The sequence below is a fragment of the Streptomyces sp. NPDC101132 genome, from assembly GCF_044759225.1.
Classification (GTDB): domain Bacteria; phylum Actinomycetota; class Actinomycetes; order Streptomycetales; family Streptomycetaceae; genus Streptomyces.
On the sequence record NZ_JBIVYX010000004.1, the window covers coordinates 1 to 54,969 of the forward strand.

52 protein-coding genes, 1 pseudogene and 1 riboswitch are annotated in these 54,969 nt (G+C 72.2%); of the genes and pseudogenes, 13 read left to right on the forward strand and 40 right to left on the reverse strand.

Annotated elements, in window-relative coordinates; translation table 11 throughout:
- Positions 1 to 146: 146 nt before the first annotated feature.
- The 6 genes from ACIQUR_RS10470 to ACIQUR_RS10495 are packed head-to-tail and all read right to left on the reverse strand — an operon-like array spanning position 147 to position 7,346.
- Positions 147 to 1,565, reverse strand: coding sequence for an NAD(P)/FAD-dependent oxidoreductase (locus tag ACIQUR_RS10470; protein ID WP_403661483.1), 1,419 nt, complete (start codon positions 1,563 to 1,565; stop codon positions 147 to 149).
- 51 nt (positions 1,566 to 1,616) lie between these two features.
- Positions 1,617 to 2,411, reverse strand: coding sequence for an ABC transporter permease (locus tag ACIQUR_RS10475; RefSeq protein WP_403661486.1), 795 nt, complete (start codon positions 2,409 to 2,411; stop codon positions 1,617 to 1,619).
- Positions 2,411 to 3,340 (reverse strand): ABC transporter permease, encoded by a 930-nt coding sequence (locus ACIQUR_RS10480; protein ID WP_403661489.1) that lies wholly within the window; start codon positions 3,338 to 3,340, stop codon positions 2,411 to 2,413. Before ACIQUR_RS10480 ends, ACIQUR_RS10475 begins: the two co-directional genes overlap by 1 nt.
- The gene (locus tag ACIQUR_RS10485) at positions 3,337 to 4,488 is read right to left on the reverse strand and encodes an ABC transporter ATP-binding protein (protein WP_403661492.1); all 1,152 of its coding nucleotides are present in this window, start codon (positions 4,486 to 4,488) and stop codon (positions 3,337 to 3,339) included. The genes ACIQUR_RS10480 and ACIQUR_RS10485 overlap by 4 nt, the downstream gene beginning before the upstream one ends.
- A gap of 43 nt (positions 4,489 to 4,531) precedes the next feature.
- Complete coding sequence (locus tag ACIQUR_RS10490) at positions 4,532 to 5,779, reverse strand: spermidine/putrescine ABC transporter substrate-binding protein (RefSeq protein ID WP_399952788.1); 1,248 nt, start codon at positions 5,777 to 5,779, stop codon at positions 4,532 to 4,534.
- Between the two features lie 52 nt (positions 5,780 to 5,831).
- Positions 5,832 to 7,346 carry a gamma-aminobutyraldehyde dehydrogenase gene (locus ACIQUR_RS10495; RefSeq protein ID WP_403661496.1) on the reverse strand — a complete coding sequence of 505 codons (1,515 nt, stop codon included), beginning with the start codon at positions 7,344 to 7,346 and terminating at the stop codon, positions 5,832 to 5,834.
- Positions 7,347 to 7,520: 174 nt separating this feature from the next.
- Between ACIQUR_RS10495 and ACIQUR_RS10500 the strand changes: the two genes are divergently transcribed.
- A complete protein-coding gene (locus ACIQUR_RS10500; RefSeq protein ID WP_403661499.1) occupies positions 7,521 to 8,072 on the forward strand; it encodes an NADAR family protein in 552 nt (183 codons plus the stop codon).
- A 379-nt stretch (positions 8,073 to 8,451) separates the two neighbouring features.
- Positions 8,452 to 10,044, forward strand: coding sequence for a TROVE domain-containing protein (locus ACIQUR_RS10505; RefSeq protein ID WP_403662636.1), 1,593 nt, complete (start codon positions 8,452 to 8,454; stop codon positions 10,042 to 10,044).
- Between the two features lie 185 nt (positions 10,045 to 10,229).
- Here the strand turns inward: ACIQUR_RS10505 and ACIQUR_RS10510 are convergent, their stop codons facing one another.
- A complete protein-coding gene (locus ACIQUR_RS10510) occupies positions 10,230 to 10,913 on the reverse strand; it encodes a DUF4190 domain-containing protein (RefSeq protein WP_403661501.1) in 684 nt (227 codons plus the stop codon).
- A gap of 111 nt (positions 10,914 to 11,024) precedes the next feature.
- Between ACIQUR_RS10510 and ACIQUR_RS10515 the strand changes: the two genes are divergently transcribed.
- Genes ACIQUR_RS10515 through ACIQUR_RS10525 form a run of 3 tightly spaced genes read left to right on the forward strand, consistent with a single transcriptional unit; the run spans position 11,025 to position 13,109 of the window.
- Positions 11,025 to 12,050, forward strand: a complete 1,026-nt coding sequence (locus ACIQUR_RS10515) for an adenosine deaminase (protein WP_403661504.1) — start codon at positions 11,025 to 11,027, stop codon at positions 12,048 to 12,050.
- Between the two features lie 21 nt (positions 12,051 to 12,071).
- A complete protein-coding gene (locus tag ACIQUR_RS10520; RefSeq protein WP_403661507.1) occupies positions 12,072 to 12,812 on the forward strand; it encodes a glycerophosphodiester phosphodiesterase in 741 nt (246 codons plus the stop codon).
- 39 nt (positions 12,813 to 12,851) lie between these two features.
- Complete coding sequence (locus ACIQUR_RS10525; protein ID WP_403661509.1) at positions 12,852 to 13,109, forward strand: hypothetical protein; 258 nt, start codon at positions 12,852 to 12,854, stop codon at positions 13,107 to 13,109.
- Between the two features lie 9 nt (positions 13,110 to 13,118).
- Here the strand turns inward: ACIQUR_RS10525 and ACIQUR_RS10530 are convergent, their stop codons facing one another.
- Positions 13,119 to 14,297, reverse strand: coding sequence for a PotD/PotF family extracellular solute-binding protein (locus ACIQUR_RS10530; protein ID WP_403661512.1), 1,179 nt, complete (start codon positions 14,295 to 14,297; stop codon positions 13,119 to 13,121).
- 105 nt (positions 14,298 to 14,402) lie between these two features.
- Complete coding sequence (locus ACIQUR_RS10535) at positions 14,403 to 15,842, reverse strand: gamma-aminobutyraldehyde dehydrogenase (RefSeq protein ID WP_403661515.1); 1,440 nt, start codon at positions 15,840 to 15,842, stop codon at positions 14,403 to 14,405.
- 169 nt (positions 15,843 to 16,011) lie between these two features.
- Between ACIQUR_RS10535 and ACIQUR_RS10540 the strand changes: the two genes are divergently transcribed.
- The 6 genes from ACIQUR_RS10540 to ACIQUR_RS10565 all read left to right on the forward strand — a co-directional run bounded on the left by ACIQUR_RS10540 (position 16,012) and on the right by ACIQUR_RS10565 (position 22,085).
- Positions 16,012 to 16,515, forward strand: a complete 504-nt coding sequence (locus tag ACIQUR_RS10540; RefSeq protein ID WP_403661518.1) for an Lrp/AsnC family transcriptional regulator — start codon at positions 16,012 to 16,014, stop codon at positions 16,513 to 16,515.
- Positions 16,500 to 17,879, forward strand: coding sequence for an aspartate aminotransferase family protein (locus ACIQUR_RS10545; protein WP_403661521.1), 1,380 nt, complete (start codon positions 16,500 to 16,502; stop codon positions 17,877 to 17,879). Before ACIQUR_RS10540 ends, ACIQUR_RS10545 begins: the two co-directional genes overlap by 16 nt.
- Before the next feature lie 250 nt (positions 17,880 to 18,129).
- Positions 18,130 to 18,915, forward strand: coding sequence for an ABC transporter ATP-binding protein (locus ACIQUR_RS10550; protein ID WP_403661524.1), 786 nt, complete (start codon positions 18,130 to 18,132; stop codon positions 18,913 to 18,915).
- Positions 18,897 to 19,964: a hypothetical protein gene (locus ACIQUR_RS10555; RefSeq protein WP_403661527.1), complete on the forward strand. Its 1,068-nt coding sequence runs from the start codon at positions 18,897 to 18,899 to the stop codon at positions 19,962 to 19,964. Before ACIQUR_RS10550 ends, ACIQUR_RS10555 begins: the two co-directional genes overlap by 19 nt.
- Positions 19,965 to 19,989: 25 nt before the next feature.
- Entirely contained in the window at positions 19,990 to 21,081 is a 1,092-nt protein-coding gene (locus tag ACIQUR_RS10560) for an LOG family protein (protein WP_403661530.1), read from the forward strand.
- 92 nt (positions 21,082 to 21,173) lie between these two features.
- A complete protein-coding gene (locus ACIQUR_RS10565; protein ID WP_403661533.1) occupies positions 21,174 to 22,085 on the forward strand; it encodes a hypothetical protein in 912 nt (303 codons plus the stop codon).
- A gap of 31 nt (positions 22,086 to 22,116) precedes the next feature.
- Here the strand turns inward: ACIQUR_RS10565 and ACIQUR_RS10570 are convergent, their stop codons facing one another.
- From ACIQUR_RS10570 to rpsB, 9 genes are all read right to left on the reverse strand, one after another.
- Positions 22,117 to 23,145, reverse strand: coding sequence for an ABC transporter ATP-binding protein (locus ACIQUR_RS10570; protein WP_403661536.1), 1,029 nt, complete (start codon positions 23,143 to 23,145; stop codon positions 22,117 to 22,119).
- On the reverse strand, positions 23,145 to 24,752 hold the full coding sequence (locus ACIQUR_RS10575; protein ID WP_403662639.1) for an ABC transporter permease: 1,608 nt from the start codon (positions 24,750 to 24,752) through the stop codon (positions 23,145 to 23,147). The genes ACIQUR_RS10570 and ACIQUR_RS10575 overlap by 1 nt, the downstream gene beginning before the upstream one ends.
- Before the next feature lie 68 nt (positions 24,753 to 24,820).
- The gene (locus ACIQUR_RS10580) at positions 24,821 to 25,921 is read right to left on the reverse strand and encodes a thiamine ABC transporter substrate binding subunit (RefSeq protein WP_403661539.1); all 1,101 of its coding nucleotides are present in this window, start codon (positions 25,919 to 25,921) and stop codon (positions 24,821 to 24,823) included.
- Positions 25,922 to 26,005: 84 nt separating this feature from the next.
- Positions 26,006 to 26,116: riboswitch (TPP riboswitch) on the reverse strand.
- A 19-nt stretch (positions 26,117 to 26,135) separates the two neighbouring features.
- A complete protein-coding gene (gene rlmN / locus ACIQUR_RS10585; RefSeq protein ID WP_403661542.1) occupies positions 26,136 to 27,248 on the reverse strand; it encodes a 23S rRNA (adenine(2503)-C(2))-methyltransferase RlmN in 1,113 nt (370 codons plus the stop codon).
- A 174-nt stretch (positions 27,249 to 27,422) separates the two neighbouring features.
- Positions 27,423 to 28,490 (reverse strand): phosphatidate cytidylyltransferase, encoded by a 1,068-nt coding sequence (locus tag ACIQUR_RS10590; protein WP_399952843.1) that lies wholly within the window; start codon positions 28,488 to 28,490, stop codon positions 27,423 to 27,425.
- Positions 28,490 to 29,047, reverse strand: a complete 558-nt coding sequence (frr, locus tag ACIQUR_RS10595) for a ribosome recycling factor (RefSeq protein ID WP_399953061.1) — start codon at positions 29,045 to 29,047, stop codon at positions 28,490 to 28,492. The genes ACIQUR_RS10590 and frr overlap by 1 nt, the downstream gene beginning before the upstream one ends.
- A 49-nt stretch (positions 29,048 to 29,096) precedes the next feature.
- Positions 29,097 to 29,876: a UMP kinase gene (gene pyrH / locus ACIQUR_RS10600; RefSeq protein WP_403661547.1), complete on the reverse strand. Its 780-nt coding sequence runs from the start codon at positions 29,874 to 29,876 to the stop codon at positions 29,097 to 29,099.
- Positions 29,877 to 30,032: 156 nt separating this feature from the next.
- Complete coding sequence (tsf, locus tag ACIQUR_RS10605; protein WP_403661550.1) at positions 30,033 to 30,869, reverse strand: translation elongation factor Ts; 837 nt, start codon at positions 30,867 to 30,869, stop codon at positions 30,033 to 30,035.
- Positions 30,870 to 31,004: 135 nt separating this feature from the next.
- Entirely contained in the window at positions 31,005 to 31,865 is an 861-nt protein-coding gene (gene rpsB, locus ACIQUR_RS10610) for a 30S ribosomal protein S2 (RefSeq protein WP_403661554.1), read from the reverse strand.
- 269 nt (positions 31,866 to 32,134) lie between these two features.
- On the opposite strand from rpsB, the gene ACIQUR_RS10615 reads away from it, so the two are divergent.
- Positions 32,135 to 32,770 (forward strand): M23 family metallopeptidase, encoded by a 636-nt coding sequence (locus tag ACIQUR_RS10615; RefSeq protein ID WP_403661557.1) that lies wholly within the window; start codon positions 32,135 to 32,137, stop codon positions 32,768 to 32,770.
- Here the strand turns inward: ACIQUR_RS10615 and ACIQUR_RS10620 are convergent.
- The 18 genes and pseudogenes from ACIQUR_RS10620 to proS form a co-directional block, all read right to left on the reverse strand.
- Positions 32,724 to 33,281, reverse strand: coding sequence for a TetR/AcrR family transcriptional regulator (locus tag ACIQUR_RS10620; RefSeq protein WP_403662642.1), 558 nt, complete (start codon positions 33,279 to 33,281; stop codon positions 32,724 to 32,726). The two genes, ACIQUR_RS10615 and ACIQUR_RS10620, sit on opposite strands and share 47 nt — an antisense overlap.
- A gap of 52 nt (positions 33,282 to 33,333) precedes the next feature.
- Entirely contained in the window at positions 33,334 to 34,170 is an 837-nt protein-coding gene (gene whiG, locus ACIQUR_RS10625) for an RNA polymerase sigma factor WhiG (protein ID WP_399952857.1), read from the reverse strand.
- A 215-nt stretch (positions 34,171 to 34,385) separates the two neighbouring features.
- Positions 34,386 to 35,588: a DNA-processing protein DprA gene (gene dprA / locus ACIQUR_RS10630; protein WP_403661561.1), complete on the reverse strand. Its 1,203-nt coding sequence runs from the start codon at positions 35,586 to 35,588 to the stop codon at positions 34,386 to 34,388.
- A 13-nt stretch (positions 35,589 to 35,601) separates the two neighbouring features.
- A complete protein-coding gene (locus ACIQUR_RS10635; protein WP_403661564.1) occupies positions 35,602 to 37,212 on the reverse strand; it encodes a YifB family Mg chelatase-like AAA ATPase in 1,611 nt (536 codons plus the stop codon).
- Positions 37,212 to 37,610: a YraN family protein gene (locus ACIQUR_RS10640; RefSeq protein ID WP_403661567.1), complete on the reverse strand. Its 399-nt coding sequence runs from the start codon at positions 37,608 to 37,610 to the stop codon at positions 37,212 to 37,214. The genes ACIQUR_RS10635 and ACIQUR_RS10640 overlap by 1 nt, the downstream gene beginning before the upstream one ends.
- Positions 37,611 to 37,805: 195 nt before the next feature.
- Positions 37,806 to 38,114 (reverse strand): DUF2469 domain-containing protein, encoded by a 309-nt coding sequence (locus ACIQUR_RS10645; RefSeq protein WP_006139554.1) that lies wholly within the window; start codon positions 38,112 to 38,114, stop codon positions 37,806 to 37,808.
- 55 nt (positions 38,115 to 38,169) lie between these two features.
- Positions 38,170 to 38,673: an NUDIX hydrolase gene (locus tag ACIQUR_RS10650; RefSeq protein ID WP_403662645.1), complete on the reverse strand. Its 504-nt coding sequence runs from the start codon at positions 38,671 to 38,673 to the stop codon at positions 38,170 to 38,172.
- Between the two features lie 49 nt (positions 38,674 to 38,722).
- Entirely contained in the window at positions 38,723 to 39,487 is a 765-nt protein-coding gene (gene lepB, locus ACIQUR_RS10655) for a signal peptidase I (RefSeq protein ID WP_403661571.1), read from the reverse strand.
- Positions 39,488 to 39,532: 45 nt separating this feature from the next.
- Entirely contained in the window at positions 39,533 to 40,405 is an 873-nt protein-coding gene (gene lepB, locus ACIQUR_RS10660; RefSeq protein WP_403662648.1) for a signal peptidase I, read from the reverse strand.
- A pseudogene (gene lepB, locus ACIQUR_RS10665) lies at positions 40,308 to 41,506 on the reverse strand (signal peptidase I). The gene lepB (ACIQUR_RS10660) and the pseudogene lepB (ACIQUR_RS10665) overlap by 98 nt, the downstream one beginning before the upstream one ends.
- Positions 41,499 to 42,242: a signal peptidase I gene (gene lepB, locus ACIQUR_RS10670; protein ID WP_403661574.1), complete on the reverse strand. Its 744-nt coding sequence runs from the start codon at positions 42,240 to 42,242 to the stop codon at positions 41,499 to 41,501. Before lepB (ACIQUR_RS10670) ends, lepB (ACIQUR_RS10665) begins: the two are co-directional and overlap by 8 nt.
- Positions 42,243 to 42,286: 44 nt before the next feature.
- The gene (gene rplS, locus ACIQUR_RS10675; protein ID WP_403661577.1) at positions 42,287 to 42,637 is read right to left on the reverse strand and encodes a 50S ribosomal protein L19; all 351 of its coding nucleotides are present in this window, start codon (positions 42,635 to 42,637) and stop codon (positions 42,287 to 42,289) included.
- Positions 42,638 to 42,770: 133 nt separating this feature from the next.
- Complete coding sequence (trmD, locus tag ACIQUR_RS10680; protein WP_403661580.1) at positions 42,771 to 43,592, reverse strand: tRNA (guanosine(37)-N1)-methyltransferase TrmD; 822 nt, start codon at positions 43,590 to 43,592, stop codon at positions 42,771 to 42,773.
- Positions 43,592 to 44,137, reverse strand: a complete 546-nt coding sequence (rimM, locus tag ACIQUR_RS10685) for a ribosome maturation factor RimM (RefSeq protein WP_403661583.1) — start codon at positions 44,135 to 44,137, stop codon at positions 43,592 to 43,594. The genes trmD and rimM overlap by 1 nt, the downstream gene beginning before the upstream one ends.
- A gap of 81 nt (positions 44,138 to 44,218) precedes the next feature.
- A complete protein-coding gene (locus tag ACIQUR_RS10690) occupies positions 44,219 to 44,458 on the reverse strand; it encodes an RNA-binding protein (protein ID WP_003980229.1) in 240 nt (79 codons plus the stop codon).
- 2 nt (positions 44,459 to 44,460) lie between these two features.
- The gene (gene rpsP, locus ACIQUR_RS10695; RefSeq protein WP_399952887.1) at positions 44,461 to 44,901 is read right to left on the reverse strand and encodes a 30S ribosomal protein S16; all 441 of its coding nucleotides are present in this window, start codon (positions 44,899 to 44,901) and stop codon (positions 44,461 to 44,463) included.
- Positions 44,902 to 45,126: 225 nt separating this feature from the next.
- Positions 45,127 to 45,723: a hypothetical protein gene (locus tag ACIQUR_RS10700; RefSeq protein ID WP_399952890.1), complete on the reverse strand. Its 597-nt coding sequence runs from the start codon at positions 45,721 to 45,723 to the stop codon at positions 45,127 to 45,129.
- Positions 45,724 to 45,907: 184 nt separating this feature from the next.
- Complete coding sequence (gene proS, locus ACIQUR_RS10705; protein WP_403661588.1) at positions 45,908 to 47,320, reverse strand: proline--tRNA ligase; 1,413 nt, start codon at positions 47,318 to 47,320, stop codon at positions 45,908 to 45,910.
- A 133-nt stretch (positions 47,321 to 47,453) separates the two neighbouring features.
- Here proS and ACIQUR_RS10710 point away from each other — a divergent pair, with 133 nt between their 5' ends.
- Positions 47,454 to 48,137 carry a methyltransferase type 11 gene (locus ACIQUR_RS10710; protein ID WP_403661591.1) on the forward strand — a complete coding sequence of 228 codons (684 nt, stop codon included), beginning with the start codon at positions 47,454 to 47,456 and terminating at the stop codon, positions 48,135 to 48,137.
- Positions 48,138 to 48,166: 29 nt separating this feature from the next.
- Here the strand turns inward: ACIQUR_RS10710 and ftsH are convergent, their stop codons facing one another.
- The 4 genes from ftsH to ACIQUR_RS10730 all read right to left on the reverse strand — a co-directional run bounded on the left by ftsH (position 48,167) and on the right by ACIQUR_RS10730 (position 54,794).
- Positions 48,167 to 50,128: an ATP-dependent zinc metalloprotease FtsH gene (gene ftsH / locus ACIQUR_RS10715; protein WP_403661594.1), complete on the reverse strand. Its 1,962-nt coding sequence runs from the start codon at positions 50,126 to 50,128 to the stop codon at positions 48,167 to 48,169.
- A 100-nt stretch (positions 50,129 to 50,228) separates the two neighbouring features.
- Positions 50,229 to 51,785, reverse strand: a complete 1,557-nt coding sequence (ffh, locus tag ACIQUR_RS10720; protein WP_403661597.1) for a signal recognition particle protein — start codon at positions 51,783 to 51,785, stop codon at positions 50,229 to 50,231.
- 227 nt (positions 51,786 to 52,012) lie between these two features.
- Positions 52,013 to 54,439: a [protein-PII] uridylyltransferase gene (locus tag ACIQUR_RS10725; RefSeq protein ID WP_403661600.1), complete on the reverse strand. Its 2,427-nt coding sequence runs from the start codon at positions 54,437 to 54,439 to the stop codon at positions 52,013 to 52,015.
- A gap of 16 nt (positions 54,440 to 54,455) precedes the next feature.
- Positions 54,456 to 54,794, reverse strand: a complete 339-nt coding sequence (locus ACIQUR_RS10730; protein ID WP_399952909.1) for a P-II family nitrogen regulator — start codon at positions 54,792 to 54,794, stop codon at positions 54,456 to 54,458.
- Positions 54,795 to 54,969: the final 175 nt, after the last annotated feature.

Below are 54,969 nucleotides of genomic sequence, written 5' to 3' on the forward strand. Positions count from 1 at the left end.
GTTGCGGGCTCGTCTGCCGGGGGGTGGGGGGGGGGGGGCCCCGGGGTGTGGGGGGGGGGGGGGGGGGTGGGGGGGGGGGGGGGGGGCGCCCCGGGGGGGGGGGGGCCCCCGGGGGCCGGGGGGCCCCACAACCGTCGATCATGGGATCAGCTGTCGAAGCCGAGACCGAAGCGGTCCAGCGTCTTCAGCCAGAGGTTGCGGTGCCCGCTGCGCTCGTCGGCCCGGGCCAGCGACCACTTGGTCAGCGCGATGCCGGTCCACTTGAACGGCTCGGGCGGGAAGGGCATCGGCTTCGTGCGGACCATCTTCAGCTCGGTCCGCTCGGTCCGCTCCCCCGCCAGCAGGTCCAGCATCACGTCCGCGCCGAAGCGCGTGGAGCCGACGCCGAGGCCGGTGTAGCCCGCGGCGTACGCGACCTTGCCGGAGTACGCCTTGCCGAAGAAGGCCGAGAAGCGGGAGCAGGTGTCGATGGCGCCGCCCCAGGCGTGGCTGAAGCGGATCCCCTCCAGCTGCGGGAAGCAGGTGAAGAAGTGCCCGGCCAGCTTGAGGTAGGTCTCCGGCCGGTGGTCGTACTCGGAGTCGAGCTTGCCGCCGTAGGGGTAGATGGCGTCGTAGCCGCCCCAGAGGATGCGGTTGTCGGCGGTGATCCGGAAGTAGTGGAACTGGTTGGCGCTGTCGCCCAGGCCCTGCCGGTTCTTCCAGCCGACGGCCGCGAGCTGCCCCGGCGTGAGCGGCTCGGTCATCAGCGCGTAGTCGTAGACCGGGACGGTGTACGGGCGGATGCGCTTGACCAGCGACGGGAAGATGTTGGTGCCCAGCGCCACCCGGCGGGCCAGCACCCGGCCGTACGGGGTGCGGACGGCCATCCCGGCGCCGGAGGAGGTGAGCTCCAGGCCGCGGGTGTTCTCGTAGATCCGTACGCCGAGCCCGAGGCAGGCCTCCTTGAGGCCCCAGGCGAGCTTGGCGGGGTGCAGCATGGCGACGCCGTCGCGGTCCCACACGCCGCCGAGGAAGGTGGGCGAGTCGACCTCGGCGCGTACGGCGTCCTGGTCGAGGAAGACCGAGCCCTCGCCCAGGCCCAGGCGCTCGGCCTCGGCGTGCAGCTCCTTGAGCTCCTCCACCTGGTGCGGCTCGGTGGCCACGTCGATCTCGCCGGTGCGCTCGAAGTCGCAGTCGATGCCGTAGCGGGCGACGGCCGCCTCGATGGCGTCGAGGTTGCGGGCGCCCAGCTCCTCCAGTCTCGGCAGCTCCTCGGGCCAGCGGGCGATGCCGTTGGCCAGGCCGTGGGTGAGGGAAGCGGCGCAGAAGCCGCCGTTCCGGCCGGAGGCGGCCCAGCCCGCCTCCTTGCTCTCGATCAGTACGACGTCCCGCCCGGGGTCGCGCTCCTTGGCCAGGAGCGCGGTCCACAGACCGGTGTAGCCACCGCCGATGACGAGCAGGTCGCAGTGCTCGTCGCCGGTGAGGGCCGGCTGCGGGGCGGGCCTGCCGGGGTCGTCCAGCCAGTACGAGACCGGCAGTGCGTCGGAAAGGGATTGTGCAACGGTACGCATGGCGACTGGGGCCATGGCTTCCAACTCCTTACGGAACTGCTTGGTTCTGCGCGCTGAGTCCTGTGCTCAGTTCCGCGCTTGTTTCCTGCGCCGGCTGCTGACCATCTGGCCGGCGAGCACCACCAGCACCGCGATGACGAACATCGCCGTACCGATGACGTTGATCTGCACGGGCGTGCCGCGCTGGGCCGATCCCCACACGAACATGGGGAAGGTGACCGTGTTGCCCGAGTTGAAGTTCGTGATGATGAAGTCGTCGAACGACAGGGCGAAGGAGAGCAGGGCACCGGCCGCGATGCCGGGGGCGGCGATCGGGAGGGTGACCCGGAGGAAGGTCTGCACGGGGCTCGCGTAGAGGTCCCGGGCGGCCTCCTCCAGCCTCGGGTCCATCGAGAGCACGCGCGCCTTGACGGCGGCCACGACGAAGCTGAGGCAGAACATGATGTGGGCGATCAGGATGGTCCAGAAGCCCAGCTCGATGCCCATGTTGAGGAAGAGGGCGAGCAGCGAGGCCGCCATCACGATCTCGGGCATCGCCATCGGCAGGAAGATCAGCGAGTTCACCGCGCCGCGCGCCCGGAAGCGGTACCGGACCAGGGCGAAGGCGATCATCGTGCCGAGGACGGTCGCGCCGATGGTCGACCAGAGGGCGATCTGGAGGGACAGCGAGAGGGAGCCGCACATGTCGGCGACGCCGCACGGGTCCTCCCAGGCCTCCAGGGAGAACTCCTGCCAGGCGTAGTTGAACCGCCCGGCGGGGTTGTTGAAGGAGAAGACCGTCACCACGACGTTCGGCAGGATCAGGTACGCGAGCGTGCCGAGGCCGGCGATGACGACGAAGTTGCGTCGGAGCCACTGCATCAGACCAGGTCCTCCGTTCCGGCGCGGCGGATGTAGACGGTGACCATGATCAGCACGATGGCCATCAGGATGAACGACAGCGCGGCCGCCGTGGGGTAGTCCAGGATCCGCAGGTACTGCGACTGGATGACGTTGCCGATCATGCGGGTGTCCGCCGAGCCGAGCAGCTCGGCGTTGACGTAGTCGCCGCTCGCCGGGATGAAGGTGAGCAGCGTGCCCGAGACCACGCCCGGCATCGACAGCGGGAAGGTCACCTTGCGGAAGGTGGTGGCCGGGGTGGCGTACAGGTCGCCGGCCGCCTCGTGCAGACGGGTGTCGATGCGCTCCAGCGAGGTGTAGAGCGGCAGGATCATGAAGGGCAGGAAGTTGTACGTCAGACCGCAGACCACCGCCAGGGGCGTGGCCAGCACGCGGTCGCCCTCGGTCATCCCCAGCCAGCTGGTGACGTCCAGGACGTGCAGGGTGTTGAGCACGTCCACCACGACGCTGTCGTCCGCGAGGATCGTCTTCCAGGCGAGCGTGCGGATCAGGAAGCTGGTGAAGAACGGCGCGATCACCAGGATCAGCAGCAGGTTGCGCCAGCGGCCGGCCCGGAAGGCGATCAGGTACGCGAGCGGGTAGCCGAGCAGCAGGCACAGCACGGTCGCGGTGCCGGCGTACAGCAGCGAGCGCAGGAACTGCGGGAAGTACTCGGTGAAGGCGTCCCAGTAGGTCTGGAAGTGCCAGGTGACCTCGAAGCCCTGCTCCAGCGAGCCGGTCTGCACGGAGGTGGAGGCCTGGTAGACCATCGGCAGGACGAAGAAGACCAGCAGCCACAGGATGCCGGGGAGCAGCAGCCAGTACGGGACCAGCTTGCGCCGTACGGAGGTCTTGTGGACCGGCGGCTCCGCCTGCGGCGCGGCGGGGGGCGCTTCGGTCGCGGTCGTCATGCGCTCTCCCCGACCGTCTCGACGCCCGCGTCGATGTCCTGGGAGGCATCGAGGCCGAAGGTGTGCGCCGGGTTCCAGTGGAGGACGACCTCGGCGCCGGGGACCAGGCGCGCGTCCCGCTCGATGTTCTGGACGTACACCTCCAGCTCGGGGCAGACCGGGCTGTCGATGACGAACTGGGTGGAGACACCGATGAAGGAGGAGTTCACGATCCGGCCGGTCACCTTGTTGCGGCCGTCGGGCACGGTGTGCTCCTCGTCCGCCGGGACCAGGGAGATCTTCTCGGGGCGGACGCCGACCAGCAGCCGGCCGCCGGCGTGGGGGGTGGTGGAACATCGTTCCGCCGGCAGGCGGAGCTTCGCGCCGGCCGCGGAGACGACCACGTCGCCGGAGCCGGTCTCCTCCACCGAGGTCTCGATCAGGTTCGAGGTGCCGAGGAAGTTGGCCACGAAGGTGGTGCGCGGGTTCTCGTACAGCTCCGCGGGGGCGCCGAGCTGCTCGACCCGGCCGCCGTTCATCACCGCGACGGTGTCGGCCATGGTCATGGCCTCCTCCTGGTCGTGGGTGACGTGCACGAAGGTGATGCCGACCTCGGTCTGGATGCGCTTGAGCTCCAGCTGCATCTGACGGCGCAGCTTGAGGTCGAGGGCGCCGAGGGGCTCGTCGAGGAGGAGCACCTGCGGGTGGTTGATCAGGGCGCGGGCGACGGCGACGCGCTGCTGCTGGCCGCCGGAGAGCTGGTGGGGCTTCTTGCGCGCGTGCTCGCCGAGCTGGACGAGCTCGATCATCTCGTCCACCTGCTTCTTGACCGACTTGATGCCGCGGCGGCGCAGTCCGAAGGCGATGTTCTCGAAGATGTCCATGTGCGGGAAGAGCGCGTAGCTCTGGAACACCGTGTTCACCGGGCGCTTGTACGGCGCCAGGCCGGTGACGTCGCGGTCGCCGAGGTGGACCGTGCCGGTGGAGGGTTCCTCCAGGCCGGCGATCATGCGCAGCGTGGTGGTCTTGCCGCAGCCGGAGGCGCCCAGCAGGGCGAAGAAGGAGCCCTGGGGGATGGTCAGGTCGAGCGGGTGCACGGCGGTGAAGGAGCCGTAGTGCTTGCTGATCCCGGTGAGGCGGACGTCGCCGCCCGCGGTCTTTTCAGTCATGGGTCGCGGTCCCGTGGTGTGGAATTCGGAAAGGGGGGCGGGCTCAGGCACCGATGAGCTTGGCGAACTTCTCCTCGTAGTCCCGCTCCTCGGCGACGGTGAGGGAACGGAACGCGTGGGACTTCGCGGCCATGGCCTTGTCCGGGATGATCAGGGGGTTGTCCGCCAGCGCCGGGTCGATCTTGGCCAGCTCGGGCTTGACGCCCTCGACCGGGCAGACGTAGTTGATGTACGCGGCCAGCTGGGCGGCGACCGGGGGCTCGTAGTAGTAGTCGATGAGCCGCTCGGCGTTGGTCTTGTGCCGGGCCTTCGCCGGGACCAGGAGGTTGTCCGTGGAGGTCATGTAGCCGGCGGCCGGGATCGCGTACTGGATGTCCGGGTTGTCGGCCTGGAGCTGGATGATGTCGCCGGCCCAGGCCAGACAGGCGGCGAGGTCGCCCTTGTCCAGGTCCGAGGTGTAGTCGTTGCCGGTGAAGCGGCGGATCTGCTTCTTGTCGACGCCCTTCTGGAGGCGGGCGATCGCGGCGTCGTAGTCCGGGGTGGTGAAGGTGGCGGGGTCCTTGCCCATGTCGAGCAGGGTCATGCCGACCGTGTCGCGCATCTCCGTCAGGAAGCCGACGCGGCCCTTCAGGGTCGGGTCGTCGAGCATCTGGGTGACGGAGTCGACCTTCTTGCCGCCGGTGGCCTTCGTGTTGTACGCGATGACCGTCGAGATGCCGGTCCACGGGTAGGAGAAGGCGCGGCCCGGGTCCCAGTCGGGCATCCGGAACTGCTGCGACAGGTTGGCGAAGGCGTGCGGCAGGTGGGCCGGGTCGAGCTGCTGCACCCAGCCGAGCTTGATCATGCGCGCGGCCAGCCAGTCGGTGACGACGATGAGGTCGCGGCCGGTCTCCTGGCCCGCGGCGAGCTGCGGCCTGATCTTCCCGAAGAACTCGACGTTGTCGTTGATGTCCTCGGTGTACTTGACCTTGATCCCGGTGCGTTTGGTGAACTCCTCCAGGGTCGGCCGGTGCTTCTCGTCCTCGCTGGTGTCCATGTACTCGGTCCAGTTGGAGAAGTTGATCACCTTCTCCTGGGCCGAATGGTCGTCGTCAGCGGGGGCGGAGCCGTCGTTCCGCTTGGCCGGCGGGATGCCGCAGGCGCTCAGGGTGCCGAGGCCGCCCAGAGTCAGCGCGCCGATCCCCGACGCGCGCAGCAGCGAGCGGCGCGTCAGGGCGCCCCGCCCGCTGGTGAGGCTGCGTCGCATCGCCGCGACTTCCGCCGAGGAGAGCTCGGGCTCGTGGTGCTCCATGCGCTGGGCCCTTTCCCATGTGTCGTGTTCCGCTGGTCGGGCGGAGCGCTGTTTATCGGTCCCCGAAGATCGTGCGGTGCCAGTCCTTGCGCGGCACCCCGGTGTTGTCGTACATCACGTGCTTGACCTGCGTGTACTCCTCGAAGGAGTACGCCGACATGTCCTTTCCGTAGCCGCTGGCCTTGTAGCCGCCGTGCGGCATCTCGCTGATGATCGGGATGTGGTCGTTGACCCAGACGCAACCCGCCTTGATCTCGCGGGTGGCGCGGTTGGCCCGGTACACGTCGCGGCTCCAGGCGGAGGCGGCGAGCCCGTACGGGGTGTCGTTGGCGAGTTCGATGCCCTCGTCGTCCGTGTCGAAGGGCAGCACGGCGAGGACCGGGCCGAAGATCTCGGACTGGACGACCTCGCTGTCCTGGGCCGCGTCCGCGATCAGCGTGGGCAGATAGTACGCGCCGTCCGCCAGATCCCCTCCGGGCGCCTCGCCGCCGGTCACGACGGTGGCGTATCCGCGGGCGCGCTCGACGAAGGCGGCGACCCGGTCGCGCTGGACGTGGGAGACGAGCGGGCCGAGGTCGGTGCCGGGGGCGAAGGGGTCGCCGACGCGGACGGACGCCATCAGCTCCGCGACACGGGCCACGAAGGCGTCGTACACGGGGCGCTGGACGTACGCGCGGGTGGCGGCGGTGCAGTCCTGGCCGGTGTTGATGAGGGAGGCGGCGACCGCGCCGTTGGCGGCGGCCTCCAGGTCCGCGTCGTCGAAGACCACGAAGGGGGCCTTGCCGCCGAGCTCCAGGTGGAGCCGCTTGACGGTGGCGGTGGCGATCTCGGCGACCCGCTTGCCGACCGCGGTGGAGCCGGTGAAGGAGGTCATGGCCACGTCGGGGTGGCCCACCAGGCGCTCGCCCGCCTCGCGGCCGGCGCCCGTGACGATGTTGATCACACCGTCGGGGATGCCCGCCTCCTTCGCCGCCTGGGCGAACATCAGGGAGGTCAGGGGCGTCAGCTCGGCCGGCTTGAGGACGATCGTGTTGCCCGCGGCGACGGCCGGGAGGATCTTCCAGGCGGCCATCTGGAGCGGGTAGTTCCAGGGGGCGATGGAGCCGACTACGCCGATCGGCTCGCGGCGTACGTACGAGGTGTGGTCGCCGGAGTACTCGCCGGCGGCCTGGCCCTGGAGGTGGCGGGCGGCACCGGCGAAGAAGGCGGTGTTGTCGATCGTGCCCGGCACGTCGAACTCGGTGCTCAGCTTGAGCGGCTTGCCGCACTGCAGGGACTCGGCGTACGCGAAGTCCTCGGCCTGCTCGGCGAGGACCGCGGCGAGGCGGTGCAGGGCGTCGGAGCGCTCCCCGGGGGTGGCGGCGGCCCAGGCCGGGAAGGCGGCCTTGGCGGCGGCCACGGCCTCGTCCACGTCGGCGGTGGACGCGAGGGCGTAGGTGAGTACCTCCTCGCCGGTGGCGGGGTTCACCACGGTGTGTGATTGTCCGGAGGTTCCGGTCCTCAGCTTTCCGTCGATGAATTGTGCGCCGTCCGCGAAGCGGTCCGTAACCTGGAAGCGGTTGCCCATCACGCTCTCCGTAGCTCCAGCTCGAATTGAGTGCCGATCCTGACAGAGGCCTTCTCCTCCAACAAGTGATTCCGTTGTTGCCTTTTGGTTACGCGACGGAATCGGTCGACCATGTGTCGCGTGGGAGGAGAAATCCCGTACGAAGTGTCAGTGGCGACTGCCAGACTCGCGTGCATGGCGAAGATCGACAAGTTGATCGAGCAGGTCAACCGGGGTGAGCGAGTGAAGTACCTGCCCTTCTGGGGGCACCGTCCGCGGGCCGACGGGACGCTCGGGCCGAGCTGTCTCTCGCAGTGGTGGCCGTCGCCGTTCACTGTGGGTGACGTGCGGTACGCGACGGCGGAGCACTGGATGATGGCCGGCAAGGCGCGGCTCTTCGGGGACGAGGAGGCGCTGGCCGTCGCGCTGGCCGCGCCGACTCCGGCCGAGGCCAAGAAGGCCGGGCGGCTGGTGCGCGGGTTCGACGACGCGGTGTGGGAGCGCGAGCGGTACGCCCTCGTGGTCGAGGGCAGCGTGCACAAGTTCGGCTCCGACCCGGCGCTGCGTTCCTTCCTGCTGGGGACGGGCGAGCGCGTGCTGGTGGAGGCGAGCCCGCTGGACCGGTTCTGGGGCATCGGGCTGGCCGCCGACTCGCCGGACGCGCTGGTGCCCCAGCGGTGGCGGGGACTGAACCTGCTGGGCTTCGCGCTGATGGACGCGCGGGAGCGGCTGCGGGCGGGCGAGTAGCAGGGCCCGCCGCCGGTTCGGGGGGACCGGCGGCGGGCCGTCCTTTATTCGGTGGCGGCGGCGCGGGGGGCGCGCCTAGGCTCCGCGTCGTTGCCACGCGCCTCCCGGTGCGCGGGCTGCGGTTACTTCCTTTTCTGACACGAGTGACGCCGCCGCCCCTTTCCGATCTCGGGAGGCCGCCGTGCGCGGCCCGCGGCCCGGCGGCCGGTTCCACCGTCCGCCGGGCCGGGCTCCGCCTTCGTCTTCACCTTCACCCACCTTCACCTTCACCTTCGCCGAGACTGAATCCGGGGGGATTCGCCTGCCTCGCTTCCACCGCCGCGAATCGAAGATGTGGTCCACCATGCTCGTGTCGCCCTCCGTGGCGGCGGCCGCCCGGATGCCCGCCCTGCTGAGGGAGGGCGGCGGCATGTGGCGGGGCGCCTACACCGACCAGGGCGGCAAGGGATACGTCCGCGACCCGCGCTCAGAGCTGTTCGTCCTCGCCGTCGCCCTCTTCGCGGGTGAGGAGACCTCCGCCGAAACGGCCGCCGCCCGCGAGCACCGCTACACCCTCCTCGTCCGGCGGCTCGCCGTCGAGGACCCGGAGTGGACCGCGGGACTGCTGGCCTGGCTGCGCGGCAGTGCCCACATGCGCCGGGCGTCCCTCGTCGGAGCGGCCGCCTACGTCAAGGCCCGCCTCGACGCCGGAGCCACCGCGGGCCCCTCCAACCGGGGCGTCGTCGACTCCGTGCTCCAGCGGGCCGACGAGCCCGGGGCGCTGCTGGCCCACTGGACGGCCACGTACGGGCGGGCCCTGCCCAAGCCCCTGAAGCGCGGCGTCGCCGACGCCGTGCGGCGGCTGTACCACGGACGGTCCCTGCTCAAGTACGACACCGCCGCGCACGAGTTCCGCTTCGGCGACGTCCTCAACCTCACGCACGCCGCGCCCGACCCGGCCAAGCCCTGGCAGGGCGACCTGTTCCGGTACGCCCTGGACCGCCGGCACCGTCCCGCGCGGGCCGTCCCGCCCGCCTCGGTTCCGGTGCTGGGCGCGCACCGGGAGCTGATGGAGCTCCCGGTGGCGGAGCGGCGGCCGGTCGTCACGGGGGCCGGCGGCGCCGAACGGCTGGCGCGGGCCGGGCTGACCTGGGAGGCGCTGGCCGGCTGGCTCCAGGGCCCGCTGGACGCCGCGGTCTGGGAGGCGATGATCCCGTCCATGGGCCCGATGGCGCTCGTGCGGAACCTGCGGAACTTCGACGGGGCGGGCGTCTCCGACGAGGTGGCCGCCCGGGTCGCCGAGAGGATCGCGGACCCGGAGGTGGTGGCCGCCTCGCGGCAGTTCCCCTTCCGCTACCTGGCCGCGCACCGCCATGCGCCCTCGGCGCGCTGGGCGGAGCCGCTGGAACGGGCGCTGGGCCACTCGCTGGCGAACGTACCGGCCCTGCCGGGGCGGACGCTGGTGCTGGTGGACCGCTCCGGGTCGATGTGGGAACCGCTGTCGGAGCGCTCTCAGCTGAACCGGGCCGACGCGGCCGCCGTGTTCGGCACGGCGCTGGCGCTGCGGGCCGAGGCGGCGGACCTGGTGCAGTTCGGCTCGTACAGCCACCGCGTGCGGTACGAGCCCGGCGAGGGCGTGCTGCGCATCCTGGAGCGCTTCCGGGAACTCGGGGGCACCGAGACGGTCGCCGCCGTGCTCAAGCACTACGACCGGCACGACCGGGTCCTGATCATCACCGACGAGCAGGCCGCCCCGCACCGCCGCCTGGGCCACCCGGCCTCCCGGATCCCCTCCCGCGTCCCCGTCTACACCTGGAACCTGGGGGGCCACCGGATCGGCCACGTGCCCGCCGACCTGCCGACCCGGCACACCTTCGGCGGGCTCGGCGACGCGGCCTTCCGCATGGTGCCGCTCCTGGAGGCCGGCCTCCGCGGGGCCTGGCCCTGGCTCGCCGACGACCGAGCCGGACGGTCCGCCGGCGACCAGGCCTAGGCCCTGTCTTTCGGATCAGGCCGGATCAGGGAGCGGGGCCTGGTGCGTGCGATCGCAAGGCGGAGGAGGGAGTCAACGCGGTGGGGGTACCCCCAGCGGTAGCTGGGGGACGTTGACGACCGACGACAACGCGGCGAGCGTGCGTGCCAGGCCCCGCGAGCCCGGCGTGATCCGAAAGACAGGGCCTAACGCTCGACGACCAGGCTGGTCGAGAACGCCGGCGGGTCCTCGTCGTAGTCGTACTCGCCGCCGCCCCCGCTCTCGAACATCGCGCCCGCGATGATCAGCCCGAACATCACCGCGCCCAGCACGATGCCCACGGCCCCGAGGATGATGCCGGCCAGCGCCTGGCCGGCGTTGTCGGCCTCGCCCCGCTTGGCGCGGGACCGGCCGAGCACCCCGAAGACCACCGCCGTCACGCCGATGAGCACCGCGAAGATGCTGGCGCAGAAGAGGACGACCGCGAGGATGCCCAGCACCAGCGCCGTCACGCCGAAGCCGTTCCTCGGCTGGGGGCCGCCCCAGCCCTGGCCTTGGCCCGGGTATCCGGGGTAACCGGGGTAGCCCGGGTATCCGGGGTACTGCTGCGCCGGGCCGCCGGGGTAGCCGTACCCCTGCTCCGGGCCCGGAGCGCCGTACGCCGGTACGGCCGGCTGGGCGTAGGCAGGCGTGCCCGGACCCGGCACCGGCGGCCGGCCGTACGCCGGGGTCGGCTGCCCGGCACCCGGCAGACCCCCGGCCATGGTCGGCTGGTCGTGGACCCCCTGGCGCGGCGGCTCCGCGGCCGGCTGCTTCTCCAGCGGCACGCTCGGGCTCTCCGGCGGCGCCCATGGATCCCGCGCCCCCGCTCCCGGGTTCTCTTCGGACATTTCGGAGCCCCCCTCTCTCGTACGGCCATGCTAAGCGCTGCCCCTGACACCCCGGCGGCCTGCCTACGATGAGGGCGACCTGCCCGCACCGCCGTCATCCCGGAGGACCCCGTGCCCGATCTCCACTCCTTCATCGCTGGGCTGCCGAAGGCGGAACTCCACGTGCACCACGTCGGGTCCGCCTCCCCGCGCATCGTGGCCGAACTGGCCGCGCGGCACCCCGACTCGAAGGTGCCGACGGACCCGGAGGCGCTGGCGGACTACTTCACCTTCACCGACTTCGCCCACTTCATCGAGGTCTACCTCTCGGTCGTCGACCTCATCCGCACCCCCGAGGACGTCCGGCTGCTGACCTACGAGGTCGCCCGCGACATGGCCCGCCAGAACATCCGGTACGCCGAGCTGACCATCACCCCGTACAGCTCCACCCGCCGCGGCATCGACGAGCGCGCCTTCATGGACGCCATCGAGGACGCGCGGAAGGCGGCCGAGGCCGAGCTCGGCGTCGTCCTGCGCTGGTGCTTCGACATCCCCGGCGAGGCCGGGCTGGAGGCGGCCGAGGAGACCGCGCGGCTCGCCGTCGACCTGCGCCCGGAGGGCCTGGTCTCGTTCGGCCTCGGCGGCCCCGAGATCGGCGTACCGCGCCCGCAGTTCAAGCCGTACTTCGACCGCGCCCGCGCCGCCGGCCTGCACAGCGTGCCGCACGCGGGCGAGACCACCGGCCCGGAGACCATCTGGGACGCGCTGCGCGTGCTCGGTGCCGAGCGGATCGGCCACGGCACGAGCGCCCCGATGGACCCGGAGCTGCTCGCGTACCTGGCCGAGCACCGGATCGCGCTGGAGGTCTGCCCGACCTCGAACATCGCCACCCGCGCGGTCACCGACCTGGACCGGCACCCGGTGAAGCAGATGGTGGAGGCCGGCGTGCTGGTCACCATCAACAGCGACGACCCGCCGATGTTCGGCACCGACCTCAACAACGAGTACGCGGTGGCCGCGCGCCTGCTGGAGCTGGACGAGAAGGGGCTCGCCGCCCTGGCGAAGAACGCCGTCGAGGCCTCCTTCCTGGACCCGGCGGGCAAGGCGCGGCTGACCGAGGAGATCGACACGTACACGAACGCCTGGCTGGCCCGCTGACCTGAGCCGAGAATGGGGCGCATGCGCACCGACCACGCCCCCGTCGCGTATCCCGCCTCCCGTACCGTCCACGCCGTCGGCCACCGCGGCGACCCGTACCTCGTCCGCGAGAACACGTTGGCCTCGCTGCGCTCCGCGGTCGCGCGCGGCGCGGACGCGGTGGAGGTCGACGTCCGGCTGACCAGCGACGGGGTGCCGGTGCTGCTGCACGACGAGTCGTTCCGGCGGCTGTGGCGCGACGCCCGTCCGGTGGTCTCGCTGACCGCGGCCGAGGTGCGCGAGCTGTCGGACGGCGGGGTGCCGACGCTGCGGGAGGCGCTGGAGGCCACCGGGCCGGCACGGGTGATGATCGACCTGCCGGGCGCGATGGCCGGCACGGTGCGCGAGGTGGTGGGCCTGGTCCGGGAGTGCGGGGCGCGCGACCGCGTGTACTACTGCGCCGGGGCCACCACCATGCTGGCCGTGCGGGCCGCCGATCCGGGCGCGGAGATCGCGATGACCTGGACCTCGGTGTGCCCGCCGAGCCGGTCGCTGGTGGAGGCGGTGGCGCCGCGCTGGCTGAACTACCGCTTCGGGGTGCTCAGCCGGGAGCTGGTGGAGGCGCTGCACGCGGACGGGTTCCTGGTGTCCGCCTGGACCGCCGACACGAAGCGGACGATGCGCAGGCTGATCGCCATGGGCGTGGACTCGGTGACCACGAACCGGGTGGCCGCGCTGGTCGGGGTGCGGGCGGCGGCCGGTGCCGTCGGGCTGCCGCGGTGATCCCGGCGGCGCGCTGCGGGACGTGACGGTCTGGCGGAGATGTTCACCGTGCCGCAGGTCAAGGACTTCGTGTCGCGCAGGCCCGTCCAGCTGACGGCGGGGATGTCGCGGCTGGTCCTGCCGGACGGCACGGTGGTCTGGGGCAAGTCGGGCGGGCGCTTCGGCTACAGCACGGGGATGGGTGCCACCCGCGACCTCTCCCGCACGCTGGTCCACTCGGTCAACTCCACGGACGCCAAGGGCCAGGACGTGAACCCGGTGGCGCTGTCGGTCACCCCGGCGGCGTTCCGGAGGTGATCCCGCGGATCAGAGACCCACGATGGAGTTCCAGCGGCGGGCCAGTTCGGGCCGCTCGTCCGGGGCGATGTCGCGGGCGACGGTCAGGCGCTTGCGCATCTCGCGGTCGGGGAAGATCAGCGGGTCCTCGGCGAGGGCCGCCGTCTCCGCGTCGTCGGAGTCCGCCAGGACGGCCTGCGCGGCCGGGACCGGGCAGACGTAGTTGACGTAGGCGGCCAGCTCGGCGGCGACCTCCGGCCGGTAGTAGTGGTCGACGAGCGACTCGGCGTTGGCCTTGTGGGGCGCGAGGTTGGGCACGATCAGGCTCTCCGACCAGAGCTCCGCGCCCTCCTCGGGGACCACGAACTCGATGTCCGGGTTGTCGGCCTGGAGCTGGATGGCGTCGCCGGAGTAGGCCTGGCAGGCCAGCACGTCGCCCTTGCTCAGGTCGGAGGTGTAGTCGTTGCCGGTGAAGCGGCGGATGTGGCCCTTGCGGACCATGCGCTCGACCTGGTCGCAGGCGCGGTGGAAGTCGCCCGTGGTCCAGCGGGCGGTGTCGACGCCGTCGCCCTGCATCAGCAGCGCGAACGACTCGTCGAGGCCGGAGAAGAGCGTCACCTTGCCGGCGAGGTCGGGGTGCCAGAGGTCCGACACGGACTTCAGCTCCCGGCCCAGGGCGCGCCGGTTGTAGGCGATGCCGGTGATGCCGCTCTGCCAGGGCACGGTGTGGGCGCGGCCCTCGTCGAAGGCGGGCGAGCGCAGCTGGGGGTCGAGGTGGCGGGCCACGTTCGGCTGCGCGGCGCGGTCCATCTTCTGGGCCCAGCCCAGGCGTACGAACCGGGCGGCCATCCAGTCGCTGACGACGACCAGGTCGTGGCCGGTCTGCTGGCGGTTCATCAGGGCCGGGCTGACCTTGCCGAAGAACTCGTCGTTGTCGTTGATCTCCTCGGTGTACCGCACGGAGATCCCGGTGCTCCGGGAGAAGGACTCCAGCGTGGGCCGGCGGGTCTCGTCCTCCTCGTCGACGTCGATGTAGAGCGGCCAGTTGGAGAAGCTGACGCTCTTGTCGCGGGCGGAGCGGTCCGCGGCGGACCGCTGGTCCTCCGCAACGTAGGCGGCGGGCACCCCGCAACCGGTGAGGGCGGCCAGCAGGCCCGTCGCGCCGAGCCCGCGCAGTGCGGTGCGCCGGGAGAAACCGAGTTCAGGCATGGGCCAAGACTCGCCGCACGCCGAAGGGGCGGGCAATAGACAAGGTGTCTACCGCCCGCCCCTCCAGGGCTCAGAGTTGATCAGTACGGCGCGGGGCCGCGGGGATCAGCCGTCGAGCGAGGTCATCACGTGCTTGATGCGCGTGTAGTCCTCGAAGCCGTACGCGGAGAGGTCCTTGCCGTAGCCGGACTTCTTGTAGCCGCCGTGCGGCATCTCGGCGACGAGCGGGATGTGGGTGTTGATCCACACGCAGCCGAAGTCGAGGTTCTTGGACATGCGCATGGCGCGGGCGTGGTCCTTGGTCCACACGGAGGACGCGAGGGCGTACTCGACGTCGTTCGCGTACTCCAGGGCCTGGGCCTCGTCCGAGAAGGACTGGACGGTGATGACCGGGCCGAAGACCTCGTTCTGGATGATCTCGTCGTCCTGCTTGAGGCCCGAGACGACGGTCGGGGCGTAGAAGTAGCCCTTGTCGCCGACCTGGTGGCCGCCCGCCTCGACCTTGGCGTGGGCGGGGAGGCGCTCGATGAAGCCCGCGACCTGCTTGAGCTGGTTCGGGTTGTTCAGCGGGCCGTACAGCACGTCCTCGTCGTCCGGCTGGCCGGTCTTGGTGTCGGCGGCCTGCTTGGCGAGCGCGGTCACGAACTCGTCGTGGATGGACTGGTGGACGAGCACGCGGGTCGCGGCCGTACAGTCCTGGCCGGCGTTGAAGTAGCCCGCCACCGCGATGTCCTCGACGGCCTTGGCGATGTCGGCGTCCTCGAAGACGACGACCGGCGCCTTGCCGCCGAGCTCCAGGTGGACGCGCTTGACGTCCTTGGAGGCGCTCTCGGCGACCTGCATGCCGGCGCGCACCGAGCCGGTGATGGAGGCCATCGCCGGTACGGGGTGCTCGACCATGGCCTTGCCGGTCTCGCGGTCACCGCAGATGACGTTGAAGACGCCCTTGGGCAGCAGGTCGCCGAAGATCTCCGCCATCAGGATGGTGGAGGCCGGGGTGGTGTCCGAGGGCTTGAGGACCACGGTGTTGCCGGCGGCGATGGCCGGGGCGAACTTCCACACGGCCATCATCATCGGGTAGTTCCAGGGCGCGACCTGGGCGCAGACGCCGACCGGCTCGCGGCGGATGATCGAGGTCATGCCGTCCATGTACTCGCCGGCCGAGCGGCCCTCGAGCATGCGCGCGGCACCCGCGAAGAAGCGGATCTGGTCGACCATCGGCGGCAGCTCCTCGCTGGCCGTCAGGCCCAGCGGCTTGCCGGTGTTCTCGGACTCGGCGGCGACGAGCTCGTCGGCACGGGCCTCGATCGCGTCCGCGATCTTCAGCAGGGCCTTCTGGCGCTCGGCCGGAGTGGTGTCGCGCCAGCCCGGGAAGGCGGCAGCGGCAGCGGCCATGGCGGCGTCGACGTCGGCCTGGCCCGAGAGCGGCGCCGTGGCGAAGACCTCGCCGGTGGCGGGGTTGACCACCTCGGTGGTCCGCCCGTCGGCGGCGTCCTTGAACTCCCCGCCGATGTAGTTGCGCAGACGACGCAGTTCGGTGGTCACTACAGCCACACTCCTGATCACATGTCCAATGGTTGAGACGGTTCCCTAGCCTAGCTCGTGTGGTGACGCTTTCGACAGAGCCGACGGCCACCAACTACGAAATCAGTGAGATCACGTCGCCCGAACAACGAATTTCATCGATTCCGGGTTGCGGAACTGTCGACTCCTCGTGCACAGTGAGGTCGTGGTCAGTCGAAGCGCAGATTCCAGGAACCGGCACCCGTCCCCGTCGGTCGATGCTGTATCCCTGGCGATCATCGAGCAACTGCAGGAGGACGGACGCCGTCCCTACGCAGCCATCGGCAAGGCCGTCGGCCTGTCCGAGGCCGCCGTGCGCCAGCGAGTGCAGAAGCTCCTGGACCAGGGCGTCATGCAGATCGTCGCCGTCACGGACCCGCTCACCGTGGGTCTGCGGCGCCAGGCGATGGTCGGCATCAACGTCGAGGGCGACCTCGACCCCGTGGCCGACGCGCTGACCGCGATGGCCGAGTGCGAGTACGTCGTGATGACCGCCGGCTCGTTCGACCTGATGGTGGAGATCGTCTGCGAGGACGACGACCACCTGCTGGAAACCATCAACAAGCGGATCCGCACGCTCCCCGGCGTGCGGTCCACCGAAAGCTTCGTTTACCTGAAGCTGAAGAAGCAGACCTACATGTGGGGAACTCGATAACCGTGACCCAGGACCTGTCCAAGACCGCGTACGACCACCTGTGGATGCACTTCACCCGCATGTCCTCGTACGAGAAGAACCCCGTCCCCACCATCGTGCGTGGTGAGGGCGCCTACATCTACGACGACAAGGGCAAGCGCTACCTGGACGGTCTCGCCGGACTGTTCGTGGTCAACGCCGGACACGGCCGCAAGGAGCTGGCCGAGGTCGCGTACAAGCAGGCCCAGGAGCTCGCGTTCTTCCCCGTGTGGTCGTACGCGCACCCCAAGGCCGTCGAGCTGGCCGAGCGTCTGGCCAACTACGCCCCGGGCGACCTGAACAAGGTCTTCTTCACCACCGGCGGCGGCGAGGCGGTCGAGACCGCCTGGAAGCTCGCCAAGCAGTACTTCAAGCTCAAGGGCAAGCCGACCAAGTACAAGGTCATCTCCCGCGCGGTCGCCTACCACGGCACCCCGCAGGGCGCCCTGTCCATCACCGGCCTGCCGGCCCTGAAGGCCCCCTTCGAGCCGCTGGTCCCGGGCACCCACAAGGTCCCGAACACCAACATCTACCGCGCCCCGATCCACGGCGACGACCCCGAGGCCTTCGGCCGCTGGGCCGCCGACCAGATCGAGCAGCAGATCCTCTTCGAGGGCCCCGACACCGTCGCCGCGGTCTTCCTGGAGCCGGTGCAGAACGCCGGTGGCTGCTTCCCGCCGCCGCCCAGCTACTTCCAGCGCGTGCGCGAGATCTGCGACACGTACGACGTGCTGCTCGTCTCCGACGAGGTCATCTGCGCCTTCGGCCGCCTCGGCACGATGTTCGGCTGCGACAAGTTCGGCTACGTGCCGGACATGATCACCTGCGCCAAGGGCATGACCTCGGGCTACTCCCCGATCGGTGCCTGCATCGTCTCGGACCGCGTCGCGGAGCCGTTCTACAAGGGTGACAACACCTTCCTGCACGGCTACACCTTCGGTGGCCACCCGGTGTCGTCGGCGGTGGCCCTGGCCAACCTCGACATCTTCGACAAGGAAGGCCTCAACCAGCACGTGCTGGACAACGAGTCCGCCTTCCTGAAGACGCTGCAGAAGCTGCACGACCTGCCGATCGTCGGCGACGTCCGCGGCAACGGCTACTTCTACGGCATCGAGCTCGTGAAGGACAAGCACACCAAGGAGTCCTTCAACGACGACGAGATCGAGCGCGTGCTCTACGGCTTCCTCTCGAAGGCGCTGTACGACGCCGGCCTCTACTGCCGCGCCGACGACCGCGGTGACCCGGTCGTCCAGCTGGCCCCGCCGCTGATCGCCACGCAGCAGCAGTTCGACGAGATCGAGCAGATCCTGCGTTCGGTGTTCACCGAGGCCTGGACCAAGCTGTAAGGAAACCTGCCGAGGTTCGTCCAGGCACCCGTCCCGCCTGACGAACCCATGCGGGCACACGGCCCGGATCCTCCGTTCGAGTGAGAACGCGAGGGTCCGGGCCGTGTGCTGTCCGGACTCGGCCGTCCCCCCTGCTTACGGTCCTCACGGTGCCCAGTGACCGATCGGCCCGCTGCTTCGTTCCCCCGGACGGGGGAAACGCACAGAGCGGCCGTCCGATCCGCAGTCGAAGTGAACCGAGGTGTACGTGATGGTGGCCCCGCCGGACAACGACGTGCTCTGGGCACGGTCCCTGCACCACACCCACCGGGGGTCCTCCCGGACGGAGCCCGCGGGAAGCGGCGCGCCCGCCCTCTCCGGCGTCTCCGTCGGCGTGCGCGAAGGCGAGATCCTCGCCGTGACCGGCCCCCGCGGCAGCGGCAAGACGACCCTGCTGCGCTGCCTCTCCGGACAGCTCAGGCCCGACGAGGGCGAGGTCTGGTTCAACAGCGTCCCGGTCCACACGATGACCGCCCTCGTCCGCGAGCGCCTGCGCCGCGACCGCTTCGGCTGGATCGGCCCCGAGCCCCGGCTCGTCCCCGAACTCAACGTCTGGGAGAACGCCGCACTCCCCCTGCTGATCGCCGGCACCCCCCACCGCGCCGCCAAGCGGGCCGCCTCCGAATGGCTGGACCGGCTCGACATGGACGGCTACGCCCGCCGCCGGCCCGGCGCCCTCAGCCACGCCGAGGCCCAGCGCGTCGCGCTCGCCCGCGCCCTGGTCAACCAGCCCGCCGTGGTCTTCGCCGACGAGCCCACCGCCCCGCTGCACCTGGCCGACCGCGCCCTGCTCCTGCGCACGCTGACCACGGCCGCCCGCTCGCACGACATCACCGTCGTCCTGGCCACCCACGACACCGAGACCGCCGCCCAGGCCGACCGCACGGTCGCCCTCTGCGACGGCCGCCTCGCCGGAGCCGTCCCGCACACCACGGCCGGCTCCCCCGCCGGCCCCGGCGATGCGGAGGGCCGCGCCGCATGCTCACTCTCCGCCTAGCCCGGGGCTCCCGCCCCCTCGTCCAGGTGCGCCGGCTGCTGGTGGCCGCCGCCTCCGCCGGCACCGGCTTCCTGCTGCTCTTCATCCTGGCCTGCGCGGTCGCCCGCCCCGAGGGACAGCTGCCCAGGCTGCTGTGGTGCCTGGTCCCGCTGGCGCTCACCGTGCAGTTCGCCGTGGCCGTGGCCCGTACCGACCCGGCGACCCGCCCCCGCGAGGGACTCTCCGCCGTCGGCCTCGGCCCGGTCCGGCTCACCGTCGTCGCCGCCGTCTCGACCGCCATCGCCTGCACCCTCGGCAGCACCCTGGCGCTGCTCCTCTTCCTCCACCTGAGGGGCGACCTCTCGGGCCTGCCGTTCGACGGCGCCGCAGCCGCGGTGCTCCGGGCCGACCAGCCGTTCCCCGTCGCCGCCGGCCTGACGCTGCTCGCCGTCGTGCCGCTCGCCGGGGCCGCCGCGGCCGCCCTCGTCCCGCACACCCGGACCGTGCGCCCGCCGCAGGAAGGCCTGCCCTGGGGGGTGGCCGCCTTCGCCGGCGGCCTCGCCGTCCTCGCGTCCGCCGGCGGCGGGACCGCCGGCGGCCTGCCCGGCTGGGTCCTGGTCACCGCCGGCCTCGCCCTGGCCGGGCCCGCGCTGGCCCACGGCTGCGGAGCGCTGGTGCAGCTGGTGAGGCCCGGCGCCGTACGGCTGCTCGCCGGGCGGGCGCTCCAGGAGGAGGCCGGCCGGATCGGGCGTCCCCTCGGGGTGCTGTGCGCCGTCGCCGCCGGTGCCCTGGTCTCCCTGACCGGCGGCCCCCTGACCCTGCTGCCGCTGGGCCCGCTCACGCGGGTCGCCGCCGCACTGGTCGGGGCGTGCGCCGCCGCGACCCTGCTGACCTCGGCCGTCGAGTCGTACCAGGAGCGGGAGGCCACCCGGGCCGCGCTGCTGGAGCTCGGCACCCCGGCCCGCGTGCTGCGCTCCGCGGCCCTGCTGCGGTCCGGCGCCCTCGCCACGCTGTGCGTGCCGGTGGTCTGGGGTGTGGCGGAGCTGACGCGGCTGGCCCTCACCCGTTAGGGGGGACCGCCCGTAGGGTTGCCGGATGGCCAGTGCAGACATCGAGATCGAGACCCTCGCCGAATTCGACCAGGTCGTCGCCCGGGGCTCACTGAGCGGCTACCGCGTCCAGTCGGTCAACCTGCTGGAACGCACCTTCGCGCTGCTGTCGGCGGACACCTCCTCGGCGGTGTTCCTCGGCTGCGCGATGGAGCCCGATGCCGCGGCCAAGGTCCGGGCCGACGGCGCGCTGGTCTTCCCGCCCGTCCCCGACCTGCCCTTCAACCCGTACCGCGGGCTGCTCTACACGCCCGGCGAGCTGTACGAGGGCCTGCCCGAGGGCTACGAGGCCACGCCGGACGCCCTCTCGTACGCCTGGTTCCAGCAGACCAAGGCCGACGGCGACGTCTTCTCCTCCATGCTCCGCTCCCTCCACGACGACGCCGTCTCCGACGCCCTCGACGAGCACCTCGCCGGCGCGCGCGTGGCCGGGGTGATGGGCGGCCACGCGATGGCCCGCGGCGGGGACGCGTACGCGGGCGCCGCCCGGCTCGGCCGCACGCTGGCCCGTACCGGTCTGACCGTGGCCACCGGCGGCGGTCCCGGCGCGATGGAGGCGGCCAACCTCGGCGCGTACCTCGCCCCCTTCGAGGACGACGCCCTCGACCTCGCGCTCGACCTGCTGGCCAAGGCGCCCTCTTTCGAGCCGTCGGTCACCGACTGGGCGCAGGCCGCCTTCGCGGTCCGCGAGCGCTGGCCCGCGGGCGGCGACTCGATCGGCATCCCGACCTGGTTCTACGGCCACGAGCCGCCGAACGCCTTCGCCGGGCACATCGCGAAGTACTTCGCCAACGCCACCCGCGAGGACGGGCTGCTGGCCCGGTGCACGGCCGGTGTGGTGTTCCTCTCGGGTGCCGCGGGCACGCTCCAGGAGATCTTCGACAACGCGACCCCGAACTACTACGGATCGCGCGGCGAGCCCACCCCCATGGTGCTGGTCGACCGCCGCCACTGGACCGAGCACCTGCCCGCGTGGCCGCTGCTCCGGTCGCTGGCCCGCGGCCGCGCGATGGAGTCGCGGATCGCGCTGGTCGACTCCGTCGACGAGGTCCCGGAGGCGCTGGCCCGCCTGTCCTGACCCGCGGTCCCGCCGCCGGAGGCAACCCCGGGCCCCGAAGACACGTCTGGCAGTCGTACCGCAAAACCTGCCAGACGCGAACGGAGCCCCCCGTGCTCATAGGCCTGCTGACCGCTGTGGCGGCGTCGATCTGCTACGGCACGGGATCCGTGCTGCAAGCCGTGGGCTCCCGGCGGGCCGCCCGGGCCGAGCCGGGCGCCGGCCTGACCCAGCACGGCGGCCCGAACCTGTCCTCCACCGCCAAGGCCGCGCTGACCTGGGAGTTCATCGTCGGCACGATCCTGGACTTCGTGGGCTTCGGGCTCGGCGCGCTGGCCGCCAGGCTGCTCCCGCTCTTCCTCTCCCAGACGGTGATCAGCGCGAACCTGGTGATCACCGCGGTCCTGAGCGTGAAGCTGCTGGGCATCCGGCTGAGCCGCAAGGAGTGGGCGTCCATCGGCGTGGTCTGCGGGGCGCTGGTGCTGCTGGCGACCGCCGCGGGACACGAGGGGGGCCACCACGCCGAGCGGTCGACGCACTGGTGGCTGCTGGCCGTCACCGTCCTGCTGATGCTGGGCGGCACCGTCGCCGTACGCCTCCTCGGCGGCCGGGCCGCGATCCTCGCCGGTCTGCTGTCCGGCCTGGGCTTCGGCGCGCTGGGCGTCGGCGTGCGGATCCTGGACGGCATCGACCCGTTCGACCCGCCGGCGCTGCTGGCCGACCCGGCCCTGTACGCCATCGTGATCGCGGGCGTCGGCGGCATGTACCTGCACACGGTGGCCCTGCAGATCGGCTCGGTGAACGGCGCCACCGCGGCACTGGTCGTCGGCGAGACCGTGCTCCCGGGCGCGATCGGCGTCCTCTGGCTCGGCGATGCCTCCCGCCCCGGCTTCGCCTGGCTCGCGGCCGTGGGCTTCGCCCTGGCCGTGGCGGGCGCGGTGGCCGTCGCCTGGTACGGCAACCACGACGCCCCGGCACCGGCGCAGACCCCCGCCGACCTCAGGGTCCCGGTCCCGGCGCCCTGAGCGGGACGCGCCGGACCTGCCGGACGCAGTCCTAGGCGTCCGGCAGGACGACCACCTCCGACGGGGTGAAGGCGGCGCCCACCCGGGTGCCCGGGTCCGCCGCCGACGCCAGGTCGCACTCGGCCTCCAGCTCCGGTCCCCCGCACTCCGGCCGCAGGGTCAGCGCCACGTGCGTGCCCCGGAACGTACGGGAGACCACCGCGCAGGGCAGGCCCTCGTCCGGCCGTACCAGCCGCACGCCCGCGGGCCGCACCAGCAGCCGGCCGGCGCCCTCCGGGGAGCCCTCCGGCACCGGGACCTTGCCCCACGGGGTGTCGGCGGCGGGGCCGGTCACGGTGGCCGGCACCACGTTGTCGAAGCCGAGGAACCGGGCCACGAACTCCGAGGCGGGCCGCTGCCAGACCTCCAGCGGCGTCCCCGCCTGGGCGATCCGCCCGTCCCGCATCACGACCACCCGGTCGGCGAGCGCGAAGGCCTCGCCCTGGTCGTGCGTCACGGCCAGCACGGTCGTACCGAGCCGGGAGAACAGCCCCCGCAGCTCGACCACCAGCCGCTCACGCAGCCCGCGGTCCAGCTGGCCCAGCGGCTCGTCCAGCATCAGCAGCCGCGGCCGCGGCGCCAGCGCCCGGGCCAGGGCCACCCGCTGCTGCTCGCCCCCGGACAGCGAGGCGACGGCCCGGCGCCCCGCACCCGGCAGCCCCACCAGCTCCAGCAGCTCGGCGACCCGCGCCTCCCGCTCGGCCCGCCCGACCCCCCGCATCCGCAGCCCGAAGGCGACGTTGCCGCCCACGTCGCGCTGCGGGAACAGCTGGTGGTCCTGGAACATCAGGCCGACCCCGCGCCGGTGCACGGGCACGCCGCTCTGGTCGGCCCCGCCCAGCAGCACGCGCCCGGCCGCGGGCTGGAGCCCGGCGACCACCCGCAGCAGCGTGGACTTGCCGCTCCCGCTCGGACCCAGCACACAGACGGTCTCGTGCTCGGCCACCGCCAGGTCCACGACGTCCAGCACCGTCCGCGACCCGAAGCGGACCGACACCGCGTCCAGTTCCAGCAACGTCATCAGAACTCCCCGGACCGCTCGGGCCGCAGCCGCTCCAGCACCAGCAGGGACACCGCGCACACCCCCATCAGAATCGTGCTCAGCGCCATCGCCTGCCCGTAGTTCAGCTCACCCGCGCGCCCCAGCAGCCGCGCCACGGCCACCGGCAGCGTCGGCCGGTCGGGCCGCGCGATGAACACGGTGGCCCCGAACTCGCCGAGGGACACCGCGAAGGCGAACCCGGCGGCGATCAGCAGCGCCCGCCGCACCATCGGCAGGTCCACCTCCCGCCAGGCCCGCAGCGGCGAGGCGCCGAGCGTCGCCGCCGCCTCCCGCAGCCGCCCGTCCACGGCACGCAGTACGGGCAGCATCGTCCGCACCACGAAGGGCACCCCGACCAGCGCCTGCGCCAGCGGCACCAGGATCCAGGAGGTGCGCAGGTCGAGCGGCGGCTCGTCCAGCGTGATCAGGAACCCGAAGCCCACCGTCACCGCGGACACGCCCAGCGGCAGCATCAGCAGGGCGTCGAAGCCCCGCACCAGGCGGCCGGCGCGCCGGGTGAGCGCCGCCGCGGCCAGGCCGCCGATCAGCAGCGCGATGCCGGTGGCGGCCAGCGCGTACCGGAGGGAGTTCCAGACCGCCTCCAGCGGCGGGACCAGGAAGGTGCCGCCGTCGGCGGACTGGAGTGCCCGGTAGAAGTCGGTGCCGTGGCCGCCGGGCGCGTCGAAGGAGCGTTCCACCAGCACGCCCAGGGGCAGCACGATCAGCAGCAGGACCGTCAGGAGCACCCCGCCGAGCAGCGCCCACTGCCCGGGGCCGGCGGGCCGGTGGGCCGTGCGGGCGGGGTCGACCAGCCGGAGCGCGGTCTCGCGCCGGCGCACCGTCACGGCGTGCACGGCGAGGATCGCACCGACGGCGGCGAACTGCACCAGCGTCAGCACGGCGGCGGTCGGCAGGTCCAGCAGCTGGGCGGTCTGCCGGTAGACCTCCACCTCCAGCGTGGCGTACCCCGGTCCGCCGAGGATCTGGACGACGCCGAAGGAGGTGAAGGTGAAGAGGAAGACCATCAGGGCGGCCGCGGCGACGGCCGGCCCGAGGGCGGGCAGCGTCACGCGCCGCCAGGCGCCGAACCGGCCGGCGCCCAGCACGCGGGCGGCCTCCTCCTGGCGCGGGTCCAGCTGGGACCACAGGCCGCCGACGGTGCGTACCACGACGGCGTAGTTGAAGAAGACGTGCGCGAGGAGGATGGCCCACACGGTGGTGTCGAGGCGTACGCCCCACAGCTCGTCCAGCATCCCGCCCCGGCCCAGTAGCGCCAGGAAGGCCGTGCCCACCACGACGGTCGGCAGCACGAAGGGGACGGTGACCACGGCCCGCAGCAGCTGCTTGCCGGGGAACTCGAAGCGCGCGAAGACGTACGCGCCGGGGAGCGCGATCAGCAGCGTGAGTGCCGTGGAGGCGAGCGCCTGCCAGGTGGTGAACCACAGCACCCCGGCGATGTCGGGCCGGGTGAGCACCTCGCCGATCCGGCCGAACTGCCAGCCGGTGCCGGTCCTGATCCCGCGGCCCACGATCGCGGCCACGGGCCAGGCGAAGAAGATCGCGAAGAAGGCGAGCGGCAGGGCCATCAGGCCCAGCCGCACCGCCGTCGCGCGCCGGGAGGAGCCCGCGGGCACCTCCCGGACCGCGTCCTCCGCTACTTCAGCACGAGCGAGGTCCATGCCCCGACCCACTGCTCACGGTTCTTGGCGATCGCGTCCGGAGCGACGGTCTCCGGCTTCTCGACCACCACGCCGTGCTTGGTGAAGATCTCCGGCAGCTTCGCGTCCTTGACCACCGGGTTCACGAACATCTGGAGCGGCATGTCCTCCTGGAACTTCTTGCTGATCAGGAAGTCCAGCAGGGCCTTGCCGCCCGCCTCGTTCTTCGCGCCCCGGAGCAGGCCGGCGAACTCGGTCTGGCGGAAGCAGGTGCCGGTGGAGACGCCGGTGGGCGCCACGGCCGGCTGCGGCTCGCCGTACAGCACCTCGACCGGCGGGCTGGAGGCGTAGGAGACGACCAGCGGGCGGTCGCCCTTGGCCTTCTTGCCGCCCGCGGAGCCGGAGAAGCGCTCGTTGTAGGCCTGCTCCCAGCCGTCGACGACCTCGACGCCGTTGGCCTTGAGCCTGGTCCAGTAGTCCTTCCAGCCGTCCTCGCCGTACTTGCCGACGGTCGCGAGGAGGAAGCCGAGGCCGGGCGACGAGGTCGAGGCGTTCTCGGTGACCAGGAGGTTCTTGTACTCGGGCTTGACCAGGTCGTCGAGGGTGACCGGCGGGGCCAGCTTCTTGTCGGCGAAGAACTTCTTGTCGTAGTTGACGCAGATGTCGCCGGAGTCGACCGGGGTGACGCGGTGCTCGGCCTTGTCCAGCTGGTACTGCTCGGGGACCTCCGCCAGGCCCTTGGCCTCGTACGGGACGAAGATGCCGTTGTCGAGGGCGCGGGAGAGCAGCGTGTTGTCGACGCCGAAGAAGACGTCGCCGCGCGGGGAGCCCTTGGTGAGGATCTCCTGGTTGAGGGCCGCGCCCGCGTCACCGCTCTTGAGGACCTTGACCGTGTAGCCGCTCTGCTGCTCGAACTCCTTCAGCACGGCCGGGGTGGCGTTGAAGGAGTCGTGGCTGACGAGGGTGACCGTCTTGGACTTCGGCCCGCCGCCCGGCGCCGCACCGTCCTTCTCGTCACCGTTGCCGCAGCCGGCGAGCGCGGCCGCGCCCAGGGCGGTGGCCAGCACGGCGCCCGCCATCTTCTTGGTGGTGCTCACGGAACATTCCTCCTGGAGTGACCAGGAGAAGACGCGGCCCCGCCCCGGCGCTCTGGGAGCGGACGCCGGGGCAGGGCGCAACAGCTTGAGTGATGACCGAACTTCCTACCCGGAATGACCCGGGCGAGGTTCAGAGGGTCTGCGGCGTGACGGTGCCCGCACTCTCAGCGCTGTGGCGCTCCCCTGTCGGAATATGCAGATGTACGGGGCCAGGTTACCGCTCGCTGGCGGCGAGCTGTCCGCACGCTCCGTCGATCTCCTGGCCACGGGTGTCGCGGACGGTCACCGGGACGCCGTGGCCGGCGATGGCCTGGACGAAGGCCCGCTCGTCCTCGGGGCGGGAGGCCGTCCACTTGGAGCCCGGGGTCGGGTTGAGCGGGATCAGGTTGACGTGCACACGCTTGCCCTTGAGGAGGCGTCCCAGCAGGTCGCCGCGCCAGGCCTGGTCGTTGATGTCGCGGATCAGCGCGTACTCGATGGAGATGCGGCGGCCGGACTTCTCGGCGTACTCCCAGGCCGCGTCGAGGACCTCGCGGACCTTCCAGCGGGTGTTCACGGGGACGAGGGTGTCGCGCAGCTCGTCGTCGGGAGCGTGCAGGGAGACGGCGAGGCGGCACTTGAAGCCCTCGTCGGCGAACCGCAGCATGGCCGGGACCAGGCCGACGGTGGAGACGGTGATGCCGCGCTGCGACAGGCCCAGGCCGTCGGGCTCGGGGTCGGTCAGGCGGCGGATGGCGCCGACGACCCGCTTGTAGTTGGCCAGCGGCTCGCCCATGCCCATGAAGACGATGTTCGACAGGCGGGCCGGGCCGCCCGGGACCTCGCCGTCGCGCAGGGCGCGCATGCCGTCGACGATCTGGTGGACGATCTCGGCGGTGGACAGGTTGCGGTCCAGGCCCGCCTGTCCGGTGGCGCAGAACGGGCAGTTCATGCCGCAGCCGGCCTGCGAGGAGATGCACATGGTGACCCGGTCCGGGTAGCGCATCAGGACGGACTCGACCAGCGTGCCGTCGTGCAGCTTCCAGAGGGTCTTGCGGGTGGTGTCGTCGTCACAGCTGATGTGCCGGACCACGCTCATCAGGTCGGGCAGCAGCTCCTGCTGGAGCTTCTCGCGCGCGGCGGCCGGGATGTCGGTCCACTCGGCCGGGTCGTGCGCGTAGCGGGCGAAGTAGTGCTGCGAGAGCTGCTTCGCGCGGAACGGCTTCTCGCCGATCGCGGCCACGGCCTCGCGCCGCTCGGCGGGCGAGAGGTCGGCGAGGTGCCGGGGCGGCTTCTTCGCCCCCTTGGGCGCGACGAAGGTCAGTTCTCCCGGAAGGGGGCGGGCCATGATCGGTTTCTCCTCAGTACGACGAGGCCTGGCCGGCCTCCGCGGAAAACGGAGCCGATGGCATTGGCGCGACCGGCGCCAGGAGACCTCACAGGGCGTCCCCCCGCGGCTCGCGGGGGACGAGAAAGGCGCGCCACTCGGGAGTGACGCGCCTTCCAGGATACCCGGGACGGCTCAGCCGGTGCCCACGAAGAGCGCCAGCAGCAGCCACACCACCGGCGCGGTGGGCAGCAGCGAGTCCAGCCGGTCCATGATCCCGCCGTGACCGGGCAGCAGGGTGCCCATGTCCTTGATGCCGAGGTCCCGCTTGATCATCGACTCACCGAGGTCGCCCAGGGTGGCGCTGACCGCGACCGCGAGGCCCAGCAGCAGGCCCTGCCACCAGCTGCCCCCGTCGATCAGGAACTCCATGCACAGCGCACCGGCCGCCATCGCGAAGGCCACGGCGCCGAAGAGTCCCTCCCGGGTCTTCCCGGGGCTGATCCGCGGGGCGAGCTTGTGCTTGCCGAAGCGCCAGCCCACCGCGTAGGCGCCGGTGTCGCTGACCACCGTGAGGACCAGGAAGGTGAGCACCCGCTGCGGGCCGTCGTCGGCGGTCAGCAGCATCGCCACGAAGGTCGCGAGGAACGGCACGTAGAACGCGGCGAACACGCCGGCCGTGACGTCCTTCAGGTAGCCCTCGGGGGGCTCCGTCATCCGCCACACGAGCACGGCGAGCGCGGTCAGGGCCATCGCGACCCAGGCGCCCTCGGCCCCGCGCACGTACCCGGCGACGACCATCGCGGCGCCGCCGACGGCGAGCGGGACCAGGGGCGCGTTGATGCCCTTGCGCTCCTGGAGCCGGGAGGTCAGCTCCCACAGCCCGACGACCACCGCGACCGCGATGACGCCGACGAAGACCGCCTTCACGATGAAGAGCGAGGCGAAGATCACGGCGCCGAGGCCGACGCCGACCCCTATGGCGGCGCGCAGGTCCCGCCCCGCACGCTTCTTCGGCGGCGGGGAGGAGGCCTCCTGCGGGGCCTGGGGCGGGGGCGTGGGCATGGGCTCCTGCGGCGGCGTCTCGTCGCGGAACAGGGGGCCGCTCGGCTGAGCCGCCCCCCGGTCGCGTGGTTCCCGGTCTTCGAAGTCTCGACCGGCGGCGTCGGGCACGATGGGCATGGGCCGAGTCTGCGGCCCTCCGAGCACATCGTATGCGGGACCCGCCGGTACCGGCTCCGCCGCCCAGGAAGAGTCGTTCATCAGACCTCGAGGAGCTCGGCTTCCTTGTGCTTGAGCAGCTCGTCCACCTGCGCGACGTACTTCGCGGTGGTGTCGTCGAGCTCCTTCTCGGCGCGGCGCACCTCGTCCTCGCCGGACTCCTTGTCCTTCACGAGCTTGTCGAGGGCGTCCTTGGCCTTGCGGCGCACGGAGCGGATGGAGACCTTCGAGTCCTCGGCCTTGCCGCGGGCGACCTTGATGTAGTCGCGGCGGCGCTCCTCGGTGAGCTCCGGGAAGTTGACCCGGATGATGCGGCCGTCGTTGCTCGGGTTGACGCCGAGGTCCGAGTCGCGGATGGCCTGCTCGATGTTGCGCAGCGCGCTCGCGTCGAACGGGGTCACCACGGCCATGCGCGGCTCGGGCACCGAGAAGGACGCGAGCTGGTTGATGGGGGTCAGCGCGCCGTAGTAGTCGGCCACGATCTTGTTGAACATCGCCGGGTGCGCACGGCCGGTGCGGATCGCGGCGAAGTCCTCCTTGGCGACCACGACGGCCTTCTCCATCTTCTCCTCGGCCTCGAGGAGGATTTCTTCGATCACCACGTGCTCCTGCATGTCTTGAGTGGATGGTTCGGGCGGGGTGGGTCGCTCAGGCCCGGGTGCCCTGGTCGCTCACGAGCGTGCCGATCTTCTCACCCTTCACGGCGCGCGCGATATTGCCCTCCGCGAGCAGCTCGAAGACGAGGATCGGCAGCTTGTTGTCACGGCAGAGCGTGATGGCGGTGGCGTCGGCGACCTTGAGGTCGCGGGACAGCACCTCGCCGTACTCCAGGGCGTCGAACTTGACCGCGTCGGGGTTGGCCTTGGGGTCGGAGTCGTAGACGCCGTCGACACCGTTCTTGCCCATGAGCAGGGCCTCGGCGTCGATCTCCAGGGCGCGCTGGGCGGCCGTGGTGTCGGTGGAGAAGTACGGCATGCCCATGCCGGCGCCGAAGATGACGACGCGGCCCTTCTCCAGGTGGCGCACGGCGCGCAGCGGGATGTACGGCTCCGCGACCTGGCCCATGGTGATGGCGGTCTGCACGCGGGAGTCGATGCCCTCCTTCTCCAGGAAGTCCTGGAGGGCGAGGCAGTTCATCACGGTGCCGAGCATGCCCATGTAGTCGGAGCGGGCCCGGTCCATGCCGCGCTGCTGGAGCTCGGCGCCGCGGAAGAAGTTGCCGCCGCCGATGACGACGGCGATCTCGGCGCCGTCGCGGACGACCGCCGCGATCTCGCGCGCGATCGCGTGCACGACGTCGGGGTCGACGCCCAGTCCCCCGCCGCCGGAGAAGGCCTCGCCGGACAGCTTCAGCATGAAGCGGCGGCCCTTCTTGTCGTGGTCGCTCTTGTCGTCGGAAGCGGTGTGGGGGTCCACGCCCTGATTCATGGAGATCTCCTCGTGCACATACGAAGAAGGCCATTGCCGGGGTCCTTGCGGTTCCCTGTGCGGCAATGGCCTCCTCGTCAGATCTGCGGTCGACCGGCGCGAACGCGGACGACTGCCTCAGACCCTACCGGGGTCCGGTGTCCGTCGCGTACGGACTCAGATGCCGACCTTGATGCGGGTGAAGCGCTTCAGGGTGACACCGGCCTCGTCCAGGATCTGCTGGACGGACTTCTTGTTGTCCAGCGCGTAGGGCTGGCCCAGGAGCGTGGCGTCCTTGAAGAAGCCGTTGAGGCGACCCTCGACGATCTTCGGCAGGGCGGCCTCGGGCTTGCCCTCGGCGCGGGTGGTCTCCTCGGCGACGCGGCGCTCGGACTCGACGACCTCGGCCGGGACGTCCTCCTTGGCCAGGTACTTCGGGGCGAACGCGGCGATGTGCTGCGCGACGCCCTTGGCGAGGTTGGCGTCGGCCTTGTCCAGCTCGACCAGGACACCGATCTGCGGGGGCAGGTCGGGCATGGTGCGGTGCATGTACGAGTAGACGAAACCGTCGGCGTACTGCGCGAAGCGGTCCAGGACGATCTTCTCGCCGAGGTTGGCGTTGGCCTCGTCCACGAACGCCTGGACGGTCTTGCCGGCCTCGATCTCGGAGGCGAGCAGCGCCGCGATGTCCGCCGGGGAGGTGGCGGCCACGTGCTTGGCGATCTCGGCGGCGACGGCCTGGAACTTGTCACCCTTGGCGACGAAGTCGGTCTCGCACTTCAGCTCGACGAGCACACCGGAGGTGTTGTCGTCGGCGAGCAGGGAGACGACGGCGCCGTTCTCGGCGGAGCGGCCCTCGCGCTTGGCGACGCCCTTCTGGCCCTTGATGCGCAGGGCCTCGACGGCCTTGTCGACGTTGCCGTCCGACTCGTCCAGGGCCTTCTTGCAGTCCATCATGCCGGCGCCGGTGAGCTCGCGGAGCTTCTTGACGTCAGCGGCGGTGTAGTTCGCCATGAGTCTGTGATTCTCTCTCGAAGTCGTAGATCTACGGGTGAACGGCGGGGGCCGGTGCCTCGTGAGCACCGTCCCCCGTCGTCATCGTCCGTGCTGGGAGTGCCCGGCAGGTGAACGCCGGGCTCTCTCAGTGGGTCAGGCCTGCTCGGCGTCCGCGGCCGGGGCCTCGGCCTCGGCGGCGGGGGCCTCGGCGGCGGCCGGGGCCTCGTCGGCCTTCTTCTCGCCCTCGAGCAGGTCGCGCTCCCACTCGGCCAGCGGCTCGCCGACGGTCTTGTCGCCCGGCTTCGAGTCACCGGCGGCAACGCCGGAACGGGCGATGAGGCCCTCGGCGACGGCGTCGGCGATCACGCGGGTGAGCAGGGTGACGGAGCGGATCGCGTCGTCGTTGCCCGGGATCTTGTAGTCGACCTCGTCGGGGTCGCAGTTGGTGTCGAGGATCGCGACGACCGGGATGTGGAGCTTGCGCGCCTCACCGACGGCGATGTGCTCCTTCTTGGTGTCGACGATCCAGACGGCGCTCGGCACCTTCTGCATCTCGCGGATGCCACCGAGGGTCTTCTCCAGCTTGGCCTTCTCGCGGGAGAGGACCAGGAGCTCCTTCTTGGTGAGGCCGGAGGCGGCCACGTCCTCGAAGTCGATCTGCTCGAGCTCCTTGAGGCGCTGCAGACGCTTGTAGACGGTGGAGAAGTTGGTGAGCATGCCACCCAGCCAGCGCTGGTTGACGTACGGCATGCCGACGCGGGTCGCCTGCTCGGCGATGGCCTCCTGGGCCTGCTTCTTCGTGCCGACGAACATGATGGAGCCGCCGTGCGCGACGGTCTCCTTGACGAACTCGTAGGCGCGGTCGATGTACGACAGCGACTGGAGCAGGTCGATGATGTAGATGCCGTTGCGCTCGGTGAAGATGAAGCGCTTCATCTTCGGGTTCCAGCGACGGGTCTGGTGACCGAAGTGGACGCCGCTCTCCAGCAGCTCCCGCATCGTGACGACGGCCATGGCCGTACTCCTTGATTGCTCGGTTACCGCGACCACCGGACGGCGGTCGCGCCTGACGCCCCGACGCGCCGTGCCACGAGGGACCGAGGAGCGCGGCCACCGGTCGTGATCGACCAGGTGGCGGGGCGTGCGAAGTCGACCCGGTGACCCGGATCGCCACAAGAAGTGTACGGGACCCGGGAGCGTGCCGGGTGACGCGCCTGTCCACAGGCGGCCGCCCGTCCACAGGCCCGCGCGCGCGGACGGCGCCCGGCGGGATGCTGCGGGACATGACTCCCCTGCTGCTCGGCCTGGTCCTGACCCTGCTCCTGCCGTTCTCCGGATACGGCGCACCCGCCGCCGCGTCCGCCGGGTACGGGCTCCCACGCGCCGCTCGCGCGGTGCCGGCCCCCGTACCCGGGGCGCCGGCCGCCGTCCGCCCGGCGCCCGCGGCGGTGCGGCCGCTCCCGGCGCCGCTGCGGTTGCTGCGCGGCTGGCTGCCGCCGCCGACGCCGTACGCGGCGGGACACCGCGGGGTGGACCTGGCCGCGGCACCGGGCACGGAGGTCCGCGCGGTGGCCGCGGGGCGGGTGCACCACGCCGGGCCGGTGGCGGGGCGCGGGGTGCTCTCGCTGACCGTCGCGGGCACGCCGCTGCGCACCACGTACGAGCCGGTGCGTCCGCTGGTCGCCGAGGGCGAGGCGGTGGCCCGGGGGCAGGTGGTGGCGGTGACGACCGCCGGCGGCCACTGCACCGCGCCGTGCCTGCACTGGGGGCTGCTCGCCGGAGAGGTCTACCTGGACCCGCTGTCCCTGCTCCCGCGGACGGCGCCGCGGCTGCTGCCGCTGTCCGGCGGCCCGGGACCCGGGACCGGGCGGGTCAGCCCCGTACGCCCCGCATCGCCATGGCCACGGCCACGTCGGTGATCGCGGAGGGGTCCTCGGCGGCGCCGAGTTCGATGCGGCGGACGGCGGCGTCGACGATGCCCTGGAGCAGGGTCGCGGCCAGCCTGGGCTGGTCGTGGCCGAGCGCCGCCAGCGCCTCGACGATCATCGCGACCAGTCCGCCGTGCGCGGCGCGGATCTTCTCGCGGGCCCCGGCGTCCAGTTCGCTGGCGGAGATCGCGACGACGGCGCGGTGCCGCCGGTCGCCGACGAGGGCCAGCTGGCTCCGCACGTAGGCCTCGATCTTGCCCTCGGGGGTCCCGGCCGCCTGCATGGCGGCCTCGATCTCGGCGGCCCAGACCGGGAAGTCGACGGCGCACAGCTCTTCGACGACCGCGGCGCGGGAGCGGAAGTACTCGTACACGGAGGAACGGGCCAGGCCGGTCCGCTCGGCGAGGGCGGGGAAGGTCAGCGCCTCCGTACCGCCTTCGGACAGCAGGGAACGCGCGGCATCCAGCAGGGCGCCGCGCTGCATCGTCCGGTGCTCGGCCACGGAGGCCGCTCGAATCCTTGGCACGCTTCCACTCTACGGAGGGGGCGCAAGGTCAGCGGCCGACGTCCGCCAGTTTGGCGCGCAGCTGGAGCACGGACTTGGTGTGGATCTGGCTCACCCGGCTCTCGGTCACGCCGAGGACGTTGCCGATCTCGGCCAGCGTGAGGCCCTCGTAGTAGTAGAGGGTGACCACGGTCTTCTCGCGCTCGGGCAGGGTGTTGATGGCCCGCGCCAGCAGCCTGCGCAGCTCGCGGTCCTCGGCCACCTCGACCGGGTTGTCCGCGGCGGTGTCCTCCAGGGTGTCCATGAGCGACAGGCGGTCGCCGCCCTCGCCGCCCACGTGCAGCAGCTCTTCCAGGGCCACCACGTTCGCCAGGGACAACTGGCTGAAAACAGCGTGCAGTTCCTCCACGCCGATGCCCATTTCCGAGGCGACCTCCGTCTCGGTGGGAGTGCGCCGCAGCTGGGCCTCCAGCGTGGCGTACGCCCGCTCGACGGCCCGGGCCTTCTGCCGCACCGAGCGCGGGATCCAGTCCAGGGCCCGCAGTTCGTCGATCATCGCGCCGCGGATCCGGGTGATCGCGTAGGTCTCGAACTTGATCGAGCGGTCGATGTCGAACTTCTCGATGGCGTCGATCAGTCCGAACACCCCGGAGGAGACGAAGTCGGCCTGCTCCACGTTGGGCGGGAGGCCGACGCTCACCCGGCCGGCCACGTACTTCACCAGGGGCGAGTAGTGCAGGATCAGCTGCTCGCGCAGGCGCTCGTCGGCGGTCTCCTTGTACGACCGCCACAGCTCGTCCAGGGAGGAGGGTGCGGGTGCCCGGACGCCCTCTCGGGCGGCGGGGGGTGCCGCGGCGCGGTCAGACCCGGAGGTGTGCTGGGGCATGCGTCGCCTTGAGCCGTTCTGCAGTCGGGATCCTTGGGAGCGTAGCGTGACTGGAGTGTCGCGGTGCGCGAAGAGTACGGGATCGCGCGTGGGTACAGGGGCGTCCGCGGTGACGCCGACGGCCCTGGGCCCGCGCCTCGCACACGGGCCCCGAGGGTGCCACCGGGAAGACGGCGTATCTCATCGCCTTCACCCTTTCACCGGATCGCCCCAGGTCAAGGACCGCCTCGCCGGGGGCCTGCGGATTGCCCGGCCGCGTCATCCGCCGGAGTGGTCAACCGCCAGTCATCGCCCTGCCGTTCGACGAACCCCAGGGAGTGAAGTTCGTACAGTCTGCCGATGACTTCATCGGTGCTGGTGCCCGCGCCGAGGGCGAGTTCCCGCACCCCCGCCGGCCGTCCGGCCGGCAGTGCTTCGAGCACCCGCGCGGCGGCGGGGTGCAGCAGGTCCCGGGCGACGACGGGGCCGCGCCGGCCGGGCGCCAGTTCGCCCATGGCGCCGACCTGTTCGGCCACCTCCGCCGCGTCCGTGACCAGCACCGCGCCGCCCCTGATCAGCTCGTGCACCCCGGCCGAGAGCCCGCTGGTGGCGGGTCCCGGCACGCCCATGGTGTGCCGCCCCAGCCGCTGCGCGGCGCGGGCGGTGACCAGCGAGCCGCTGCGGTAGGCGGCCTCGACGACCACCGTGCCGCGAGTCAGGGCCGCGATCACGCGGTTGCGCAGGACGAACCTGCTGGGCGTGGGATGGCTGCCGGGCGGCAGCTCCCCGACGACCAGGCCCTGGGTGGCGATCCGCCGCAGGAGCCCGTCGTGGCCGCGGGGGTAGCTGGTGTCGACCCCGCAGGCCAGCACCGCCGCCGTGGCCCCCTCGGCCGCGAGCACGCCCCGGTGCACGGCCGCGTCGATCCCGTACGCCGCGCCCGAGACGACGACCCAGCCGCGCTCGGCCAGCCCGGCAGCCAGCGTGGTCGCCATGTGTGCCCCGTACGGAGTACACGCCCGGGCTCCGACGAGTGCCACGGACCGGAGCGCCCAGGTGCGGAGGTCGTGCGGTCCCCGCAGCCAGAGGCCCACCGGCCGGGCGTCGCCCAGGTCGTCCAGCTGGCTCGGCCACTCCGGACCGCCGGGGGTGACGAACCGTCCGCCCACCGCCGCGACCGCCGCCAGGTCCCTGCCCGGCTCGGCCGCCGCGGCCCGCCTGCGGTACCCGGCGAGCCGGTCCGGCCCCACGCCCGTGAGCGCGCCCCCGGCCGCGTCCGGGTCCCGCAGGAGGCGCACCAGCTCCTCCGCGCCGAACCGCCGCAACCAGCGCCCCCCGTGCTCCTCTCCGGGCTCCAGTACGCGGGTCAGCGCGGCCCGCGCCGTCAGCTCGTCCACCGCGCCACCCCACTCCACCCCCGCCGCCGGCGCACGCGGCATGCCTCCCGCGCGCTCACACCCGCTCCCCCACGGCCTGGGGCGTCCCACGGGCCACGCCGGTGCGCAGCTCCAGGGCGACGGCCACGTCCAGCGCCTCCGGGCGGTCCCGCCCGCGCAGGTCGGCCACGGTCCAGGCGACCCGCAGCACCCGGTCGAGCCCACGGGCCGTCAGGAGCCCCCGGTCGAGGTCGCGCTCGGCCGGGCCGAGGGCGCCGGGTGCCACCTGCCAGCGGGTGCGCAACTCGTGCCCCGGCACCTCGGCGTTGACCGCCCAGGGGGTGCCGGCCAGCCGGGCGGCGGCGCGGGCCCTGGCCTCCCGCACCCGGGCGGCGACGGCTTCGGTGGGCTCCCCGCCGCTCCGGCCCAGCAGGTCGGCGCGGCTGACCGGCTCGGCCTCGACGCGGAGGTCGACGCGGTCCAGCAGCGGCCCCGAGAGCCGTGCCTGGTACCGGCGGATCGCGGACGAGGGGCACTCGCACCCGGTGCCGTGCCGCGAGAACCGCCCGCACGGGCAGGGGTTCGCGGCCAGCACCATCAGGAACCGGGCCGGCAGCCGGACCACCCCCGCGGCCCGTGCGATGACCACCTGGCCGGACTCCAGGGGCTGGCGGAGCGCGTCCAGCACCTTGGGGCTGAACTCGGGGGCCTCGTCCAGGAAGAGCACCCCGCAGTGGGCCAGGGACACGGCGCCCGGCCTGGGCATGCCGTTCCCCCCGCCGACCAGGGACTGCATGGTGGCCGAGTGGTGGGGCGCGCAGTAGGGCGCGCGGGCCACCATGGGCTCCCCGGGCGGGAGGATGCCGGCGACGGAGTGGACGGCGGTCACCTCCAGGGACTGCCGCCGGGAGAGCGGCGGCAGGATCGCGGGGATCCGCTCCGCGAGCATCGTCTTCCCCGCGCCGGGCGGTCCGCTCAGGAAGAGGTGGTGGCCCCCGGCCGCGGCCACCTCCAGGGCCCTCCGTGCCACCGGCTGGCCCGCGACGTCCGCGAGGTCGGGCGGCACCCCGTCCGCTCCCGCCGCCCCGGTGCCCGCTCCCGCGCCGGGCACCAGCAGGCCCGCCAGCATCGGGTCCGGCCGCCCGGGCTCCTCCGGCGCCTCCTCGGGCACCTCGCCGTCGGTGAGCACGGCGATCAGCTGCCGCAGGCTGCGCACCCCGAGCACCGACACCTCGGGGACCAGGGAGGCCTCGGCGGCGGACTGCTCGGCGACGACCACCTGGCGGTACCCGGCCTCGGCCGCGGCGAGCACCGCCGGCAGCACCCCGCGCACCGGCCGCACCCGGCCGTCCAGTCCCAGTTCGCCGATCAGCACCAGGTCCTCGATCGCCCGGGGGTCCACCCGCTCCGCCGCCGCGAGCACCGCGGCGGCCACGGCCAGGTCGAAGCCGGAGCCCGACTTGGGCACGGCGGCCGGACTGAGCCCGACGGTGAGCTTCTTCTGCGGCCAGTCGGCACCGGAGTTCACGACGGCGGCCCTGACCCGGTCCCGGCTCTCGACCAGCGTCTTGTCGGGCAGCCCCACCAGCGTGAACGCGGCCACCCCGGGCTCCAGGTCGGCCTGGACCTCCACCACCACGCCGTCGACGCCGACGAGGGCCACCGAACAGGTCCGTGCGAACCCCATCAGGCCACCCCCCTGACGTGCTCCACCACGGGGGCTCCGCGCCGCGGCAGCACCACCCCGACCAGGTCGATCCTGACCCCGCCGCCGGGTGGCCCCCCGTGGTCGGCCAGCCAGCGGCCGGCGAGCCGGCGCAGCCGGGCGGCCTTGGCGGGGCGGACCGCCTCCATGGGGTGCTCGAAGGCACCCTCCCGGCGGGTCTTCACCTCGCAGACCACCAGGGCGTCGCCCTCGCGGGCCACGATGTCGATCTCCCCGCCCCGGCACCGCCAGTTCCGCGCGATCACCGTCATCCCGGCCTCGGCCAGCCGCCGCGCGGCCAGCTCCTCGCCGTACCGTCCCAGCGCCCGCCGGGCCCGGTCCCCCCGCGGGTCGGGCCCTCCGGTCTCGTGTGCGTCCATCCGGCACCACCTCCGGCACCGAATGTCCCGCACCCACCGCCCCGAAGTGGATCTTGGTGGACAGTCCGCCCGATGTGGACAACCTCGTCACCCACACGGGCTAACGCCCCCCGCCGCCAGGTCCTGAACGGCCCCACGGCCTCACGGCCCCACTGCCCCAGCGGCCGCCGGGCCACGGCCCGGCGGCCCCCGCGATCAGCTCCCCGGAAGTTCGAGGTCGCTCTTGTTGAGCTCCTCGATGTTCACGTCCTTGAAGGTCAGCACCCGCACCTGCTTCACGAACCGCGCCGGCCGGTACATGTCCCACACCCAGGCGTCGGCCATCGTGACCTCGAAGAACACCTCGCCCTGGACCGAGTGCACCTGCATCTCGTAGTCGTTCGTCAGGTAGAAGCGCCGCTCGGTCTCGATGACGTATTTGAACAGCCCGACGACGTCGCGGTACTCCCGGTAGAGCTTCAGCTCCATCTCGGTCTCGTACTTCTCGAGGTCCTCGGCGCTCATGGCATGTTCCCCTTCAGCCGTGCGTCCCCCTATTGTGCGCCAGCCGGGTGGGCCCCTAAACGATTTCCGGGGCCAGCACCACCGGCACATCCGGAGGACCCTCGACGAGCAGCGTGCGCAGCAGCTCGGCGAGCCTGGTCGGGTACACCGTCTCACGGGCCGCCGACAGTTCCTCGGAGGTCCACCACCTCGCCCCGGCCACGCTGCGCCGTTCCAGCTCCGTCAGCCCGCCCATCACGGTCGCCGTCTGGTCGGTCCGGGCCAGGAAGTACCACTCGTCCTGCTCCCAGCGGCGCCCGTCGAAGGGGAACGCGCAGTAGCGCCGCCACAGCACGGGTCCCAGTTCGACCCGCGTGATCCCGGTCTCCTCGGCCAGCTCGCGCAGGGCGGCCTCCTCGCGGGACTCGCCCTCCTCCAGGCCGCCGCCGGGGGTGAACCACCAGTGGTCCGACGGGTCCGCCGGCTCGAAGCCGTGCAGCAGCAGGATCCGGTCCTCGGGGTCCAGCAGGATCACCCGCGACACCAGCCGCACCTCCGGCCCGCCCGGCCCGGCGGACACCGGCCCGCCCCGGCCGCCCTCAGCGGAGACCGGTCCGCCCCCGCCGCCCTCAGCGGACACCGGCCCGCTCCCGCCGCCCGGCTCCCTGGCCCGTACGCGCCCCCGCGCGCCCGGCGGACCGCTTCGCCAGCGGCCCGTACGCCGCCCCGCCGAGCACCAGCAGCGCACCCGCCACGATCGCGCCCAGCACCGGCTTCACCGGCCCGGCGGCCGAGATCCCGCCCGGCAGCGCCCCGAAGGCCCCCGGCCGCTCCAGCATCTGCGGCGACGGCCACGCCACCGCGTCCACCCGGGCCGTGACGGCGGACCGGGACACGGTGCCCTGCCCCGCCTCCTGCAGGTGCGCCCGGGAGTCCACGGAGGCCCCGCGCCGGTCGCCCAGCAGGAAGAGCTTGCCCTCGGGCACCTTCACCTCGAAGGGGATCTCCGAGGCCATGCCCCGCGTGGTGTCCAGGTACGGCTCGTCGATCTGCACCCCGTTCACCGTGAGCCGGCCGCCCTGGCCGCAGCACTTCACTGTGTCACCGCCGACCCCGACGACCCGCTTGACCATGGGCGCGTTGCTCCACATCGCGTCGGTGAAGATCACGACGTCCCCGCGCCGCACCTCACCGCCGTCGATCCGCTCGGCCAGCACCCGGTCGCCGGGCTTGACCGTGGGCATCATCGAGTCCGTGGGCACCGTGTAGGGCTGGTACAGCATCGCGCCCCACACGAACCCGCCCAGGAAGAGCACAAAGCCGACGGCCACGGCCAGCCCGGACAACGTGTTGCCCAGGCGGCCGCGGCCGTCCTTGCGTGCTGTTCCGCCCATCCCAGCGCCCCCCACCTTCGGAGTCCGTCGATCTGGGACGGCAATCTACCCGCCGGTACCCACCCGCGTAAGCCGCCTCCGGCGCCACAGCACCAGCGGCACCGCGCCCGCGACGCCCAGACCCACCGGCGCGGCGCCCAGGGCGGCCGCCAGACCCGGCTGGTCGAAGGTGTCCGGGATCGGCAGGGTCGACCAGCGGGTGACCGGCCAGGCGATGACCACGGCCCGGCCGACGACCTTGCTGTTCGGCACGAAGCCCTTGGTCTCGTCGTCCATGTGGTAGCGCGAGTCGTACGAGTTCTGGCGGTGGTCGCCCATCACCCAGATCTTGCCCTCGGGCACCTTCACGTTGAACGGCATGTCGTCGCACGGGGTGTTGCCGGGGTAGATGTACGGCTCGTCCAGCGCCTTGCCGTTGACCTTGACCGGTCCGCCCTTCTCACAGGACACCGTGTCGCCGCCGACGCCGATCACGCGCTTGATCAGGTCCTTGTCCTCCGCGGAGGGCATCAGGCCGATGAAGCTCAGGAAGTTCTGGATCGCGTTGGGCTTGGCCACCGGCTCGCCCGCGAGCCACTTGTTCGGGTCGTGGAAGACCACGACCTCGCCCCGCTCGGGCTCCGAGCCGAACCACGGCGTCAGCTTGTCCACGAGCACCCGGTCGCCCCGCTGCAGGGTGTTCTGCATCGAGTCCGAGGGGATCGAGAAGGCCTGTACCAGGAAGGTCTTGATCAGCAGCGCGAGCAGCAGGGCGATGCCGATGAGGAGGGGCAGCTCCTTCCAGAAGGAGCGCTGCCTGCGTGCGGCGCCATCGCTCTCGTCACCCTCGTCCGCCCGGTCGGTCCCGCCGTCCACGTCCACGGCACCCTCCCGCCGCTCGTCGGGTTCTTCGCGTCCGGTCTGTGCGCCGACCGCCACATCCCCCACGTCCACTCCTCACTCAGTGCTGCCGCTCCGGGCCGGGAAGCCGGGAGCCTCCACTCCCCTAACGAGCGGGAGTTCCGCAGGGGTCGGGAGGTGAAGTGTTTCCTAAGGGATCATGCCGTACGGGCACGTAAGGATCCCGTGCGGATCATGCCGTACGGATCCCGGGGAGCAACACTATGCGACGGGCCGGGTACGGCGGCGCCCGCGCCGCGCGGGTTCCGGCACGGATCGGAAAGTCGCCGGGACCTCCAGCTTGCGCCAGTGGTCGAACGGCCAGGCGATCACGACGGCGCGCCCCACCACGCCCTCCTCGGAGATCGTGCCGTCGAAGGGCTCGTCCAGGTGGAACCGGGAGTCCGCGGAGTTCGAGCGGTGGTCGCCCATCACGAACAGCCTGCCCTCGGGCACCTTCACCTCGAAGGTCACCTCGGAGGGCGCGTTGCCCGGGTGCACGTACGGCTCGTCCAGCCCCTCGCCGTTGACGCTGACCCGGCCCCGCGCGTCGCAGCACTTCACCGTGTCGCCGCCGACCGCGACGACCCGCTTGATCAGGTCCTGCTCGTCCGCCGAGGGGAGCAGGCCGATGAAGGTCAGCACCTGCTTGACCTGCTTGATGCCCACCGGGTCGGGCTCCACCCGGCGGGTCTCCCCCTGGAGCCAGCCGCCCGGGTCCTTGAACACCACGACCTCGCCACGCTCCGGCTTCGCGCCGAACCACGGGGACAGCTTGTCCACCAGCACCCGGTCGCCGATCCGGATCGTCTGCTCCATCGAGCCCGACGGGATCACGAAGGCCTGCACCAGGAAGGTCTTGAGCACCAGGGCTATCAGCAGCGCCACCACGATCAGCAGCGGCACCTCGCCGGCCGTGCGGGTGCGGCGCCGCCGCCTGACCCGCCGGGCCAGCCGCCGCCGCTCCGCCCGTCCGGGCGCGGCCGGTGCCGCCGGCCTCCCGGCCCACGGGGAGTCGTCCGTACGCACGTCCGCGCCGGTACGCACATCCGCGCCCGTCCGCGCCCGTGCGGCCGTACGCGCCCCCGTGCCCGGCCCCGGCTCGCGCGCCGCGCCGCGCGGGCGCCCACGGCTACCCATGCCCCGCCCCGGTTCCCGGCGCGCCCCAGCGGGTCGCCGGCCAGCCGATCCAGTCGGCCCGCCCGATCACCTTCTCCACCGGCACCATCCCCCCGCCCGGCTCTCCCAGGTGGTCCCGGGAGTCTCGCGACTGCGACCGGTGGTCGCCCATGACGAACAGGGTCCCCAAGGGGACGACGACGCGGAAGGGCACCCGGGACGCGGTGTCACCGGGGAACAGGTAGTCCTCCTCGACGGGAGCGCCGTTCACCTGGATCCGGCCGCCCGCGTCGCAGCAGACCACGTCGTCGCCGCCCACGCCCACGACCCGCTTCACGAAGTCCGTCTCGGCCGGCTCCGCCAGCCCGAGCGCGGCGCCCGCGCCCCGCAGCGCCGCACCCAGGGCGTTGCCCTCGGGGCGCTCGCGCACGAAGGACCCGGTGCCGTCGAAGACCACCACGTCACCCCGTTCCGGCCGGTCGCCGAAACGGTACGCCAGCTTGTTCACCAGCACCCGGTCCCCGACCTTCAGCGTCGGCTCCATCGAGCGGCTCGGGATCAGGAAGGGCTGGACGACGTACTGGGAGAACAACAGCAGGAAGGCCGTGCACGCCACCCCGATCAGCCCGGCCCGGCGTACGGTCAGCCCCCGGAAGACGCCCCGGGAAAACGCAGAGCGCGGCCGCTCCCCCTCCGTCCCGTCGCCGGGTTCGGAGGAGGAGCTGCCGCGCTGCGTGATTCGTGCTTCGGTGTCCATCGGGGGCGAGCCTATCCGGCCACCCCCGGACGCCGGAGCCGAGATCAGTTGTCGCGCTTCTCCTTGATCTTCGCGGCCTTGCCACGGAGCTCACGGAGGTAGTACAGCTTCGCGCGGCGCACGTCACCGCGGGTGACGAGCTCGATCTTCTCGAAGATCGGGGAGTGCACCGGGAAGGTACGCTCCACGCCGACGCTGAAGGAGACCTTGCGAACGGTGAAGGTCTCGGAGACGCCAGAGCCCTGGCGACGGATGACAACGCCCTTGAACTGCTGGATACGGGAGCGGTTGCCCTCGATCACGCGGACGTGCACGTTGACGGTGTCACCCGGGCGGAAGGCCGGGACGTCCGAGCGCAGGGAGGAGGCGTTGACGCCATCGAGCAGGTGAGACATGTTCTTCGTCTGCTTTCTTCGCACGACGCCACAGGTCGCCGGGCGGGAGTTCGTAGAGAGTTCGAAGCCGTTCCACCCGGTCCGCGACGGTCCCCCTGTGGCAGGGGCGCGAAGCCGGGCGTACAGCAGCCGCCTATTCTTCCACGGCGTCGGCCCTGCGCCAAAATCGGCCGTCGGGCGTCGGGGCCCAGCCCAGGATGCTGAGCGTCTCGCGGTCCTTCTTGTCGAAGGCGGACGCGGGGGTGCGCTCGATCAGGTCCGGACGGTTCCGCGCGGTGCGGGCGAAGGCCTCGTCCCGGCGCCACCGGGCGATCCTGCCGTGGTGTCCGCTGAGCAGCACGTCGGGGATGCCGCGGCCGCGCCACTCCGGGGGCTTGGTGTAGACGGGCCCCTCCAGGAGGTTCGCCATCTCGCCGGGCGCGAAGGAGTCGTCCCGGTGCGACTCGGCGTTGCCGAGCACTCCGGGCAGCAGGCGGGCCACCGCCTCCGTGACGACCAGCACCGCGGCCTCGCCGCCGGCCAGCACGTAGTCGCCGATGGAGACCTCGTAGACCGGTATCCGGGTGGCGTACTCGTCCGTCACGCGGCGGTCGATGCCCTCGTACCGGGCCGGGGTGAAGATCAGCCAGGGGCGCCGGGAGAGTTCGACGGCGAGTTCCTGGGTGAACGGGCGACCGCTGGGGGTGGGGACGACGAGGGCCGGGCCGTGGGCGCCGGACTCGTAGCCGTCGGCCAGCACCTGGTCCAGGCAGTCGCCCCAGGGCTCGGTCTTCATGACCATGCCGGGGCCGCCGCCGTACGGGGTGTCGTCGACCGTGTTGTGCCGGTCGTACGTCCATTCCCGCAGGTCGTGGACGTGGACGCCGAGCTGGCCGCGGGCGCGGGCCTTGCCGACCAGCGAGACGTTCAGCGGTTCCAGGTACTCGGGGAAGATCGTGACGACGTCGAGCCGCATCAGGAGTCCCCGTCCCGGGCGGAGGCGATCTCCGCGCGGTCGTCGATCAGCCCCGGCGGCGGGTTGATCACGGCGCGCTGGTTCTCCAGGTCGATCTCGGTGACGATCTCCTCGACGAAGGGGATCATCACCTCGGTGCCGTCCGGGCGCTCGACGATGAAGAGGTCCTGCGAGGGCAGGTGGGAGATCTCCGTGATCCGGCCGACCTCGGTGCCGTCGGCGAGGACCACGTCGAGGTCCATGAGCTGGTGGTCGTAGAACTCGTCCTCCTCCTCCGGGAGCTCGGACGGGTCGACCTCGGCGATCAGCAGGGTGTTGCGCAGGGCCTCCGCGGCGGTGCGGTCCCTGACGCCCTCGAAGCGCAGCAGCAGGCGGCCGCTGTGCACGCGGCCGGTCTCGATGGTGAGCGGTCCGGCCGAGGCGGGCTCGGTGTGGAGCACGGCACCGGGGCTGAGCCGCAGTTCGGGCTCGTCGGTGCGTACCTCGACGGTGACCTCACCCTTGATGCCGTGGGCGCGGCCGATCCGGGCGACTACGAGCTGCACGCTGTTTCTCTCCTGTCGGGACGACGACGGGCCGGGGCGGGCACGTGTGCCCTCCCCGGCCCGTGCCGGTGCTTCAACTTCTCAGCGGACCTGGTCCACGTCGACGAGGTCGACGCGGATGCCCCGGCCGCCGATGGCGCCCACGACGGTGCGCAGGGCGCGCGCGGTGCGGCCGTTGCGGCCGATCACCTTGCCGAGGTCGTCCGGGTGGACCCGGACCTCGAGGACGCGCCCGCGGCGCAGGGTGCGCGAGGCGACCTGCACGTCGTCGGGGTTGTCGACGATGCCCTTCACGAGGTGCTCGAGAGCCTCCTCGAGCATGATCAGGCCTCGGTCGACTCGGTGGACGCGGCCTCGGCCTCGTCCGCCTTCTTCTCGGTCTTCTTGGCCTTCTGGGTGATGGCCTCGCCCTTGGCGTCGCCACCCTCCAGGGTCTTGGCGAACTCCTCGAAGGAACGACGCTTGTCTTCCTTCGTCGCCGGCTGCAGCAGCGGCGCCGGGGCCGGCAGGCCCTTGTGCTTCTGCCAGTCGCCGGTGAGCTTCAGGATGGCGAGGACCGGCTCGGTCGGCTGGGCGCCGACGGACAGCCAGTACTGCGCACGCTCGGAGTTGACCTCGATCTTCGAGGGGTTGTACGTCGGCTGGTAGATGCCCAGCTCCTCGATGGCCCGGCCGTCACGGCGGGTACGGGAGTCGGCGACGACGATGCGGTAGTGAGGCGAACGGATCTTGCCCAGACGCTTCAGCTTGATCTTGACTGCCACTGGAGTGGTGTCTCCTGGTCTTGACGTGGTTGGGCACAACGGGATGCCACGTGGGGTTGCGGTACTCGGGTGCCCGATGGACGCGTCAGCCGGAGGAGAGAGGGGTCCTGTGCGACTGTCGAGTACAGCTAGCCATTGTGCCATACGTCCAGGACACGGCCGCGCGCGGTGGGCGGCCAGGGCCGACGGCGTGGCCATGCCCGCCCGGAGCGCCCGCGGGAGCCGTCAGGACGCCGCCGCGACGGCGGCCTCGGGGATGCGGAAGGGCTTCATGCACCCGCCGCACACGATCGGCGCCTGCGCCAGCACGGAGGGCACCACCCGGACGTTCCGCCCGCACTCGCAGACCGCCTTGACGCGCACGCCGCCACCCGAGGAGCCGTGCCGGGCGGCCGGTCCGCGGAAGGAGCGCTTGGTGTCGGCCGCGGTGGCCGCGGTGTGCGCCTTGAGCGCGCGCTGGAGCCGCTCGATGGTGGGGCGGTAGCGCTTCTTGGCCTCGGGGTTGAGCGTGACCAGGGAGAAGCCGCTACTCGCGTGCGGCTCGTCGGAGTGGTCGAGGCCCATCTCCTCGGCGATCGCGAGGAATCTGCGGTTGTGATAGCGCCCCGCTCGCGAGGTGTCGCGCACGCCTCGGGCGGCGGCGATGCCATGGACTGCCTCGTGCAGCAGTCGCTCGAAGGAGAGCTCGGCGCCGCAGGCGGACGAGGACTCTCCGATCAGGGACTCGGGCGCGGCAAGGTCAGGCAGCTCGGGGTGGTACCGCTGAATGTCGGCCCACGCCTGCGCCAGCTCTGCGGCGAGAACAGGTGGTGTCGTGCTCACGTCGTGACAACGAGCCTGGGGGCCCCGGTGTTCCGATTCCGGGCCATTCCAAATTTTTTGCACGTACCAGTCAGTTCACTCTGATGCGTCCCGACGAGGACGGGTACGCAGAACTCCGGAGGAGTCGGTACGTAAGGGGGTCCCCCCGGCCGGAAGAGCGGCCGGGGGGGGACCCTCCCGACGATCAGTAGGAGCGCGCCACGATCGCGAGCGTACCGGGGGCGTCGTCGGTCTGCGGGACCGAGCCGTCCTCCGCGATCAGGCACCGCACGGACACGGCCTGCTCGCCGAGCTTGGCCTCGCCCTCCGGGCCCAGCACGTCCCACGGGATGCGCGCCCAGCCGCCGGCGACGGCGGCCTCGGCGGCCTCCTCGATGGTGGCCACGTCGGTGGTACGGGCCTCACGGCGCTCGCGGGACTCGCGCAGCAGCTGCGCCTGGTCCTCGTCCAGCACCTTCGGCAGCAGGTCGACCAGCGAGTCGATGGAGACCGACTCCTTGCCGCCCGGGATGCGGCGGGCCAGCATCGCGGTGCCGTTCTCCAGGTCGCGCGGGCCGACCTCGATGCGCACCGGTACGCCCTTGAGCTCCCAGTCCACGGCGCGGCGGCCGAAGGGGGTGTCGACGCGGTCGTCGACGAAGACCCGGATGCCCGCGGCCTTCAGGCGGTCGCCCAGCTCACGCACCTTGGCCACGGCCTCGTCGCCCTTGATCGCCATGACGACGACCTGGACGTGCGCCAGCCGCGGCGGCACGCGCAGGCCGTTGTCGTCGCCGTGGGACATGATCAGACCGCCGACCATGCGGGTCGAGACGCCCCACGAGGTCTGCCAGACCAGCTCCTGCTTGCTGTCCTTCGACAGGTAGGAGGTGTTGAAGGCCTTGGCGAAGTTCTGGCCCAGCTCGTGGCTGGTGCCCATCTGGAGGGCCTTGCCGTCGCCCATCATGCCCTCGAGGGTGAGGGTGTTGATGGCGCCCGCGAAGCGCTCCTTCGGGGTCTTGCGGCCGAGCACCACGTCGATGCCCAGCACGTTCGTCATGAAGTCGCCGTACACCTCGCGGTGGATGTGCGCGGCGTACTCCCGGGCGTCCTCGTAGGTGGCGTGGGCGGTGTGACCCTCCTGCCAGAGGAACTCGCTCGTACGGAGGAACACGCGGGGGCGCATCTCCCAGCGGACCACGTTGGCCCACTGGTTGATCAGCAGGGGCAGGTCGCGGTAGCTCTGCACCCACTTGGAGAAGTAGTCGTTGATGATCGTCTCGGAGGTGGGCCGGACGACGACCGGCTCCTCCAGCTCCTTGCCGCCGCCGTGCGTGACGACCGCGAGCTCGGGGGCGAAGCCCTCGACGTGCTCGGCTTCCTTCGTCAGGTACGACTGGGGGATGAACAGCGGGAAGTAGGCGTTCTGCGCGCCCGCTTCCTTGATGCGCGCGTCCATCTCCTGCTGCATCCGCTCCCACAGGCCGTAGCCGTACGGCCGGATGACCATGGTGCCGCGCACCGGGCCGTTGTCGGCCAGTTCGGCCTTGTTGATCAGGTCCTGGTACCAGCGGGGGAAGTCCTCCGCCTGCGGGGTGAGAACGGGTGCCTTTGCCATGGCGCGAATGGTACGGCGCCGGGGAGGCTGAGCGTGAATCGGGTCCATCCGTCCTATGGACGGGATGGCCGAGGAGCAGTTCCCTTGTCAACGGGGGCAGAGCGGGGGCACGGGAGGACAGGAGCGCTTTCCTATGACACCGACGCTGGTCGCCCGTGACTGGGCGGAGATCCAGGAACGGATGCTGGTGCCGCTGTACGAGGCGGTGTACGACCGGCTCGAAGTGGGCCCGGGCACACGGTTGCTCGGGCTCGACTGCGGGGCGGGGCTGGCCCTGCTGCTGGCCGCCGGCCGGGGCGCCCGGGTGACCGGGGCCGAGCCGGATCCGGGGCGGCGCGCGCTGGCCCGGGAGCGGGCGCTGGCCGCCGACGCGGCGCCGCGGGCCGCGGACCGCCCGTACGACGTGGTGACGGCCTTCGCGCCGGACGGCTGCCCGGACCTGGCGGCCGCGCTGCCGCTGCTCCGCCGGGGCGGCGCGGTGGTGCTGGCCGGGTGGGGCCCGCCGGAGCGGTGCGCCACGGCGGCCGTGCTGGGCGAGGCCTGGCGGCCGGCTGCGCGGGACGCGCTGGAGAACACCGCGCACCGCTTCGGGCTGGTGCCGGACGGGTCGGGGCGGGTGTTCTGCCCGTTCGGGTACGCCGACACCGAGAGCGCGGTACGGGGGCTGCTGTCGGCGGGGCTGTACGGGCCGGCCGATCCCACGGACGCGGACCAGGCGGAGAAGGAGCTGACCGAGGCGCTGCACCCGTACGTCCACGCGGACGGCACGGTCTGGCTGCCGAACCTGTTCCGCTACCTGATCGCCCGGGTGCCGTAGCCGGGGTTCACGGGTGCCGCAGCCGGGGTTCAGTCGGAGGACTTGGCCAGGCGCGGGATGCCCGCGGCGGCGTACGCGGCCTCCTCGTCCAGGCTCTCCTTCTCCATGAGCGCATCGGCCAGGGCGTCGAGCTTGTCCCGGTGCTCGCGCAGGAGCCGGCAGGCGCTCTCGTAGCACTCGTCGACGATCCGCCGCATCTCGCTGTCGACCACGTCGAGCGTGGCGGGCGCGGCGGAGAGTCCGTACGCCCCCTGGCCGTCGGACGGGATGGCGGTCAGGCGGCCGACCCGCTCGCTCATGCCCCAGCGGCCGACCATCCCGCGGGCGATGCCGGTGACCTGTTCGAGGTCGTTCTCGGCCCCGGTGGTGACGACCCCGTAGACGACCTGCTCGGCCGCCATACCGCCGAGCGCCCCGATGATCCTGCCGCGGAGGTACTCCTCCGTGTACGCGTAACGGTCCGCGTCGGGCGTCGAGAGGGTGACGCCCAGTGCGCGGCCGCGCGGCACGATGGTGATCTTCCGTACCGGATCGGCACCGGGCTGGAGCATGCCCAGCAGTGCGTGCCCGCTCTCGTGGTACGCGGTGCGGCGGCGTTCCTCGGCGGGCATGACCAGCGGCCGCACGGCGCCGAGCTGCACCTTCTCCAGCGCGTCCGAGAGGTCTGCCTGGGTGACGGCGGGCTGTTTGCGCTTGACGGCCAGCAGGGCCGCCTCGTTGGCGAGGTTGGCCAGTTCCGCACCCGTCATCCCGGGTGTCGTGCGCGCCACCTGCGCGAGGTCGACCTCCCGGTCGAGGGGGATCTCGCGGGTGTGGATCTTCAGGATGGACTCGCGGCCGCCGCGGTCGGGCGGGGAGACCATGACCGTGCGGTCGAAGCGGCCGGGCCGGGTGAGGGCGGGGTCGAGCACGTCGGCCCGGTTGGTCGCGGCGATCACGACCACGCCCTCGGAGCCGCTGAACCCGTCCATTTCGGTCAGGATCTGGTTGAGGGTCTGCTCGCGCTCGTCGTGGCCGCCCACGCCCGCGCCGCCGCCGCGGGCCCGGCCGATGGTGTCGATCTCGTCGATGAAGATGATCGCGGGCGCCGCCTTGCGGGCCTCGGTGAAGAGCTCGCGGACCCGCCTGGCGCCGACCCCGACGATCATCTCGATGAACTCGGAGGCCGAGGCGGAGAAGAAGGGCACCCCCGCCTCACCCGCGACGGCACGCGCCAGCAGGGTCTTGCCGGTGCCGGGCGCGCCCGCGAGCAGCACGCCGCCGGGCATCCGGGCGCCCATCCGCCGGTAGGCGTCGGGGTTCTTGAGGAAGTCCACGACCTCGCTGAGTTCGCCTTCGACCTCGTCGATGCCGGCCACGTCGTCGAAGGTGGTGCGCCTGCCCTCCTCGACCTCCACCGGCTTGGGCGGCGCCTTGCCGCCGAGACCGCCCAGGCCGCCTCCCATGGCCGCGCCCATCCGGCGGGCGACCAGCACCCACAGGCCGATCAGCAGGAGCATCGGGGCGAGGGAGATGAGCAGGTTGGCGAGGAAGCCGCGGTGCTCGACGACCGGCGAGGCGGTGACGGTGACGCCCTTGGAGGTCAGGGCGGACCACAGGTCGTCGTCGGCGAAGGCGGGGCGCTGGGTGACGAACTTGGTGTAGTCGCCGTCGCCGCCCGGGACGGGCTGCTTGTTCTTGAGCTGGCCCTCGATGGCGTCGCCCTTGGAGTAGATCTTCGAGACGTTGCCGTCGTTCACCTGCTTGCTGAACTCGGTGTACGAGACGGTCGGCTCGTCGCCCCCGTCGAAGAACGACAGGACGAGGTTGGTGAGCAGGTAGACCACCAGGGCGGTGAGGACCAGCCCGCGCCAGCCGCCGGGCATCCGCCTCTTCGGCGGCGGGGTCGGCGGCGCCCCCTCGGAGCGCCAGGGGGTGTCGGCCCGGTCACGCGGCGGCACGGGGGTGGGGCTGGGCAATCGGGCCTCCTCCTGTGTCGTGAGGTCCGACATTACGGGAGGTACCAGGACATCGCCGGGGGGCGTTGGCCCGTCCGGGGGTAACGAGAAGGCCCCCGCGCGGGGCGCGGGGGCCTTGTCGTACGGCGGGGCGTCAGCCCATGAACTTCTTGAACTCGTCGGGGAGTTCGAAGTCCTGGCCGGGCTGGCCGGCGGGCAGCCCGAAGGCGCCGCCGGGCGCGCCCTGGGCGCCCTGCTCGCGGCGGGCCTGGGCCGCGGCCTCGTCCGCCTTGCGCTTCATCGGGTTGCCGCTCTTGCGCTTGCCCTTGGCCTGCTTGACCTGCTTCTTCTGACGGCCGGGGCCACCGCCCATGCCCGGGATGCCGGGCATGCCGGGCATGCCGCCGCCCTGGGCCATGCGGGACATCATCTTGCGGGCCTCGAAGAACCGCTCGACGAGGTTCTTGACGGCGCTGACCTCGACACCGGAACCCTTGGCGATACGGGCGCGGCGGGAGCCGTTGATGATCGTCGGGTCCTGGCGCTCGGCCGGGGTCATCGACTTGATGATCGCGGCGGTGCGGTCCACGTCGCGCTCGTCGATGTTGTTGATCTGGTCCTTGATCTGGCCCATGCCCGGGAGCATGCCGAGCAGCTTGGAGATGGACCCCATCTTCCGGACCTGCTCCATCTGGGCCAGGAAGTCGTCGAGCGTGAACTCCTTGGGCCCCTTGGCGAGCTTGGCCGCCATCTTCTCGGCCTCGGCCTGCGAGAAGGTCTGCTCGGCCTTCTCGATGAGGCTGAGCACGTCGCCCATGCCGAGGATCCGGGAGGCCATGCGGTCCGGGTGGAACGCGTCGAAGTCGTCCAGCTTCTCGCCGTTGGAGGCGAACATGATCTGGCGGCCGGTGACGTGCGCGATGGAGAGCGCCGCACCACCGCGGGCGTCGCCGTCGAGCTTGGAGAGGACCACGCCGTCGAAGCCGACGCCGTCGCGGAAGGCCTCTGCGGTGTTGACCGCGTCCTGACCGATCATGGCGTCGACGACGAAGAGGACCTCGTCGGGGCTGACGGCGTCGCGGATGTCCGCGGCCTGCTGCATCAGCTCCTGGTCGATGCCGAGGCGGCCGGCGGTGTCGACGATGACGATGTCGTACTGCTTGGTGCGGGCGTACTCGATCGAGTCCTTGGCGACCTGGACCGGGTCGCCCACGCCGTTGCCCGGCTGGGGGGCGTACACCGCGACGCCGGCGCGCTCGGCGACGACCGAGAGCTGGTTGACGGCGTTGGGGCGCTGGAGGTCACAGGCGACGAGCAGCGGCGAGTGGCCCTGGCCCTTGAGCCAGAGGCCGAGCTTTCCGGCGAGGGTGGTCTTACCGGCACCCTGGAGACCGGCCAGCATGATGACGGTCGGCGCGGTCTTGGCGAACCGGAGGCGGCGGGTCTCGCCGCCGAGGATGCCGATGAGCTCCTCGTTGACGATCTTGATGACCTGCTGGCTGGGGTTCAGCGCCTTGGAGACCTCGGCCCCGCGGGCCCGCTCCTTGACGTTCGAGATGAACGCCCGGACGACGGGCAGCGCCACATCGGCCTCGAGGAGGGCGATACGGATCTCCCGGGCCGCGGCGTCGATGTCCTGCTCGGACAGGCGGCCCTTGCCGCGCAGGGCCTTGAAGGTAGTCGCCAGGCGGTCGGAGAGAGTATCGAACACGGCGCTCGTCGGTCCTTGGGGTCGGGGGTGTCTGATCGCCCTCCAGAGTATCCGGCTCCGCGAACAAAGCGGCCCCGCCCACCGGAACCGGCAGGCGAGGCCCAGGGCCCCCGCGGCGGCGGGGAGCGGCCGGACACGCTTTCCGACCGGCTCAGGGCGACCGGATCACCCCCGCAAGGGCGGGGAGCACCCGATTCCGAACGACCGCGGGGCCGGCGGTCACGCGCTCAGGACAAGGCGGCCTGCACCCGGGTGGCGAGGGCGGCTGCGGCGGGGGCCGGCAGCGGGAGGCCGCCGGTGTCGGTGACGTACAGGGTGTCCACGGCATTCGCCCCCAGCGTCGACACGTGCGCGCTCCGCACCCGCACCCCGGCGGACTCCAGCGCCCGCCCGATCCGGTGCAGCAGCCCCACCGCGTCCGGAGCCCGCACCTCCAGCACGGTGGCCGCGGCCGACACGCCCGGCACCGCCACCACCCGGGGCGGCGGCGGGGTCACCCCGCGGCGCCGCGGATAGGCGGCCTCCCGTTCGGCCAGCTTCCCGGGCACGTCCAGCGTCCCGTCGAGCGCCCGCACCAGATCGGCCCGGAGCCGGGCGGCCTGCGGCAGCGAGCCGTACTCCGCCGCGACCCGCCACCGCAGCGCGAGCACCTCCCCGCCCAGCTCCCCCGGCAGTTCCACCGAGCGCAGATCCGCCGCCCGCACCGTCAGCCGGTGCAGGGCCAGCACCCCCGCGACCGCGGGCAGCACTCCCGGCTGGTCCGGGACGGCGATGAGCAGCTCGACGCCCACCTCGTCCGGTGCCTCGGTGCGCGCCCGCAGGGCCAGCACCGGCTCCCCGGTGCGGACGGCCTCGACCGCCAGCCGTTCCTGTTCGGCGCTCGGCGCCCCGGTGTCCGGCACCGCCACGGGCCGGCCCGAGAGCACCGCGCCCGCCCGTTTCACGAGGTCGGCCACGAGGGATCCGCGCCAGGCGCTCCAGGCGGCCGGGCCGGTGGCGAGCGCGTCGGCCTCGGTGAGGGCGTGCAGCAGTTCCAGGGTGCCGGTGGTGCCCACGGCCTCGGCGACGGTCCGCACGGTGACGGGGTCGTCGAGGTCGCGCCGGGTGGCGGTGTCGATGAGCAGCAGGTGGTGCCGGACGAGGGTGGCCAGGACCTGCGCGTCCTCCTTGTCGAAGCCGATGCGGGCGGCGACGTCGCGGGCGATGGTCTCCCCGGCGACGGAGTGGTCGCCGGGCCAGCCCTTGCCGATGTCGTGCAGCAGTGCGGCGACCAGCAGCAGGTCCGGTCGGCCGACGCGGCGGGTGAGGGCGGCGGCGCGGACCGCGGTCTCGACGAGGTGGCGGTCGACGGTCCAGGTGTGGACGGGGTTGCGCTGGGGCCGGCAGCGGACGCGTTCCCAGTCGGGCAGCAGCCGGGTGATCAGGCCCTCGGCCTCCAGGGCCTCCCAGACGGCCACGGTGGGCTCGCCCGCGCCGAGGAGGGTGACCAGCTGTTCGCGGGCTTCGGCGGGCCAGGGCACCGGGAGCGGCCTGGTCTGGGCGGCGAGGCGGCGTACGGCGTGCGGGGAGACGGGCAGCCCGGCCTGGGCTGCGGCGGCCGCGAAGCGCAGGGGCAGTCCGGGGTCGCGTTCGGGGCGGGCGGCCAGGGCCAGCACGACCTCGCCGTCCTGTTCGACGACGCCCTCGGCGAGCGGGGCGCGCTCGGCGGCGTTCCCCCGGCCGCCGAGCAGTCCGCGCAGGCGGGGGCGCGCGGAGCGGGCCCGCAGGACGCGGCCGACCTCGCGCCAGGTGACGTCGCCGGCGTACGACACGACGCGGGCGGCCTCGTACACCTGCCGGAGGAGGGCGTCGGCGTCGAGCAGTCCGAGGGCGGCTGCCACCTGGTCCTGTTCCTGGAGGGCGAGCCGGTCGGTGGCGCGGCCGGTGGCGAGGTGGAGGGCGTCCCGGGTGTCGAGGAGGGCGCGCCGCGCGTCGGCGAGGCCCTCGCGGGGGGCGTCGGCGAGCCAGGAGGCGGCGACGGCCCGCAGGGCGGTGAGGTCGCGGAGGCCGCCGCGGGCCTCCTTGAGGTCGGGTTCGAGCAGGAAGCGGAGCTCGCCGGCGCGTTCGGCGCGCTCGCGGCCCAGCTCGGCGAGTTCGGGGAGCCGCCGGGTGGCCTGGTTGCGCCAGTCGGCGAGGACGGCGGTGCGCAGGCCGGCGACCAGGCCGAGGTCGCCGGCGACGGGCCGGGCGTCGAGGAGGCCGAGGTGGGCCTTGAGGTCCTCGGCGGCGGTCTTGCGGGCCTGTGCGGGGGTGCGTACGGAGTGGTCGAGGGCCAGTCCGAGGTCCCAGACGGGGTACCAGACGCGGTCGGCCAGGGCGGCGATGGCGCCCGGGTCGGCCTTGCCGTCGTGGAGGAGCAGCAGGTCGAGGTCGCTGCGGGGGGAGAGTTCGGCGCGGCCGTAGCCGCCGACGGCGACCAGGGCGGCGGACCGTACGCCGGTTTCGCGTGCGGCCGCCGTGAAGAGGGCGGCCAGCCAGTCGTCGGTGAGGGACGCCAGCGCGGAACGGCGCGGCGGCCCGGACCGCGACTCCTCCTGGAGGAGTCGCAGCCGGGCCGCCGCGTAACCGCTGGGTCCCGAGTCGGCCTGTTCGGTTTTCTCTTCGACGCTCGTCACCCAAGGGCTCCGTTTCCTAGAGCGCGTCCGCGCCGCGCTCGCCGGTGCGTACGCGGACGACGGAGTCGACCGGGACGCTCCAGACCTTGCCGTCGCCGATCTTGCCGGTCCTGGCGGCCTTGACGACGATCTCCATCACGTCGGCCGCGTCGTCGTCGGAGACGACGACCTCGATGCGGATCTTGGGTACGAGGTCGACGGTGTACTCGGCACCGCGGTAGACCTCGGTGTGGCCGCGCTGGCGGCCGTACCCGCTGGCCTCGGTGACCGTGAGTCCCTGGACCCCGAAGGTCTGGAGGGCCTCCTTGATCTCGTCCAGCTTGTGGGGCTTCACGATCGCGGTGATGAGCTTCATGCGTCCACCTTCTTGGCGTCCTGGGCGGCGGGGGCGGCGACGGCGGTGGTGGTGGGGGGGGGCGCCCCCCCGCCCCCCCCCCCGCCCCCCCACACCCCCCCCCCGCCCCCGTCCAGGTCGATGCCGGAGGACTCGTCGTCCTCGGAGACGCGCAACCCCAACGACATGTAGAGCA

Excerpts from the sequence above, each read along its gene's own strand:
- ACIQUR_RS10470 (WP_403661483.1), bottom strand. The coding sequence starts at position 1,565 with ATGGCCCCAGTCGCCATGCGTACCGTTGCACAATCCCTTTCCGACGCA.
- ACIQUR_RS10475 (WP_403661486.1), bottom strand. The coding sequence starts at position 2,411 with ATGCAGTGGCTCCGACGCAACTTCGTCGTCATCGCCGGCCTCGGCACG.
- ACIQUR_RS10480 (WP_403661489.1), bottom strand. The coding sequence starts at position 3,340 with ATGACGACCGCGACCGAAGCGCCCCCCGCCGCGCCGCAGGCGGAGCCG.
- ACIQUR_RS10485 (WP_403661492.1), bottom strand. The coding sequence starts at position 4,488 with ATGACTGAAAAGACCGCGGGCGGCGACGTCCGCCTCACCGGGATCAGC.
- ACIQUR_RS10490 (WP_399952788.1), bottom strand. The coding sequence starts at position 5,779 with ATGGAGCACCACGAGCCCGAGCTCTCCTCGGCGGAAGTCGCGGCGATG.
- ACIQUR_RS10495 (WP_403661496.1), bottom strand. The coding sequence starts at position 7,346 with ATGGGCAACCGCTTCCAGGTTACGGACCGCTTCGCGGACGGCGCACAA.
- ACIQUR_RS10500 (WP_403661499.1), top strand. The coding sequence starts at position 7,521 with ATGGCGAAGATCGACAAGTTGATCGAGCAGGTCAACCGGGGTGAGCGA.
- ACIQUR_RS10505 (WP_403662636.1), top strand. The coding sequence starts at position 8,452 with ATGCCCGCCCTGCTGAGGGAGGGCGGCGGCATGTGGCGGGGCGCCTAC.
- ACIQUR_RS10510 (WP_403661501.1), bottom strand. The coding sequence starts at position 10,913 with ATGTCCGAAGAGAACCCGGGAGCGGGGGCGCGGGATCCATGGGCGCCG.
- ACIQUR_RS10520 (WP_403661507.1), top strand. The coding sequence starts at position 12,072 with ATGCGCACCGACCACGCCCCCGTCGCGTATCCCGCCTCCCGTACCGTC.
- ACIQUR_RS10525 (WP_403661509.1), top strand. The coding sequence starts at position 12,852 with ATGTTCACCGTGCCGCAGGTCAAGGACTTCGTGTCGCGCAGGCCCGTC.
- ACIQUR_RS10530 (WP_403661512.1), bottom strand. The coding sequence starts at position 14,297 with ATGCCTGAACTCGGTTTCTCCCGGCGCACCGCACTGCGCGGGCTCGGC.
- ACIQUR_RS10550 (WP_403661524.1), top strand. The coding sequence starts at position 18,130 with ATGGTGGCCCCGCCGGACAACGACGTGCTCTGGGCACGGTCCCTGCAC.
- ACIQUR_RS10555 (WP_403661527.1), top strand. The coding sequence starts at position 18,897 with ATGCTCACTCTCCGCCTAGCCCGGGGCTCCCGCCCCCTCGTCCAGGTG.
- ACIQUR_RS10560 (WP_403661530.1), top strand. The coding sequence starts at position 19,990 with ATGGCCAGTGCAGACATCGAGATCGAGACCCTCGCCGAATTCGACCAG.
- ACIQUR_RS10570 (WP_403661536.1), bottom strand. The coding sequence starts at position 23,145 with ATGACGTTGCTGGAACTGGACGCGGTGTCGGTCCGCTTCGGGTCGCGG.
- ACIQUR_RS10575 (WP_403662639.1), bottom strand. The coding sequence starts at position 24,752 with ATGGCCCTGCCGCTCGCCTTCTTCGCGATCTTCTTCGCCTGGCCCGTG.
- rlmN (WP_403661542.1), bottom strand. The coding sequence starts at position 27,248 with ATGGCCCGCCCCCTTCCGGGAGAACTGACCTTCGTCGCGCCCAAGGGG.
- ACIQUR_RS10590 (WP_399952843.1), bottom strand. The coding sequence starts at position 28,490 with ATGAACGACTCTTCCTGGGCGGCGGAGCCGGTACCGGCGGGTCCCGCA.
- pyrH (WP_403661547.1), bottom strand. The coding sequence starts at position 29,876 with ATGAATCAGGGCGTGGACCCCCACACCGCTTCCGACGACAAGAGCGAC.
- tsf (WP_403661550.1), bottom strand. The coding sequence starts at position 30,869 with ATGGCGAACTACACCGCCGCTGACGTCAAGAAGCTCCGCGAGCTCACC.
- rpsB (WP_403661554.1), bottom strand. The coding sequence starts at position 31,865 with ATGGCCGTCGTCACGATGCGGGAGCTGCTGGAGAGCGGCGTCCACTTC.
- ACIQUR_RS10615 (WP_403661557.1), top strand. The coding sequence starts at position 32,135 with ATGACTCCCCTGCTGCTCGGCCTGGTCCTGACCCTGCTCCTGCCGTTC.
- whiG (WP_399952857.1), bottom strand. The coding sequence starts at position 34,170 with ATGCCCCAGCACACCTCCGGGTCTGACCGCGCCGCGGCACCCCCCGCC.
- dprA (WP_403661561.1), bottom strand. The coding sequence starts at position 35,588 with ATGCCGCGTGCGCCGGCGGCGGGGGTGGAGTGGGGTGGCGCGGTGGAC.
- ACIQUR_RS10635 (WP_403661564.1), bottom strand. The coding sequence starts at position 37,212 with ATGGGGTTCGCACGGACCTGTTCGGTGGCCCTCGTCGGCGTCGACGGC.
- ACIQUR_RS10640 (WP_403661567.1), bottom strand. The coding sequence starts at position 37,610 with ATGGACGCACACGAGACCGGAGGGCCCGACCCGCGGGGGGACCGGGCC.
- ACIQUR_RS10645 (WP_006139554.1), bottom strand. The coding sequence starts at position 38,114 with ATGAGCGCCGAGGACCTCGAGAAGTACGAGACCGAGATGGAGCTGAAG.
- lepB (WP_403661571.1), bottom strand. The coding sequence starts at position 39,487 with ATGGGCGGAACAGCACGCAAGGACGGCCGCGGCCGCCTGGGCAACACG.
- lepB (WP_403661574.1), bottom strand. The coding sequence starts at position 42,242 with ATGGACACCGAAGCACGAATCACGCAGCGCGGCAGCTCCTCCTCCGAA.
- rplS (WP_403661577.1), bottom strand. The coding sequence starts at position 42,637 with ATGTCTCACCTGCTCGATGGCGTCAACGCCTCCTCCCTGCGCTCGGAC.
- trmD (WP_403661580.1), bottom strand. The coding sequence starts at position 43,592 with ATGCGGCTCGACGTCGTCACGATCTTCCCCGAGTACCTGGAACCGCTG.
- ACIQUR_RS10690 (WP_003980229.1), bottom strand. The coding sequence starts at position 44,458 with ATGCTCGAGGAGGCTCTCGAGCACCTCGTGAAGGGCATCGTCGACAAC.
- proS (WP_403661588.1), bottom strand. The coding sequence starts at position 47,320 with ATGGCAAAGGCACCCGTTCTCACCCCGCAGGCGGAGGACTTCCCCCGC.
- ACIQUR_RS10710 (WP_403661591.1), top strand. The coding sequence starts at position 47,454 with ATGACACCGACGCTGGTCGCCCGTGACTGGGCGGAGATCCAGGAACGG.
- ftsH (WP_403661594.1), bottom strand. The coding sequence starts at position 50,128 with ATGTCGGACCTCACGACACAGGAGGAGGCCCGATTGCCCAGCCCCACC.
- ACIQUR_RS10730 (WP_399952909.1), bottom strand. The coding sequence starts at position 54,794 with ATGAAGCTCATCACCGCGATCGTGAAGCCCCACAAGCTGGACGAGATC.